This window comes from Agrobacterium pusense (assembly GCF_900102105.1).
GTDB lineage: Bacteria > Pseudomonadota > Alphaproteobacteria > Rhizobiales > Rhizobiaceae > Agrobacterium > Agrobacterium pusense.
In genome coordinates this window covers 164,937-221,845 of record NZ_FNBB01000001.1, presented here as the reverse complement: position 1 = coordinate 221,845, position 56,909 = coordinate 164,937, and the positions used below count along the sequence as shown (strand labels likewise).

The following is a 56,909-nucleotide window of genomic DNA, read 5'->3' as shown; positions in this document are numbered from 1 at the left end:
CGCATCCTTGATGGGCATGTGCAATGGATCGGCCGCAAGGCGATCCGCACCTCGTCCGGCTCGGTGCGCGACGCCTTCGCCATTGTCGGATAGGCCCTTGACCGTCCGCCTCCGGCCCCACCACCTTCTCTGCATGCTCACCTATGTGGGCAAGGGATATACATCCGGCTTCGTCGAAAATTACGACCGTGTCGCCGACCGCCTGAATGCCGGGGAAGAGGATATCGAGCTGGTGGATGGCCCCGACGACATCTGCGAGGGCCTGTTGTGTGAAAGCCATGCCCACTGTTTCAACGAAGGGGTTGTGAAGCGGGATGAGACGGCCCGCGTTTCGGTGTCAGTGCTTTTGGGCGAGACGCTGGCTGCCGGCCAGCGGTTGCAGGCGACACCGGACTTCCTTGCCAAGATGCGTCTGGCATTTGCAGCGGGAGATATCAGGCAGGCCTGTCGAGGCTGCCAGTGGAACAGGCTGTGCGACCGCATTGCCGCTTCAGGCTTTGCTGGCGTGAAAATCGGCGAACAGCCGGAGCCTCAAGCAGGCCTGCGGCCAAGGCCTACTCCGGCACACGCGTCTCGGTTCTCTCGGCAGCCTTAACCGTCGCCTTGATCTCCTTCGGATCGAGGCCCGACTTCTTGTCGTAACTTACCTTCACCGAATAATCGCCGGGATGAAGCGTTTCCTGATGCTGCGTGCCATAACGGCCGGAAATCTCCTTCTGCGTGCCCTGAAGGTCCCTGGTGGTTTCGACAATGTCGATCCGTTCCGCGCCGGGGGCGGTAATTGCGAGTACGCCCGCATCGAGATTGATGGTTATTTCCGTGCGTTTTCCGGCGGTCACGGTGAACGGCTGCTCCACTGTCACCTTGCCGAGGCGTGCGCGCATGACGAAATTACCGGCCGGCATTTCCATCATCTTGCCGGTGCCGTAAATGCCGTTGATGGCCTCCCGCGTGCCGTCAAGGGTTTCCTTGGCCGACATCGCTTCGAAGCGGATATCATCCGTTTCCACCGCCCTGCCGCCTTCCGCATACACGGCCTTGGCGATCACCACGCCGCTCGGAATGACAAGTTCGTGGCTGATCTTGTCGCCGGCCTTGATGGTGAGCTTCTCCTGCGCCCGCGCCGGGCCGACGCTGCCGGTGAGAAGCACTTCGCCCGCCGGCACGAAGACGGTATTCTGGCCATAGACGCTGTCTTTGAAATCATCCTTGGTGATTTCAGTTTTCGCCTGTGTCTCCACATCGCCGCCGGGGCTGCGTTTTGGCACGACAGTCAGTTCGGCCGCATCGAAATTTACCTTCGGCCTTGCAACGCTTCCGTCCTTCACCTCGAACGCTATTTCGCGGGTCACATTGCCCAGCGCCGCCACGCCCACATATCTGCCCGCTGGCAGCTTCGCCTCGAAGGTGGCGTCATAGGAACCGCCGGCATTCTCGTCGGTGCGCACGCCCGTGCGGTCGGCCTTGTAGAAATCCCAGCGCACCCTGTCACTGTTGCCGAGGGAGGGGCCGCCATCAAACAAAACCGCATCGGTGATGACGTTATATTGCGGGTTCGGTTGCTGGGCCTGCGAGGGCGTTGCCAACGCGACCGCGAAAAGTGCGGCCCAAACGACATTCATGGAAAAAGACGCCATTTTCATCACGGACCCCATTGCGGACTACCCCCTGCCATAATGGCTCTTCCTGCCGCGCGAATAAGCGGGCACAGGAGAACCCATTGTGCACAACGTTTTCGCCGGACTTCGGGTTCCCCGCCGGTCTCCGCAAATTGCGCCAGTGCGCCGCGAGAGCCATTTATTTCGCATTTTCCGTGACTTGTTCAGGCTTTGATAACCATCTTCGGTAACCATAAGCCTCAGTAGAGAGTAAGCGTATGGAGCGAGTACCAATGGCAGCAGTTTTTCCGCTGGCCGATTTTCGGCATGCCGGTTTTGATCGTGCAGGTGAGAGTGACGCCTGGAAAGACAGCATCATAAAGGGTGATTGCGTCGCTGCCTTGGATGCCCTCCCGAGCCAGTCGGTGGACGCGATTTTCGCCGATCCGCCGTATAACCTCCAGCTTGGCGGCACGCTGCACCGGCCCGATCAGTCGCTCGTTGATGCCGTCGACGACGAATGGGACCAGTTCGCCTCCTTCGAGGCCTATGATGCCTTCACCCGCGCCTGGCTGCTCGCCTGCCGCCGCGTGCTGAAGCCGAACGGCACCATCTGGGTCATCGGTTCCTATCACAATATCTTCCGCGTCGGCGCCACGCTCCAGAACCTCGATTTCTGGATCCTCAATGATATCGTCTGGCGCAAGACCAACCCCATGCCCAATTTCAAGGGCCGCCGGTTCCAGAACGCCCATGAAACCATGATCTGGGCGAGCCGCGATCCGAAGGCCAAGAACTACACCTTCAACTACGATGCGTTGAAGGCCTCCAATGACGACGTGCAGATGCGCTCCGACTGGCTGTTCCCTATCTGCAGCGGCCATGAGCGGCTGAAGGGTGAGGACGGCAAGAAGGTGCACCCCACCCAGAAGCCGGAAGCGCTGCTTGCCCGCATCATCATGGCTTCCACCAAACCGGGTGATGTCGTGCTCGACCCGTTCTTCGGCTCCGGCACCACGGGTGCGGTGGCAAAACGCCTCGGCCGCCACTTCGTCGGCATTGAGCGCGAGCAGGATTATATCGATGCCGCCGCCGCCCGCATCGCCGCCGTCGAACCGCTCGGCAAGGCGGAACTGACGGTCATGACCGGCAAGAAGGCCGAGCCGCGCGTCGCCTTCAACACCCTGCTGGAAAGCGGCCTCGTCCGTCCCGGCCAGGTGCTGACGGATGCAAAGCGCCGTTATAGCGCCATTATTCGTGCGGATGGTACGCTCGCATCCGCCGGAACCGCCGGCTCCATCCATCGCCTCGGCGCGAAGGTGCAGGGTCTCGACGCATGCAACGGATGGACGTTCTGGCACTTCGAAGACGGCGACGACCTGAAGCCGATCGATGATCTCCGAGCCATCATCCGCAGTGAACTGGCAAAGGCCGAATAGTCCAAGCCGAAAAGGCTTGAAGGCAACGATCCACCGCCCGCCCTTGTCCAGAATACGTCTCCGTCCGGTTTAGTACCTTCAGTCCCGGATGGAGAACGACCAGCGCCCGGCACATCGTGTCGGGCGTTGGTATTTTCGAATATAAAATTTTAGATAGACAAGTTTCGCGCAAGAGACGACAACTACTGTCCTAATCAAAGCAGTGGTTGTGAAAATCCGGTCTGGACAACTCACAAAAACATTGCGTCCAATGCCGCTTGCGGCAGGACTGGCGCAGGCCGGAGACCGCCATTTCCGCCTGCGCCAATTTCTTTTCCCGATCTTTTTGACAAACCTTGCCAAAATCTGCACTCTGTCCTCATAGGAGATGAAGATGGTGACCATGAATATTTCGCTGCCCGGCCAGATGAAGGAATGGGTCGAAGCGCAGTCTAAAACGGGCCGTTACTCCAATGCCAGCGACTATGTGCGAGATCTCATCCGAAAGGACCAGGAGCGGAGCGAAAAGATCGCTGCCATGCAGGGCCTAGTGGACGAAGGATTGCGGGCTCCCTCCGGTCATCGTTCTGAAGATGCCTTGTTTGCTGAGGCCGAAGCCCGCTCCATGAAACGTAAAATTGGCTGATCATGGGATTTCGCCTTTCTCTGCCTGCGGAAGAAGACGCCATCCGCATAGCGCAAGAAGGCATCGACCTATTTGGACCTCAGCAAGCGCGAAAGTACCATCGCGAACTTTTCGCAATATTCGACTTGATATCACGGAATCCGAGGATCGCACGCGAGCGTAACGAGTTGTCGCCGTCGGTGCGCATTCATCCGTTCAGAGCACATCTGGTGGTCTATCGCGTTGAGGCGGACGACGACGTCCTCATCGTCCGCGTCCGCCATGGGCACGAGGACTGGGGCAATGAGCCTTAATCCATGCCACGAGGTGACTTAAGGGCGGAACCTAAACCGCCACCCCAAATGCCTGCAGATCCTGCTTCAGCTTCTCCGCGCCGGTGAACTGCACCGCCTGCCAGCCGGCGGCCTTTGCGCCTTCGACATTGATCGCAGTATCATCGATGAACAGAGTTGCGGCGGGATTGAGCCCGAAATCGCGCGCATGAAGCTCATAAATCGCCACATCCGGTTTGATCAGCTTGATGTCACCGGAAACGGTGACGCCACGCGGCAGGGTGAGGAAGGGGAACATCTTTTGCGCCTCACGAAAAGTGTCGGAGGCGAAGTTGGTGAGCATCGTCACGTCGTGGCCGCTCTCGATAAGGCCTGTCATGATCGCGACGCTGTCGTCATAGGAATGCGAGACCATCTCGTGCCAGAACTTGCGGAAGGAGCGGATGTGCTCTTCCCGTTCCGGGAACTTCTCCACCAGCAAAGCTTCGGCATCCTCCCAGCGGCGGCCACGATCCTGCTCGAGGTTCCAGTCATGGGTGCAGACATTCTCGAAGAACCATTGGCGCTCATCGGCATCGGGAATGAGACGGCTATAGGGAATATGCGGATCGTAATGGATCAGCACCTTGCCGATGTCGAATACGATATGCTCAATCTTGGTCATCGAAATTTCCTGCTTTCATTGAATGCGGATGGAATAGCCTGCGCGATGACTTTTTTCATCACCGTTGGCAGCGCCTGCGCGTCAAGATTTGTAACCGGCTCCCACCATCCGTCATCCGGCCCGGTTTGGAGGTCGCCCGGAACCTGAGCGCGGTAGACGTTGAGCCTCAGCTCAAAATGGGTGAACACATGCACGATCACGCCCGTCGCCTGCCAGTCTGCGACAAAGGGCGCGTGACTTTGGTCCGTGCCGCCATCCAGGCGGGCGGTCCAAGCCGTTGTCGGCACCTCGGTCATTCCGCCGAGAAGGCCGCTTTCGACGCGCCGCCGCAGCAGGATTTCACCTTCTGCATTGACGGCCACAAAGGCAGCCCCGAGCCGCACCGGTTTTGCTTTCTTCGCGGCTTTCACCGGAAAACGCTCCGGCTCATCCTCCGCAAGCGCCAGACACACGCCATTGAACGGACAGAGCGCGCAGGCCGGCCGTTTCGGCGTGCAGATCGTTGCGCCAAGGTCCATCATCGCCTGGGCGAAATCCCCGGGCCTGTCGGCAGGGGTCAGCTCTGCTACCTTAGCTTTCATCGCCGGCTTGGAGCCGGGCAGTGGCGCATCGATGGCGAAGAGACGTGAAATGACCCGTTCGACATTGCCGTCCATGACAGCCGCCTGCCGGTCAAAAGCGATGGCAGCGACGGCAGCCGAGGTATAATCACCGATGCCGGGCAGTTGCTTCAAACCCTCTTCCGTGTCCGGAAAGACGCCGCCATGCTCATTCGCCACGGCTTCCGCGCATTTCTTGAGATTGCGGGCGCGGGCGTAATAACCAAGGCCTGCCCAGGCCGCCATGACGTCCTCGACCGGCGCCGCAGCGAGATCCGTGACGCTCGGCCACGCGGCGAGGAACTTCAGGAAATAAGGTTTTACGGCCTGCACCGTCGTCTGCTGCAGCATCACTTCGGAGAGCCAGACGTGATAGGGATCGGCGCGTTTTCCCTTCGCCGCCATGGCCGGGGAAGTGCGCCATGGCAATTCGCGATGGTGCCGGTCGTACCATGCGAGCAGCATCTGCGCATAAGACGACGAGGCGGTTTTTTGAAGCATGGTTTGCCGTTTCTGTTCGATTTGGCCTATAGTTGGGACATCCGTAGCGGGCGATCAAGAAAATGTGGATCGCCCTCTCCAAAATCGCGAGTGAAACATGCGTTATCCCCAGAGTGGTGCCGGCAAGAAGAAGGGCGTCGTGCAGATCGCCGAAGTCGCCAATGGCATCATGGACCCGGTCCTGTCGAAACGCGCCGGCATCAACACGGCGCTGCTCGGCTCCTGGGACGAGATCGCCGGGGACGATTTTGCCGATTGCACCCGCCCGGAAAAGATCACCTGGCCGCGCCGCGACGAAGGCCCGGACCGTGGCGGATATCAGCCCGGCGTGCTGACGATCGCCTGCGAAGGCGCGCGCGCGCTATTTCTCACCCACGCGCAGGGCGAACTCATTGCTCGCATCAACGGCTTTTTCGGCTTCCCGGCCGTGCGCCAGATCAGGATCGTACAGAAGCCCGTCTCGCAAACCATCACCCGCCGGCGCAAACCGCAGCCCCTGCGCGGCGATGCGGCAAAACGTCTCGATGACATGATGGACGGCATTGAAAGCGAGGCGCTGCGCAAGGCGGTGGAGAGGCTGGGCACGGCGGTGTTGCAGAAGAAGCCGGGGCGCAGGACGATTTGATGCAAGGTGCCGTCCTTGACTGGTCACAATTCTTTGACAAGAAGAGTTCAGAACCCCGCTTGTGATGAACAGGCCGTCGCTATATCGGAATCAACGGACAATAGAGTCTATTACCAACAGGTGCTTTCATGCATTTTCCCGAACTGACCATTTCCCGTCGCAGCCTTCTCGGCGGCGTTGCTCTTGCCGCCATTGCCACGGCCCTGCCGTTTGCCTTTACGCCCGGCGTCGCCGAGGCTCAGGAACTGCCTGAGTCCACCGGTGATGTGGATATGGCTGCGGTAATGAAGCCCGGCCCGCTGCCGGAAGCCGCGCTCGGCGATGCCAACGCACCCGTCAAGATCGTCGAATACATGTCGATGACCTGCCCGCACTGCGCCAACTTCCACAACAAGACCTTCGAAGAAATCAAGAAGAAGTATATCGATACCGGCAAGGTCTATTTCGTGCTCCGCGAATTCCCGTTCGATCCGCGCGCCGCTGCCGCCTTCATGCTGGCGCGCTGCGCACCGGAAGGTCAGTATTTCCCCTTCGTTTCCATGCTGTTCAAGCAGCAGCAGAGCTGGGCCGTTGCGCAGGATGCGCGCGCCGCCCTGCTGCAAATGTCGAAAATGGCCGGTTTCTCACAGGAGTCTTTCGAGGCCTGCTTGACGAACCAGAAACTTCTGGATGATGTGAACGCAACCATGCAACGCGGTGCGACGGAATTCGGCGTCAACTCCACTCCGACTTTCATCATCAACGGCAAGAAATACGCAGGAGACATGTCGGTTGAAACCATGTCGGCTGTCATCGACAAGCTGCTCTGATCACCGAAGCCTTCGGAAAACGGGCGGCGGATATTTCCGCACGCCCGTTTTTTATTGCCGTTTTTCTGTCCGGAGCGTGGCGGCATGAAGTTTAACAAGCTCCGCCTCGTCGGTTTCAAGTCCTTCGTCGAGCCCTCGGAATTCATCATCGAACCGGGCCTCACCGGCGTTGTCGGCCCCAATGGTTGTGGCAAGTCCAATCTTGTCGAAGCACTGCGCTGGGTGATGGGTGAGAACTCCTACAAGAACATGCGCGCCTCCGGCATGGATGACGTCATCTTCTCCGGTTCCGGTAACCGCCCGGCCAGAAACACCGCCGAAGTTGGCCTTTATCTCGACAATTCCGACCGCACCGCGCCTGCCGCCTTTAACGATGCCGATGAAATTCAGGTGACGCGCCGCATCGAGCGCGAAAACGGCTCCGTCTACCGCATCAACGGCAAAGAAGCGCGTGCCAAGGATGTGCAGCTTCTCTTCGCTGATGCCTCCACCGGCGCACGCTCGCCCTCCATGGTGGGGCAGGGGCGCATCGGCGAACTCATCAACGCCAAGCCGCAGGCCCGCCGCCAGCTGCTGGAAGAGGCGGCCGGCATTTCCGGCCTGCATTCGCGCCGCCATGAGGCCGAGCTTCGCCTGCGCGCCGCCGAGACCAATCTGGAGCGGCTCGAGGATGTGACCGCCCAGCTGGAGAGCCAGATCGAAAGCCTGAAACGCCAGGCGCGTCAAGCCAACCGTTTCAAGATGCTCTCCGCCGATATCCGCGCCCGCGAGGCGACGCTGTTGCACATTCGCTGGGTGGAAGCGAAGGAAGCCGAAGGCGAGGCGGAAAGCGCGCTCAATCAGGCAACGAACATCGTCGCCGAAAAGGCGCAGGCCCAGATGGAAGCGGCAAAGCAGCAGGGCATCGCCAGCCTGAAGCTGCCGGAGCTGCGCGAGGACGAGGCGAAAGTCGCCGCTGCCCTGCAACGCCTGCAAATCGCCCGCACCCAGCTGGACGACGAGGCCAACCGCCTGCTCCGCCGTCGTGACGAGCTGGCGCGCCGTCTGTCGCAGCTTGGCGAGGATATTATCCGCGAGGAGCGGCTGGTCTCCGACAATGCCCAGATACTCGCGCGGCTCGATGAGGAAGAAGCCGAGCTCCTCGAAATCCTGTCCGATTCCGGCCGCCATGCCGACGAAATGCGCGAAGCCTTCGAAGCTGCGTCCGTCAAGCTGGCGGAAAGCGAAGCCATCTTCACCGCCATCACCGCCGAGCGCGCGCAAGCCGCCGCCGCCCGGCAGCAATTGGAGCGGGCGATCCGCGATCTTTCCGACCGCAAGGTGAGGCTCGAACGGCAATCGCAGGAAGCAACGGCCGAGATCGAGGCCATCGACGAAAAACTCTCCGGTCTTCCGGACCCCGCGGAACGGCGCGAAGCGGTTGAGGCAGCCGAGATTGCCGTCGAAGATGCGCTGATCGTCGTGGAAGAGGCCGAGGCTGCCGTTGCCGAGGCGCGTTCCGCCGAAGCCATGGCGCGCGGGCCGCTGGAAACGGCGCGAAATCGCCTGAACGCGTTGGACACGGAAGCGCGTACCATCACCAAAATCCTCGCTTCAAGCGCCGCCGCGAATGGCAGCTTCACGCCGGTGGCGGAAGAAATGACGGTTGAGCGCGGTTATGAGGCGGCACTGGGCGCGGCGCTTGGCGACGATCTCGAAAGTCCGCTCGATGCCGCAGCACCTGCCTATTGGGCCGGTAATGGCGACGGTTCTGATGATCCTGCCTTACCGCAGGGCGCCAAACCGCTTCTGGATTATGTTCAGGCGCCGGATGCGCTTAGGCGTGCCCTCGCCCAGATCGGCGTCGTTGCAGACGTCACGGAGGCCCGGCGGCTGTTGCCGTCGCTGAAGGCCGGCCAGCGGCTGGTGACGCTCGAAGGCGCGCTGTTCCGCTGGGATGGCCATGTCGCCAGCGCTGATGCGCCGGGCGCTGCGGCACTTCGCCTGTCGCAGAAGAACCGCCTCGCCGAAATCGAAACCGAACTGGATGAAGCCCGCTCTATTCTGGAAGAGGCCGAAGACCAGCTTGCCGCGAAAACCGAGGAGATCAGAAGCAGCGAATTGCGGCTTTCGGACGTGCGAGACCGGAGCCGGCTTGCGACCCGTCATCTTGCCGAGGCACGCGAGGCGCTGACATCGGCCGAACGCGCCTCGGGCGATCTTTTGCGCCGCCGGGATATCGTCTCCGAAGCACTGAACCAGATCGGCGCGCAGATCGACGAGATCGCCGTTCAGGAAGAAAATGCCCGTATCGAGATGGAAGATGCGCCTGATCTTTCCGTGCTTGATCTGAAGCTGCGTGAAAGCCAGCTGGAAGTCGCGACCGATCGCGGCCTGTTGGCGGAAGCACGCGCCCGCCATGAAGGCGTGAGCCGCGAGGCGGAAAGCCGTCAGCGCAGAATTCAGGCAATCGGGCAGGAGCGTTCCACCTGGCAATCGCGGGCGGCAAGTGCCGCCGACCATATCGCCACGCTGCGCGAACGTGAGGAAGAGGCGCGCGAGGAAATCGCCGAGCTGGACATTGCGCCCGAGGAATTTGACGAAAAACGCCGCAACCTCCTCAACGAATTGCAGAAGACCGAAGACGCCCGCCGCGCGGCCGCCGACCGGCTGGCCGAGGCGGAAAACCTGCAACGCGCCGCCGACCGGCTGGCGGCAACGGCGCTTTCCGAACTCGCCGAAGCCCGCGAAAAGCGCGGCCGCGCCGAAGAGCGGCTGGTTTCCGCCCGCGAGAAACGGCAGGAGGCGGAACATCGCATCCGTGAGACGCTGAGTACCGAGCCGCATATGGCGTTTCGCCTGACCGGCCTTGGCCCGGACCAGCCAAAGCCCGATATCCGTGATGTCGAGCGCGATCTGGACCGGCTGAAGATCGAGCGCGAAAGGCTTGGCGCCGTCAATCTGCGCGCCGAGGAGGAGCAGGCCGAGCTTTCCGCCAAGCTTGAGGCGCTGATCAAGGAGCGGGACGATATCATCGACGCCGTGCGCAAGCTGCGTGCCGGTATCCAGAACCTCAACCGCGAGGGCCGCGAACGGCTGATTGCCGCATTCGATGTGGTCAATTCGCAGTTCCAGCGGCTGTTCACCCATCTCTTCGGCGGCGGCACGGCGGAATTGCAGCTGATCGAATCCGACGACCCGCTGGAAGCCGGTCTCGAAATCCTCGCCCGCCCGCCGGGCAAGAAGCCGCAGACCATGACATTGCTTTCCGGCGGCGAGCAGGCACTGACGGCCATGGCGCTGATATTCGCCGTCTTCCTCACCAATCCCGCGCCGATCTGCGTGCTGGACGAGGTGGACGCGCCGCTCGACGACCACAATGTCGAGCGCTACTGCAACCTTATGGATGAAATGGTGGCCTCCACCGAAACCCGCTTCGTCATCATCACTCACAATCCCATCACCATGGCGCGCATGAACCGCCTCTTTGGAGTCACCATGGCGGAGCAGGGCGTGTCGCAACTGGTGTCTGTTGATTTGCAGACCGCCGAACAGTTGCGCGAAGCCGTCTGAGGCGACATTTCCGGGATTCAATTTCTGGTTTTGCTCAATGTCAATTTATCTTGCCATATCACCCATTCGGGTGAGCGACATTGCGCGGCAGTTTGCTATGTCTTTCGCAAGAGCCAAAGGGTTCTCCTGAGACCCCACCATCCGGTTTCCTGTACCGGATGGAATGCCTTGCGAGGCCGCTGCCGTGGCCTCGCAAGGCTTTCTTTTCCGGGTTCATAGGGTTGCGCGGCGGTTTGCATTGGCAATTGTGTCAGGGGAGTAAGCCTCTTTCCGTCATACCGGCCTTGAGCCGGTATCCAGCCAGCCCAAGTCCTTGGGCTGAAAGGACTCTTCCCGTCGCGCGAGAGCCGCGTCGACTGGATTCCGGCTCAAGGCCGGAATGACGGAGAGAGGCGACGCAGCCAATCACTGTAAACACTGGCATGCTGCAACTGCCAATCGCGCAGTGTGCGAGTTTCTCGGCCCATGATGCATGGAGGCCACCATCACTCACCCCGGCACAAGCCGCAACCTTGTGCCCCAGGGGTCGATCGCTTCCACGACATTATTCTCCATCTCCACCAGCACATAACCCGCGGCCCGTAGCCGTGTTTTCTGCGCCTCGAGATCGGTGGGGTTGCGAACGGTGATTGAGAACCAGTCGAGGCCGGTTTCCATGGCGTTGCGTTCCTTTGCGCCACGGCTGTTCCAGGTATTCACCGCCAGATGGTGGTGATAGCCACCGGAAGAGAGAAAAGACGCGTCGGAACGCGCATCCTGTGTCGGTTTGAGCCCGACGGCCTCTTCGTAGAAGGCGCGGGCAGCGGCGATGTCGCCAACTCGCAGGTGGATGTGACCAATGCGCATTCCCGCGGGGGCGACGTCATAATCACTGTTTTTGGTATCGGTCAGCTTTACGAGATCATCGACATCCAGAGGCTCGGTGCCCATTTTAACCACGTTGCCGCTCCACACCCATGTGTCCGTGGGACGATCGCTGTAGACCTCGATGCCGTTACCTTCGGGATCGTTGAGATAGATCGCCTCGCTGACATTGTGATCGGCAAAACCCGTCAGAGGCACCTGCTTCAGCGCCGCATGCACCAGCCAGCGCGCCAGATCCTTGCGGGAGGGCATCAGATAGGCGACGTGGAACAGACCGGCAGAGGTGGGGCTCTCGAAATCCGCTGCCGGCTTGTGATCGAGATCGAGCAGCGGCACGGTCCCGACACCCAGCGTCACGCCCCTTGCCGTGCGTTCCACTTCGTTCATACCCAGCACCGAACGGTAATAATCGATCATCGGATCGAGTTCGCGCACGCGCAGCGCCGCCTTGCCGATATGCATCGGCGTCGTCAACGCAAAGGGCGGGGTGGGATCGACGGCGGCGGAAGCTCCGCCCTCGGCTCTAAGCGCACCGGCAAGGGCGGTGGCGGCGCAGGAAATTCCGGCAAATTTAAGCGTGTGGCGGCGGGTAAATTGCATGAATAATCTCTTTGTCGGCGATTTGAATGGCTTAGGTAACACTCCGTTTCAGCGCACTACACGAATGCGTCAATGCTGCTGTTATGTCCTGTTTAAGGCAATTCTGGCGCGCAATTCGCCGCAATTATGTTGCACTGCGATGTAAACTACGCGTTGCGGCGTTCCCAACGTGCCGCCAATGCTGTAGATGATAGAAAAATGACAACGCTTCTGGGTGGAGAGCGTGGAATGAAAAAATGGGTTTATACCTTCGGCAACGGTGCTGCCGAAGGCCGGGCAGGTGACGTTGCGATATTGGGCGGCAAGGGCGCAAACCTTGCCGAAATGGCAAGTCTCGGCCTTCCCGTTCCCCCAGGCCTCACCATCATTACCGACGCCTGCGCGCTTTATCACAAGAACGGCCGCGATCTCCCGGATGACCTGAAGCTTCAGGTCATGGCCGGCCTGCATGGTATGGAAATCGTGACCGGCAAGACCTTCGGCGGCAGCCAGTCGCCACTGCTCATCTCCGTTCGTTCCGGCGCGCGCGCCTCCATGCCCGGCATGATGGATACGGTGTTGAACCTTGGTCTCAACGACCGCACCGTCGAGGCATTGGGCCACGATGCGGGCGACGCGCGTTTTGCCTGGGACAGCTATCGCCGCTTCATCCAGATGTATGCTGATGTCGTCATGGGTCTCGACCATGAAATGTTCGAGGAAATCCTCGAAGATGAAAAAGGCCGGCTTGGCCATGAATACGATACGGACATGTCGGCGGTCGAATGGCAGCACGTCGTTTCGCTCTACAAGAAGCTGATCGAAGATGAGCTCGGCGAAGCCTTCCCGCAGGATTGTCACGTCCAGCTTTGGGGCGCAATTGGCGCCGTGTTCGCCAGCTGGACCAACCACCGTGCCGTGACCTATCGGCACCTGCACAATATTCCCGGCGACTGGGGCACGGCCGTTAACGTTCAGGCCATGGTCTTCGGCAATCTCGGCTCGTCCTCGGCAACCGGCGTCGCCTTTACCCGCAACCCCTCGACAGGCGAGGCGGAGCTTTACGGCGAATTCCTCGTCAATGCGCAAGGCGAAGACGTGGTGGCGGGCATCCGCACGCCGCAATCCATCACCGAGGCCGCACGCTTGGCCTCCGGCTCCGACAAGCCATCCATGGAAAAGCTGATGCCGGAAGCCTTTTCCGAATTCCTGGCGATCTGCAAGCGGCTGGAAACCCACTACCGCGACATGCAGGATCTTGAATTCACCATCGAGCGCGGCAAGCTCTGGATGCTGCAGACCCGCTCCGGCAAGCGCACCACCCGTGCCGCCATGAAGATTGCGGTCGATATGGTGGAGGAAGGGCTGATTTCGCAGGACGAAGCCGTCTGCCGCATCGAGCCGTCGTCGCTCGACCAGCTGCTGCATCCCACCATCGATCCCGGCACATCCCGTCCCATCATCGGCTCCGGCCTGCCCGCCTCTCCAGGGGCGGCAACGGGTGAGATCGTCTTTACCGCGGAAGAGGCGGTCGCCGCCGAAGCCGAGGGGCGTCGCGTCATTCTGGTACGCATCGAAACCAGCCCGGAAGATATTCACGGCATGCATGCCGCCGAAGGCATTCTGACGACGCGCGGCGGCATGACCAGCCACGCCGCCGTGGTGGCGCGCGGCATGGGCATTCCCTGTGTCACCGGCGCCGGCTCCATGCGGGTCGATATGCGCAACAGGGTGCTGATCGGCGTCGGCTGCATGCTGAAGCGGGGGGATGTCATCACCATCGATGGTTCCTCCGGCCGGGTGCTGAAAGGCGAGGTGCCGATGACGCAGCCGGAACTCTCGGGCGATTTCGGCAAGCTGATGGAATGGGCGGACAAGCTGCGCCGGATGACCGTGCGCACCAATGCGGACACGCCCGCCGACGCCCGCGCCGCGCGCGCTTTTGGCGCTGAGGGCATTGGCCTCTGCCGTACCGAACACATGTTCTTCGAGGGCGACCGCATCCATGTCATGCGCGAGATGATCCTGGCCGAAAGCGAAAAGGGCAGACGGGCGGCGCTCGATGAGCTTCTGCCGATGCAGCGCTCGGATTTCACCGAACTTTTCCAGATCATGCACGGCCTGCCGGTGACGATCCGCCTGCTCGACCCGCCACTGCACGAATTCCTGCCGAAGACGGATGGTGAAATCGTCGAGGTTGCCGCCGCCATGGGCATGCCGCAGACGGTGTTCCGCCAGCGGCTTGATGCGCTGCACGAATTCAACCCCATGCTCGGCCATCGTGGCTGCCGCCTCGCCATCTCCTACCCGGAAATCGCCGAAATGCAGGCCCGCGCCATTTTCGAAGCCGCCGTTACGGCGGCGCGCATTACCGGCGCGCCCGTCGTGCCTGAGATCATGGTGCCGCTGGTTGGCCTGCGTTCGGAACTGGATTACGTGACCGCGGTCATCGATGGCGTCGCCGAGGCGGTGGCGAAAGAAACCGGCATGGAGATCGAATATCTCACGGGAACCATGATCGAGCTGCCGCGTGCGGCCCTGCGCGCCCATGTCATTGCCGAAGCGGCCGAATTCTTCTCCTTCGGCACCAACGATTTGACGCAGACGACCTTCGGCATTTCCCGCGACGATGCGGCGCGTTTCATCAATACCTATCAGCGTAAGGGCATCATCGAACGCGACCCGTTCATTTCGCTCGATTTCGATGGCGTGGGTGAATTGATCCGCATCGCCGCCGAACGCGGCCGCCAGACGCGGCCAGAACTGAAGCTCGGTATCTGCGGCGAACATGGCGGAGACCCGGCCTCGATCCATTTCTGCGAAAATGCCGATCTTGATTACGTCTCGTGCTCGCCTTTTCGCGTGCCAATCGCCCGCCTAGCCGCCGCGCAGGCGACGCTTGCCGCGCGGGCGGAAGAAGGGCAGGTCGCAAGCAATGTCGCCTTTATCCCCGTCAGGGGTTCTGTTGGACGATGATGCGCCGCTCCACCACCACGGGACGGTAGAACATGTCGCGGTTCATCTGCGCCTGCCAGGCACGGTTGTCGGCGCGGCGGTCCATTTCCAGATCGAGAAGGCAACCGGCCATCGGGTCAGTGCCGGGGCGGAAACCGTAACCCCGGCATGTCGCCTCATCCCGAGCCCGGCGCTCTTCCGGTGTCAGCGTCTGGCATGCGGTGAGCGCCAGCATGGCGGCAAGCGCACCGAAGACGATGGAAAAGCGCATTTTGTTTCTCCCTGAAATGACAGCCGTACGGCACTTATTGCCGAGATTGATACGCCTGTTTTAGGACGGGGAAAAGCCGCGGCGGGGTGGAAAGTTGCATCAATAGGCCGCCGCAGGCACCTCCGCTGTGCTTAATATCTGGACAGGAAGGAGGGCGGGAAAAAGCCCTGCTGAATGAGCCAGTCACTCAACAGAAGCGTGAGGATGCCGGCGAGAAGAAGACCGCCCATGAATGCGATCAGGCCGAGGGTGGCGCGTGTCCAGCGGCGGGTCTGATAGAGATAAATGGCAAGGCCCACAGGCGCGAGCAGAATAGTCGCGAATTTTACGGCAGAGCTGCGTCGGGAACCCCGCTTTTCGGCATCCTCTATCTGCCACCACGCAAACAGGGTGATGATGCCGATCATCTGCACCAGATCGTTTGCGGTAAAGGAACTGGGCGGTCCGGCGGGCCAGATGGCCGCGTCGATAAGAAGCCCGACTGAAACAAAGACGAGCAGGCCGACATAGATCCAGTTACGTTTCACCATGCATACGTTCCGCTGAAGCTGCGCTTTGTCCGTGTCGTTATGGCTATCGATGAAGCCATCTCCGTCAACCCCTAACTTTAATGGGGCAAAGGAAGTGGCCAACGCAGGGCATCTCCTTTTTATCGGAAACGCCCCGCGATTATTGCTGTCAGGCCGTCGCCACTTCACGGTCATCGAGTGCGTCGATGTCCTTGGCGTTGTTATAAACGGCCTCGTTGAGAATGCCCTCGCGTTTGGCGACAATAGTCGGCACCAGCGCCTGTCCGGCGACGTTGACCGCGGTGCGGCCCATGTCCAGGATCGGGTCGATGGCGAGCAGCAGGCCCACACCTTCAAGCGGCAGTCCGAGCGTGGAGAGCGTCAGCGTGAGCATAACCACCGCGCCGGTCAGTCCGGCCGTTGCGGCGGAACCGAGCACCGAAACGAAGACGATCAGCACATATTCCTGAATGCCGAGCGGCACCTGGAAGAACTGCGCGATGAAGATCGCCGAGATTGCCGGATAGATCGCGGCGCAGCCGTCCATCTTGGTCGTGGCGCCGAGCGGCACGGAGAAGGCGGCATATTCGCGCGGCACGCCGAGGCTCTTTTCCGTCACGGTTTCGGTGACGGGCAGTGTGCCGATGGAGGAACGCGAGACAAAGGCGAGCTGGATGGCCGGCCATGCGCCCGCAAAGAAGCGCGAGGGCTTCAGGCCATGCGCGAGAAGCAGCGCCGGGTAAACCACGAAAAGCACCAGTGCGAGACCGATATAGACGGCCGCTGCATACCAGCCGAGCTGCGACAGCGTGGTCCAGCCATATTGGTCAACTGCGCGGCCAAGCAGGCCGATGGTGCCGATGGGGGTAAGGCGGATGACCCACCACAGGATTTTACGCACGATGGCGAGCAGCGACTGGTTGAAGGCGAGGAACGGCTCCGCCGCCTTGCCGGCTTTTAGCGCCGCGACACCGAAGGCAATCGACACCACCAGCAACTGCAGGACGTTGAAATTCAACGAGGTGCTGCCCGCGCCATTGCTGATTTTGGTAGATGCTTCAAGGCCGAAGACGTTGGCCGGGACGAGACCCTTGAGGAAGTCCAGCCAAGAACCGGTGGAGGACGGTGCTGCCGCTGCCGTATTGGCGATCGCCGTGTTGACGCCCGGCTGGATGACAAGACCGAGCACGATGCCGATGACGACCGCGATCAAAGCGGTGATGGCGAACCAGAGCAGCGTCTGCCAGACAAGCTTCGCCGCATTAGAGAGGTTCTTGAGATTGGCGATGGAGGCGACGATGGCGGTAAAGATCAGCGGCGGCACCAGTGCGCGCAGCAGCTGGACGAATATGCTGCCGATGGTCTGCAGCGTCACCGAAAGCCAGTTGGGGCTGCCGGCGGCGTCGGGGCCGATATTGCGGGCAACAAGGCCAAGCAGCAGGCCGATGACCATGGCTATCAGAACCTGAAAGCCAAAATTGCGATAAAAGGGTTTATGCCCCGAAGGGCGGGCAGAGGTCGTTGCCTGTGACATGACATGTCTCTTTATTGTGCAAGAAAGCGAGAATGTTGCATTTTTTACAAGCATTCTCGAGGGAGGTCGCCGAGAATACGCCGATTTCCTCAGCAATTAAGGGATGAACGTGCGTATTTGTTGCATTGTCGGGGAATTATTCCCTGGCGCTGCGGCAATGCGGAAAAATATTCCTGCTTCTTGTTGGGGTGGCCTCTCAGTCCGTCGCGCAGGGAAAGTCATGCTAATTGCGCCGACGTCATCCTCGGGCCTGTCCCGAGGTCTGCCGACATATTGATTTTTATTGGAGGTGGTTGGATCCTCGGCACAGGGCCGAGGATGACGTTGAACGGGTCTTCATGCTTAATCACCGACCTCAAGGAAACTGCGACCTGTCCGGAAATTTAACCCGGACAGAAGTGGATCATGTCCGGCATGATGGAAGAGAGGTCTTCGGGGGGCACGCTTTACCCGCAGATCGCCCCCTCCTTTGTTTTCCTCGCCGCAATTCCGGTCTATGACATCATATGCAGGTGATTCCCTGCCAGAACCCGGGTGCAACGCCTCTTAGCCAATGCGATCTAACGGATATCCGCTTCCATGACTGTGCGTTTCGTCCGGCCTTTTTCGGTTGCAGCCTATCTTTCCCGCTACCTGGGCCTGGCGGCGCTGGCGCTTTTTCTCATCGCCGCCGGCATCCACCGTTTCGGGCCGCTGACGACGCCTGATCTTGTCGGGCTGCTCCTCATTGCTGCAGGCATCGCTTTTCTTGCCGTGCTTCTGGCGCTGATCGGCCTTGAGCGGCTGTGGACCAGAGGCGCACGCGGCGGCCTTTCGGCGCTGGCGGCGCTGCTTTTCTCGGCCCTGCCGCTCGGCGTTGTTGGCTACGGCGCCTTTCTTTATTGGCAGCAGCCGAAGATTTACGACATCTCCACTGACCTGAGCGATGTGCCGGAGTGGCTGGCGACACCGGCCGCCAACCAGCAATGGCTGGTGCGGCCCGCGACCATTACCAAGGCTGATCGCGATGTGCAGATGGAGGCCTATGCCAGCCTTGCCGGGCGCCGTTATGAAGGCGCGATAGACCGCATCTACGCCGCCGCCAAAAAAATGGCCGCCTCCCAGAATATCCGCATTACCCATACGAAGGGTGTGATCGGGGCGGAGGATGCCCCTGCCGTCGGGGTGCCAGCACAGGACAGGCAGCAGCCCGCCGACGATGCGCCGGTGGAAGACCTGCCCTCCATCGTGCCCGTGCCCATGGCCCGCCCGACCGACGCGCCTTTGCCCACCTTCTTCAACGGCAGCGGCGTGGTGCTGATGCAGGGTGAAACCCGCACCCGCATCTGGGGCCTGCGCTTCGATATCCTCATTCGCCTGAAGGAAGAGGCGGAAACCACCATCGTCGATGTCCGCGTCGCCTCCCGCTACGGCCCGCACGATCTTGGCATGGGTGCGGCGATTGCCGAGGCCTATCTCGATGCTCTGGATGCGGAGATGCAGGGTCTGAACGATAATTGAGGCCGGAAGGCAAAGCAACACGTCGGCCGAATGGATCGCGACGTCGCCGCGCATTTCTTCTCCCTGCCGGGGAGAAGGTGGCCCGAAGGGTCGGATGAGGGGCAACGGCGGAGATTTTCGGAGAGCTTGCCCCTCATCCCGCTGCCGCGGACTTCTCCCGGCGGGGAGAAGAAACAGGTGGCACCCGCTCGCTCCCCACCGAAGGGGCGGCAATCACGAAAGCACCTTGAGAGCTGGCTAGTTAAAACCCCGTCACGCCGGGAAATATTCACCCGTGAGCGAAGGCGCGCCATCCGTCCGAACTTCGCCCTTCTCGATCAGATCCTCGATATGCGCCAGCACGGAAAGTGCCGCCGCCCCATGCAGGCGCTTGTCGGTGCTGGCATAGATCACCTTCACCATATCGGCGATCAGCCTGTCGCCGTCCCTGATCCGCTTCAACACCGCCTTTTCCCGCATGCGGCGGTGGGCGCGCAAGCCCCGCATGAAGGCTGCGGGATCGGTGACCGGGCCGCCATGGCCGGGCAGGAACAACCGGTCGTCGCGGGTGAGCAACCGCTCCAGTGAAGCCATGTAGTCGCTCATCGCCCCATCAGGCGGCGCGACGATAGTGGTAGCCCAGGCCATGACGTGATCGGCCGAAAAAACGATGCCGCTGCCCTCAAGCGCAAAGGCGGCGTGGTTGGCGGTGTGGCCCGGCGTATGCAGCGCCGTCAATGTCCAGCCGTCGCCGGAAAGGCTCTGCCCGTCGCCCAGCGCGATGTCGGGCGCGAAAGCCGTATCGGAACTTTCGGCAAAGGGATTGGTCTCGCCCACATGCAGTGGCCGGGCGGCGCGGTGCGGGCCTTCCGCCACCGTCAGCGCCCCGGTCGCCTGCGCCAGCCTGCGGGCAAGCGGCGAATGATCGCGATGGGTGTGGCTGACGAAGATGTGCGTGACTTCGCGCCCTTCGAGCGCGGCCATCAGCGCCCGAAAATGCGCCTCATCCTCCGGGCCGGGATCGATGACGGCGACGGAACGGTCACCGACGATATAGGAATTGGTGCCATGGAAGGTGAAGGCGGAAGGATTGTTGACGGTGATGCGCTGGATGAGCGGGGCGACGGGAACCGCCTCGCCATAGGCCGGCTGGAAATCGAGATCGAATGCCGGGTCCGCCATCGAGACCTCCTGAAAAAATGCCATGCATGCTTGCGCCGCGGCCTCATCCGCGTCACGGCCAAGCCCTAACATGCGAACTTCGACACGGCACCCAAAAAGCTTGAATTTTGTGAAAAAATTGGTCGCCGGGTCATTGCCGCGCCGGGCAGGCTTTGCTAATCAGGCGCGGTTCAGGCAGCGGCGTTTCGCTCTCGCTGCCCTGTTGGGGCGTCGCCAAGCGGTAAGGCACCGGTTTTTGGTACCGGCATTCCCAGGTTCGAATCCTGGCGCCCCAGCCAACTATCCCCAAGTCAAATCAGTGTTTGCAGATCCCGGCGACCGTCAATAACGGGAACTACTTCACGGAGCGTATTTTGTCGCCATCGGTATCCGGCACGGTTTCGTAGAGAATGATGTAGGGCGCTTCAACCAGCATGCGGGCGGATGGAAAAATTTTCGGGTGGCGCTCACCTTCAACAAAAAACGCCGCCCATCCAAAGACAGGCGGCGTACAGCCTCAAATCTCTCACCTAAACCTTAAAGCGCGATATCTGGCACCTTCTTCACCGGCGCACTCGCAGGGGCCGAGCCAGCTGCCTTCAGCGCCTCAAGATCGATCTGCGGCGGGGTCGGCAGCTGCAGGTGCTCGGCGGTGTAGGCCCATTCCTCACGTACCTTTTCCGGGTCGTCATTGAGCTTGGTGCCGTAGCTCGGCACGATCTGGCGCAGCTTCGTCTGCCATTCCGGCGTCGCCACCTTGTCCTTGAAGACTTTTTCCAGAACGCTGAGCATGATCGGCGCTGCGGTGGAAGCGCCCGGCGAAGCGCCGAGCAGGCCGGCGATGCTGCCGTCCTGTGCGGATACGACTTCGGTGCCGAGCCGCAGCACGCCGCCCTTTTCTTCGTCGCGCTTGATGATCTGCACGCGCTGGCCTGCCTGCCACAGGCGCCATTCCCCCTGCTTGGCATTCGGGAAATATTCCTTCAGCGCAGCAAAGCGGTCGTCATCCGACATCATCAGCTGGCCGGCGAGATATTCTACCAGCGGATATTCATCGATGCCGACGCGCACCATCGGCCAGGCATTGCTGGTTGTTACGGAGGAGACGAGATCGAAATAAGAGCCTTCCTTCAGGAACTTGGTGGAGAAGGTGGCGAAAGGTCCAAACAGGATGACGCGTTTGCCGCCCAGCACGCGGGTATCGAGGTGCGGCACCGACATGGGCGGCGAGCCCACCGAGGCCTTGCCATAGGCCTTGGCCAGATGCTGCATCGTCACATCGGGGTTCTCGTTGATGAGGAACGAGCCGCCGACAGGGAAACCGGCATAATCATCCGCTTCCGGAATGCCGGACATCTGCAGCAGATGCAGCGCGCCGCCGCCGGCGCCGATGAACACGAATTTCGCATCCACCACCTGTTCGGCATCGGTCTTGGTGTTGGTATAGGTCACGCGCCAGCTGCCGTCGGCATTGCGCTGGATGTCGGAAACCTCGCTATTGACCTGCAGGTCGAAATTCTGGTCGCTCTGCAGATGGGAGACGAACTGGCGGGTGATTTCGCCAAATTCCATGTCGGTGCCGAGCGGCGACCAGGTTGCGCCGATCTTCTGGGAAGGATCGCGGCCTTCCATCATCAGCGGCACCCACTTCTTGATCTGCTCGGGATCGGTGGAGAACTCCATGCCGGCGAAAAGCGGGCTCGCCTTCAGCGCCTGATAGCGCTTTTCCAGATAGGCGACGTTCTCGTCACCCCAGACGAAGCTCATATGCGGCGTGTGGTTGATGAAGGAGCGCGGGTTCTTCAGAACGCCGTTGCGCACCTGCCATGCCCAGAACTGCCGGGAAATCTGGAAGGATTCGTTGATGTTGATCGCCTGGCTGATCTTGATGTTGCCCTTGTCGTCTTCAGGCGTGTAGTTCAGCTCGGCAAGCGCGGAATGGCCGGTGCCGGCATTGTTCCAGCCGTTGGAGCTTTCAAGCGCCACGCCGTCCAGCCGCTCCAGCATCTGCATCGACCAGGTGGGCTCCAGCTCGCGCAGCCACACACCGAGCGTCGCGCTCATGATGCCACCACCGATGAGAAGCACGTCGACCTTCTTGGCGGTCGTATTGGCGAGAAGCGGGGAAGAGGGCAGCGCTGCTGCGGCAAGCCCGGCGAGAGCACCGCCCAGAACCTGTCGACGGTTCAGCGGAAATGCATGGGAGAGGGAAGTTTCCTCGGAGAGATCAGTGAGCTGGGATTTGTCTTGATCGATGGGAGTCACGGCCATACCTGATTCTTGTTTTGTGTTAAAAACATTCCTCCCGACCGCCCCGTTATAGCAAAGCGCAGAGCGGCACAACCCGGACTCATCCACCCCAGTTCAAGCGGTTTTGTGCGGGTTTTGCCGCGGCGGACGGCCGATCTCACGGTTATGCCGATTATCCTTTTGATGATTGTTAAGATAAGTTGAGGCTTTCAAACGGTTGAAAGCGTTCCCTGGCGGGATTTTGCCAAAAACGCAGCGCCAGCACCCTTTCCAGTGAGTTGCGATCCGCAAGGTGCCGCTTCAGGCACAATTTTTTCAGAATAATGACGGAAATCCCGAAAAAGTGAAAAGGCCCGCCGGTTCGGGCGGGCCTTCGTGCATTTTGGCTTGTGGCTGACGATCAGTTGGCGGCGAGGAATTCCGCGCAGTAGCTCGGACCGTTGACGCCCGGGCGATCGGAGATCGTGCGCACGGCGGTGATCTTGTAATCGCTGGAGACGACCAGCTGCACCGTGCAGGAAAGGGAGGCGGTGCGGGCGGGCGAAATCTGCCGGCCTTTTTTGCCATCCTTGCCTTCTTCGAACTTCGCCGGAATCGTCGCCTTCTTGTAGCCGCCGCGCCAGTTGTAGACGGTGGAGCTGCCGCTTTCGGTGTCGCTCAGCGGCGGGCCGAATTTGGCGAAGAAAATACCTGCGGACTGGCCGACCCAACGGGTCTCAACCGGGCTCTTCTGGGTGAAGGTAGGCGTGGAGCCATCGGTGGAAGTGGTGCAGGCCGAGAGCGCAATGGCAAACGCTGCAAGCGTTACGCTGCGAAATAGCATGGTGAAATGTCCTTTGTGCCGTGTCCGGCATCCCGCCGGTCATTCCGTTCCCCTAGCAGATTTGGCGGCGGCGGGCAGGGGAGCTGTGCGGCCCGATGAAAATTTCCTGCCACAATTGCTTTTTTGTAACGTTTTGAAGCCTTCCGCCCGGTGCCGCCGGTGCCTGCCGGTGCTGTTTCAGCAGGTGGGGAAAACTTGTCATAAAAAATGCAATAAGCCGCTTGTCGAATGCCGGAGGCTGGTCTATAGAAGCGCCGCTGGTCACGGAGTGTAGCGCAGTCTGGTAGCGCACCACGTTCGGGACGTGGGGGTCGGAGGTTCGAATCCTCTCACTCCGACCAGCTAGAAGCCCGATAAATCAGCGGCTTGCAAAAAATCCCGATACTTGCTGAAAACCTCCATATCAAATCGTCATACATCAACCGGACCGGTCGCATCAGAGCCGGTTTGAATGCATTCGTCGCCCATGCCTCGGAGCCCAGTTGGGTAGGTTGTCGCAACTTCCTGCGCTTCCACTTTTCCGTATGCGCGAATAAAAGAGGCCCGTCGCTCCGCCAAGCGCCAGGCCCCAATGTCGCGGCCTGTTTCAGGGGACGCGCGACACGGACCGTCTTAGAAGTGTCAATTCAGGTCCACAATCCAAGAAGTTACCCGTGACAGTCGCGAGCCCCGAGTTTCAGGGCCATCGCCGTGATCAACTTATCGCGATCAAAAAAGAGGCCCGCTGCATTTTCAAGCAACGAGCCTCTGTTCGGCCGCTTGGCGGAGCGACCGAGGGCAAATTCGCCTTTTGCCCATGAACGCCGAATGAACGAGCGCCCTTCTGCGCCGCCGAGAAACAACCCGTAAAAATCCGGAAAGCAGATGGATCGGAAAGCTTCCTCAGCCGTTATCCAAACATACAACAATGGAGGATAACATGCTGAAGGGTATTGCACTGTGGGCTATGGGCGTTCCGATCTTCGTGATCATTCTGCTTTATATGTTCGTGTTTTAAGTCGCATCTGACGACTGGACTCAAACAAAAAGGCGACCACACCGTGGTCGCCTTTTGTCGTTCATGCCGGCATTCTCAGTCGAGATCGCTGATGAGCCGTGAGGCTGTTGCCGCATCCGTGCGCCGGATGTCGATCTCGTCGCGGTGCTTGGCAAGAAGCTCGCTCGCCAGCAGCTTTTCCGCGAGATCGGCAGGCAGCGAGAGAATGACCCGGTCGCCTTTTTCTTCCGTCGCGCCCGTATTGCGCTTTCCTAAAATCATGCCGCCCGCCACCGTATTGTTGGTGTCGGGGTCGATCAGGATGAAGGAACCCGTCGAGCGGTTCTGCTCATAGGGATCGAAGATCGCCGTCTCATCGAAGGAAAGCCTGACCTTGCCGATGGCGTTCATCGGAAGCGACGTTTCATGCGCCTGCCATTCGCCTTCCTTGAGGTTCAGCTGGCTGACGGGCTGCACACTGACACGCTGTCGGCGGCTGCCGCTTTTCAGCCAGTAGCGCTTGCCGGCCTCGATGCCTCCGGGCTGCAAAGCCACGATCTGCGCGTCGAAGGCAAGGCCATTCTGAGGCTGCGCCTCGATGGAGACAATCATGTCGCCGCGCGAGACGTCCACCTGACGATCGAGCACCAGCGTGACGGCATCACCCGCCACGGCGGCATTGCGCACCAGGTCGAAAGTGACGATCTGCTTGACGTTGGCGACCATGCCGGAAGGCAGGATAACGACGCTGTCGCCCGGCTTCACCGAACCGCCGGCAACCGTGCCCTGATAACCGCGGAAGCTTTCGCCGGGACGCGAGACGCGTTGTACGGGAAAGCGGAAGCCGCCCGATTGCGCGGAGCGAACGGTCGCCAGTTCCAGCGTTTCCACCAGCGTCGGGCCTTCATACCAGGGCATGGAAGCCTTGCCTGACAGAACGACGTTTTCACCTTTCAGCGCCGACATCGGAATGGCGGTTATCTGCTTGATGCCGAGATCGGATGCGAAATCGCGGAACTCGTGGGCGATCAGTTCGAAACCGGCCTTGTCGTAATGCGTCAGGTCGATCTTGTTGACGGCCAGCACGAATTGCCGGATGCCCATCAGCGCCGCGATGGTGGCATGACGCCGCGTCTGTTCCAGAATGCCGGTACGGGCATCGACGAGCAGCACGGCGAGGTCGGCTGTGGAAGCGCCGGTCGCCATGTTGCGGGTATATTGCTCATGGCCGGGCGTGTCGGCCACGATGAAGGCGCGTCGGTCGGTGGCGAAGTAACGATAGGCGACATCGATGGTGATGCCCTGTTCGCGCTCTGCCTGCAGACCATCCAGCAGCAACGCGAAATCGGGCAGGCCGAGATCGTTCTGCTTGCCGCTGTCGCGGTGCAGTGTCGCGGCCTGGTCTTCCTTGACGGCCTTGGTGTCCCAGAGGAGACGGCCGATCAGGGTCGATTTGCCGTCATCCACGCTGCCGCAGGTGATGAGACGAAGCGGGCGGGTGTCGCGCGCTGCTTTCGAATGTTCGGCAAAGGGCAAAATGGTGGCCGTGGAAACGTTGGTGGTGGCAGAAGCGGTCATCAGAAATAGCCCTCGCGCTTCTTCTTCTCCATCGAGCCGGACTGGTCGCGGTCAATCGCGCGGCCCTGACGTTCGGAAACGGTGGCGATTTCGAGCTCGGCAATCACATCCTGAAGCGTCGCCGCCTCGGAACGGATCGCACCGGTGAGCGGGAAGCAGCCGAGCGTGCGGAAGCGGATCGAGCCACGCTTGATCTCTTCGCCGGGCAGAAGCTCCAGGCGCTCATCTTCAGCAAGGATCATCATGCCGTCGCGCTCGATATAGGGGCGCTCGGCGGCATAATAGAGCGGCACCAGAGGAATGTTTTCCGCCTCGATGTAACGCCAGATGTCCACTTCGGTCCAGTTGGAGAGCGGGAAGGCGCGCACGCTTTCGCCCTTGCGGACCATGCCGTTATAGATGTTCCACAGTTCCGGCCGCTGGTTGCGCGGGTCCCACTTATGGTCGGGCGTACGGAAAGAGTAGATGCGTTCCTTGGCGCGGCTCGCCTCTTCGTCGCGGCGCGCACCACCGAAGGCTGCGTCGAACTGGCCGGCATCCAGTGCCTGACGCAGGGCTTCCGTCTTCATGATGTCGGTGTAAAGCGCCGATCCGTGGGTGAAGGGCGTGATGTTTTCCGCTGCGCCGCGCGGATTGGTATGGGAGATCAGCTCCAGATCGTATTCCTTGACGATATTGTCGCGGAATTCGATCATTTCCTTGAACTTCCAGCCGGTATTGACGTGCAGCAGCGGGAAGGGAATGCGGCCGGGGAAGAAGGCCTTGCGCGCGAGATGCAGCAGCACGGACGAGTCCTTGCCGATGGAATAGAGCATCACGGGCTTGTCGAATTCGGCTGCGACTTCGCGAAAGATATGAATAGCTTCGTTTTCAAGCGCCTTCAGATGGGGATCGAGCGGCGGCTTGGATGCGACAGTATTCTTGCTGTCCGTCTCGTGGACTGCGTTGGACATTGTGAACTCCGGGAATGTACTGAATGATTATCGTTGCGGGATGGCGGAGGTAGCGGAGGTCTGCTCCGCACCGGCGACGTGAAGACCGCATTCGCGCTTCTCGTCGTTTTCCCACCACCATCGTCCGGCGCGCTCAGGCTCACCGGGCTTGATGGCGCGCGTACACGGCTCGCAGCCGATGGACGGGTAACCGCGCTGATGCAACGGATTGATGGGGATGTTCTCCTGGGCGACATGCGCCTTGATGAGGTCGATATCCCAGTCAGCCAAAGGGTTGATCTTGATGAGATTGCGATCCGCATCGAATTCGGCAAACGGCGTCGTGGCGCGATTGCCCGACTGGCCGCGACGGAGGCCGGTGATCCAGAAGGCGGCACCATCAAGCGCCTTGCCGAGCGGGATCAGCTTTCTGACATGACAGCAGGCATGACGCGCCTCAACGCTTTCGTAAAAGCCGTTGAGACCGTATTTTGCGGCGTAGGCGTCTATATCGTCCTGTTCGGGACGGAAACGACGGATTTCGACGCCGAAACGCTCCTCGGTTTCATCGATGAGATCGACGGTTTCCTTGAAAAGACGGCCAGTTTCCAGCGTGACAACGTCAATCGGCAGGCGATGGGTGCCGATGGCGGCGGTGATGACCTGATCCTCGATGCCGAGGCTGGTGGTGAAGACCGCGCGCCCGCCGAGGCCGGCGATAAATGAAAGCCGACCCGCCAGATCGAGCCCGGCAAGCGTGGCATCAAGGGAAGCGGCATCGGCAGAGGCATTTGCTGAATTGATGGTCATTGTCACGTCCGGGATTTCCATGGCCGATTATTGTTGAAATCGGCGCTTTGGACGAGAAATGACAGTCTTTGTGCGCTGCACTTCAGAGCAAAAATGCCTCTCGCGCGCGTGCTATGAGCAAAAGATGCCCGTTCACCTTGTTCGCAGCCTGGATTTGAATTGTGACAACTTCTGCGCTAAGCCGTGATTGCCGGGTATCCGGGCTTGTGATCTACTGGTTTCACGATGATTTCGCAGAAGGCAAAATATGCGCTGAGGGCGCTTCTCTCGCTGGCCAAGGCCGACGGTGGCTGTCCTGTGCAGATTTCCGACATTGCCCGCGAACAGGCCATTCCGAAAAAGTTTCTGGAGCAGATCCTTCTCGAAATGAAGAAGGAACGCCTTGTCGAAAGCCGGCGCGGCAAGCAGGGTGGTTATCTTCTGGCCCGTCCGGCGGATGATATTACTTTCGGCGAGGTGCTGCGGCTCATTGATGGCCCCCTTGCTCCTCTGCCTTGCCTCTCCCAGACCGCCTATCGCCGCTGCGAGGATTGCGACGGCGAGAAGCAGTGCGAGATCCGCCACGTCTTCGCCCGTGTGGCCGATGCGACGCGCAACATCCTGTTCAACACCACCGTTGCAGATGCGGTGGCCGGTGTCGAAGTGCCCGAGCTTTTGACGGCCTGACGAAAAATTCGTCTAAAACACCTCAATATTTTTCGCCATCGCGGCAAAAAACCGGCAAAAATGTGAAACGCCTTTGCATTCAGCAAAGTTTTACACGACGCTTGTTGCGCCTTTCGCTTATGCTGCGCTGTATTTGTTGCCCGGAGAAACGCTCAAGGGAAACACTTTTTCGATCGTATTCGGCCTCATTGACCAACTCTACTCAACCGGTAGAGTTAAGCCATCGCAATCAGGAGGGAATACCGATGTCCAAGCTTCTGTCCGGTTTGAGCGTTGTCGCGCTCAGCCTCTCACTGGCACTTGGCGCAGCTGGCTCGGCCGCGGCGCAGACCAAGCTGCTGAACGTGTCCTATGATCCGACCCGTGAACTCTACAAGGATTTCAACGAAGCCTTCGCCAAGAAATGGAAGGCCGACACCGGCGAGGACGTCACCATCCAGCAGTCGCATGGCGGCTCCGGCAAGCAGGCCCGTTCGGTCATCGACGGTCTGGAAGCCGACGTCGTGACGTTGGCGCTGCAGAGCGACATTGACGCCATCGTGCAGAATTCCGGCAAGATCAACAAGGACTGGCGCGGCCGCCTGCCGCATAATTCCTCCCCTTACACCTCCACCATCGTTTTCCTCGTTCGCAAGGGTAACCCGAAGGGCATCCATAACTGGGGCGATCTGGTGAAGGGCGACGTACAGATCGTGACGCCGAATCCGAAGACCTCGGGCGGTGCGCGCTGGAACTATCTCGCAGCCTGGGCTTGGGCAAACGAAGAGTTCAAGGGCGACAAGGACAAGATCAAGGCCTATGTCGGCGAGCTCTACAAGCGCGCGCCGGTCCTCGACACCGGCGCCCGTGGTTCCACGGTAACCTTCGCACAGCGCCAGATCGGCGACGTGCTGCTCGCCTGGGAAAACGAAGCCTATCTGGCCGGCCAGGAATTCGGCGCTGACGCTTTCGATATCGTCGTTCCGCCGATCTCGATCCTTGCCGAGCCGCCGGTCGCCGTGGTTGACGCCAATGTCGACGCCAAGGGCACCCGCAAGGCAGCCGAAGCCTATCTGCAATATCTCTATTCCGACGAGGGCCAGAATATTGCGGCCAAGCACTTCTATCGTCCGTCCAACCCGGCCGTTGTCTCCAAGGACCTGCTGAAGCAGCTGCCTGACATCAAGCTCGTCACCATTGACGACCCGATCTTCGGCGGTTGGGCAAAGGCGCAGCCGGAACATTTTGGTGACGGCGGCATCTTCGACCAGATTTACAAGCCCGCGAAGTAAGCGGATGATGGGGTGAAACGTACTCACCCCGTCCCACGGGACAAGACAAATCAGAACCTGATCGACCGGACGCCATGCCGGTCGATACTTTATAATAAGCGCCGGGGGAATACCGGCTCCCAGAGAGCACCTCCAGGACGGGCAGACCTCGGTTGACTGTCCCGGAAATGTTCAAAAACTAAGATTATCCGGAGCCTTGATGAGCAATAATATTTCCGGAAGCAGGTGGAAGTGGCGGCAGTCGAGCGTCATACCGGGCTTCGGCCTGACGTTTGGTTACACCGTCACCTATCTGTTTCTCATCATTCTTATTCCGCTTGGCGGCCTTATCTGGTCCACGGCGAAACTCGGTTTTGCAGATTTCATTGCGATTGCCACGGATAGCCGTACGCTGAATGCGTTGCGCGTCAGTTTTGGCACGGCGTTCCTCGCCGCATTGGTCAATGTGGTCTTCGGCGTCATCGTCGCCTGGGTCCTCACACGTTACCGCTTTCCCGGTCGCCGCTTCGTGGATGCCATCGTGGACCTTCCCTTTGCGCTTCCAACGGCGGTCGCGGGCATTGCGTTGACGGCGCTTTACGCCAATCGCGGCTGGGTCGGTTCGCTGTTTGAGCCCTATGGCATCAAGATTGCGTTCACGCCGACCGGTATCGTCATCGCGCTGATCTTCATCGGTCTGCCCTTCGTCGTCCGCACCGTGCAGCCGGTGATGGAGGAGATCGACCGGCAGGTGGAGGAGGTGGCGGCAACGCTCGGCGCGAACCGTTTCCAGACCATAACCCGCATTCTGTTACCGAGCCTCACACCCGCCATCCTAACGGGGTTTGCGCTGGCCTTCGCGCGTGGTGTCGGCGAATACGGTTCGGTCATCTTCATTGCCGGCAATATTCCCTACGTCTCGGAAATCGCGCCGCTCCTCATCGTCATCCGGCTGGAGGAGTTCAATTATGCGGCCGCCACCGGCATCGCCACCATCATGCTGATCATCTCCTTTGCCATGCTGTTCCTCATCAATCTCATTCAGGCCTGGAGCCGCAAGAGGTACGGTTATGTCTGAGACTGTTTCTCGCACCACGCCGCGTCCGTTCCGCGATCCCGCCAGCGAGAGCCTGCCAGCGCGGCTGGCACTGATCGCCATCGCCTTCGTCTTCCTCGCCGCATTTCTCGTCCTGCCCCTGGTTTCGGTCTTCTTCGAAGCATTCCGCAAGGGCACGGAAAGCTTCTGGGAGGCGATTTTCGAGCCGGATGCGCTTTCCGCCATTCGCCTGACGCTGCTCGTCGCCGCTATTTCGGTGCCGCTCAACCTCATTTTTGGAGTAGCGGCCGCCTGGGCCATCGCGAAATTCGAGTTCAAGGGCAAGGCATTCCTGATCACGCTGATCGACCTGCCATTCTCGATCTCTCCGGTCATATCAGGTCTGGTCTACGTCATCCTGTTTTCCTCGCACAGCGTGCTCGGCCCATGGCTGAAGAGTTACGGCATCGAGATCCTCTTTGCGGTGCCGGGCATCGTGCTCGCCACCATCTTCGTCACCTTTCCCTTCGTCGCGCGCGAGTTGATCCCGCTGATGCAGGATCAGGGCAATGGTGACGAGGAGGCGGCGATTTCGCTTGGAGCATCCGGCTGGCAGACCTTCTGGTACGTCACGCTGCCGAATATCAAATGGGGCCTGCTTTATGGCGTGCTGCTCTGCAACGCCCGCGCCATGGGCGAGTTCGGCGCTGTCTCGGTGGTGTCAGGCCATATTCGCGGCGAGACCAACACCATGCCGCTGCATGTCGAGATACTCTATAATGAGTACAATATCGGCGCATCCTTCGCCGTTGCGACGCTGCTTGCCGGTCTGGCTCTGGTGACCCTCGTTCTCAAAACCATTCTCGAAATACGCTTTGGCGCGGGCAACGCAGCCGGCAAGCATTGAAAGGCATCTTCATGGAAGTGAAAGTTTCCGGCATCACCAAGCAGTTTGATCGCTTTCCGGCGCTGAACGATGTGTCGCTCAACATTCGCTCGGGCGAGCTGATCGCGCTGCTTGGTCCTTCCGGTTCCGGCAAGACGACGCTGCTGCGTCTGATTGCCGGTCTCGAGCAGCCGACGACGGGCCAGATTTTCTTCGGCGACGAAGACGCCTCGCACCGCTCCGTGCAGGAGCGCAATGTCGGTTTCGTTTTCCAGCATTACGCGCTGTTTCGCCACATGACGGTGGCAGACAACATTGCTTTCGGCTTGAAGGTGCGACCCTCCGCCAAGCGTCCGCCAAAAGCGGAAATCCGCAAGCGCGTGTCCGAGCTTCTCGACATGGTGCACCTTTCCGGGCTTGAAAAACGCTACCCCTCGCAGCTCTCGGGTGGCCAGCGCCAGCGGGTGGCGCTCGCCCGCGCCGTCGCCATCGAACCGAAGGTGCTGCTTCTCGATGAACCCTTCGGTGCGCTGGATGCCAAGGTGCGCAAGGAGTTGCGCCGCTGGCTGCGCGAATTCCACGACCGCACCGGCCACACCACCGTCTTCGTCACCCACGATCAGGAAGAGGCGCTGGAACTGGCGGACCGCGTCGTCGTCATGAGTCAGGGCAAGATCGAGCAGGTCGGCACCGCCGATGACGTCTACGACACGCCGAACTCGCCCTTCGTCTTCTCCTTCATCGGCGAATCCTCCAGCCTGCCGGTCACCATCCGTGATGGCCATGTGCTGTTCCAGGGCGAAAGCATCGGCGTCAACGAAAGCGGCGCAGGCGAGGGCGAATTGTTCTTCCGGCCGGAAGACGTGGTGCTGACGGACGAAAATGACGCGCTTTACGGCAAGGTCACCACCTGTCGCCGCCTGGCCGGCACCCGCATCGCCGAAATCGACATCGCCAATAACGGCCATGAACCCTACCACCTCGAAATCGAAGTGCCGCTCAACGCCGCCGTGGCGGTGGGTGCCGAACTGCGGTTCCGCCCGACGCGGTGGAAGGTGTTCGGGAAGAAATAAGGAAGAGGTGACCGCCGTTTAGGGTCGATGGTTTGTCGCTTTCTAACGCGCGCCACGTTTACTCCGATTCCACGTTACACCACGGTTGAAATCATCGACGGTTCTGGGTGTCGTTACCCCCCTCTGTCCTGCCGGACATCTCCCCCTCAAGGGGGGAGATCGTTCCGTGGCGAGGTCTCGCGCATCTCGACGGTTGGAAATGAAGTGGCAAGAAAGCCTCCTGCCGATCTCCCCCCTTGAGGGGGAGATGTCCGGCAGGACAGAGGGGGGTAACGACACCCAGAACCGTCGATGGTTTCAACGGCGGTGAACTGCAATCTGATTAAGGAGATTTTCTCGTCGCGAGAGAACCGCACCTGCACTCGAAGCGCAGATTTCTCAATAGTCGAAGCAATAAGCAAAAACGGAAAAGGGCCGCCTGAGCGACCCTTCCATGAGTTTGGTCCTGTTTACAGACCCGGGACTGTTTCTCAACGTTCCGAAGGCAGAAGAGGTTTACAACGAGGGCTGCCCCGTCGAAAACACACCCTTTCCATTGCCTGCACCAGAGACCGAAATCTCACTAGACATTGGATCACCTCCTTCCGATACGTTGAACATAACTAGAAGGTAGTACGATTCGTGAGTAATGCAAGAGGGCTAACTGAGAACTTACTCTGCAGCACCTAGTCGACTCGCATCACGATCTTGCCGATATGGCTGCTGCTTTCCATCAGCCGGTGCGCTTCCGCAACCTCATCCAGTGTGAAGACGCGGTTGATGACCGGTGCGACCTGGCCGCTTTCGATCAGCGGCCAGACCTGATCCACGAGATCGTCACGGATGGCGCGTTTCTCGTCCGCCGTGCGCGGGCGCATGGTGGAGCCGGTGACGGTGAGGCGCTTGACCATGATCGGTGTGAGGTTGACCTTGTCGGCCACGGCGCCCCCCAGGAAGGCGATGATGGACAGGCAACCATCCTTGGCCAGCGCCGCAAGGTTCTTTTCGAAATAGGCAGCACCGATCATGTCGAGAACGACATCGACGCCCTTGCCGCCGGTTTCGGATTTCACGACTTCGGCGAAATCCTCGCCGCGGTAATTGATCGCCCGTTTGGCGCCGAGCTTCACACAGGCCTCGCATTTTTCCGCAGAGCCCGCCGTGGCATAAACTTCCGCGCCGAATGCTTTGGCAAGCTGGATCGCCGTCGTGCCGATGCCGCTGGTGCCGCCGTGGATGAGCACGGTTTCACCTTCGGTCAGGCCCGCCATCTGGAAGAGATTGGCCCAGACGGTGAAGAAGGTTTCCGGCAAGGCTGCGGCTTTGACGGCGTCGTAGCCTTTGGGGAAGGGCAGGGCCTGCCCAGCGGGAACGGCGCAATATTGCGCATAACCGCCGCCATTGGCGAGCGCGCAGACCCTGTCGCCAAGATTGAATTCATCGACGCCTTCGCCAAGCGCAACAACCTCGCCGGCGATCTCAAGGCCGAGGATCGGACTTGCATCCTTCGGTGGCGGATAGGTTCCCTGGCGCTGCGCGACATCCGGCCTGTTGACGCCTGCTGCCTCGACCTTCACCAGAACCTCGCCTTTCGCGGGCTTTGGCAAAGGCGCTTGCGAAAGACGCATCACTTCCGGACCGCCATGGGAGGGAAGGTCGATGAAACGCATTTTTTCGGGCAGGGTCTTGGGGTCGGGCATGGTCAGGGGCAACTCCTCACTATCGGCGTCGCCTGAAGATGTAGGTCAGATGCGCCGCTTAGGGAAGAAGGCCGTTTGTCACTGGTGTCAATTTGTCTCGCCGAAGACCCGGATGACGAGGCCGCTGTCATTTTCCTTCGCAGCCGCCTTAACGCCCGCGATCTCGCTGCCGATGCGCTCGGGATTGGCGATGATCAATCCTTTGGGCAAGCTCAGAACGCCAATGGAACAGCGCAGAAGCGCGAAGTCCCGCTCATTGCCGTGCCGGTCCTGGCCCTTCATGCAGCCCGCCTCGCGATCCTCGGCCGAATACAGTTCCGCGACATCGTCGTGGAAATCGCTGAGCAGCCGCTCGAGTATTTCCGTCAGGTCTTCCACCGCCCAGTCGCGCACGCCGATGAAGAAGTCATCACCGCCAATATGTCCGAGGAAGCAGTCGCCGGCAAAAAAGTAACGGCGCATCAGTGCTGAAAACAGGGTGATGGCGTGGTCGCCTGCGTTGAAGCCGTATTTGTCGTTGAAGGGTTTGAAGTTGTCGAAGTCGCAATAGCAGAAGAAGCGGGTCTCGTCGCCATCGCTGCAGCGGTCGGCGATGAAGCCGCCAATCGCGCGGTTGCCCGGCAGTGCCGTCAGCGGGTTCTGGTCCTGCGCCATCTTGAGCTGCTTTTCGTTGATGACCTTGATCAGCGAAGCGGCCGAAACGATACCGGCATAACGCATGTTTTCGGTGAGGATAATGCAGGCGCTGCCGCCCATGCTGGCAAACATGTTCATCAACTGGTCGGCATCGGCATCGAGACCGACGATCGGCGCGGCGTCGACGAAATGGGAGATGGTGCGCTCATAGATCTTGTTCTTGAGCAGGTCACGGCCAAAGGGTCGGTAGATATATTCCTTGAGATGATATTCGTTGATGACGCCGCGCGGTTCGCCGTTGGCATTGAGAACCGGAAAAAACGCCTGCTGCGGGTTTCTCCGGAAGAGCTCGAAGACGCTGTCGACGCTGTCATGTTCGAAGACGGTCGGAAGTCGTTCGATCTCACGGCGGATCAGGATCTCATCCAGAGTCTGGCTGTTGCGCCGCGCCACGCCGATGCGGTTGATGTGGGGAAAGCTCTCCGGCAACTCGCTGGTGAAGACCGTTGGCCTGGCGATCAGCCAGCCCTGCACCAGGTCGACGCCGAATTCGCGACACGTCAGGAACTCCGCTTCTGTTTCAATGCCCTCGGCAATGACCCGCACCCCCAGAACATGGGCAATATTGACGATGCTGCGGACAAGATGCTGCTTGCGCGGCAGATGATCGACGCCGGTGATGAAGTGACGGTCGATCTTCAGATAGTCCAGCGGAAAATCGCACAGAAGCTTCATCTCGCCGTGTCCCGCGCCAAAATCGTCGATTGCCAGCTTGAAGCCCTCTTTCCGCATGCGGGCAATCAGCGTCGTGAATTCGGGGACGCTTGTATTGTCGAAGCGTTCGGAAAGCTCGAAGCAGATGGAGGAGGGGGGAATACCCGCGCGCGCCAGGTGGCCCACAAGCTTGTCGAGAATGGCGTCGCCCTGCGCGATCAGCCTCACATCGAGGTTGAGAAACAGGGTGGCGGAGGAGAAGTCAGGCAGGGTGGAGAATTTCGCCAGCGCGCGGCTCGCCAGCATCTGCTCGAAAGCCTTGAGTTCGCCGCCCTGCGCCGCCTGGTCGAGAAGCGCCAGCGGATCGGAAAAACCGAGCCGGTCGTGGCCGCGCATCAGTGATTCATAACCGAAAATAGTGCCCGTCGTCGCCTCGACGATCGGCTGAAACGCGGTTTCCAGCACGAGCTTCGCCATGGGAAACATGTGCCCGGAGGCAAATCGCCTTACGGCATCGTTTTCCAGCGTAACGGCCTGCATTTCTGTTCTCCGCTATTACGGCTTTCCTTCCGTGGCTGAGGTAAGGAGAGCTTTTCTCTTTTGCGGCGAACAATCGCAGATTACAGGTCAACAAAAGCTTTCACGTCTGTGAAGCTTTGATGAACGTTTTGTTGCAACCCCCTTGATATATGGGGTAGTAGCCGGGCCTCACGCCCGGCGGACATGTCCTGAGTGCGCGGCATAGAGATCAGCCACGTTCACCCGCTCCCGGTCGGCTTCCACGGGTTCCCTGGACTTCGCGCCCATACCGTGTGCGCCAGACGCCGCCCATAATCGCAGCGCTTCCCTGACGACCTCGCTACCGGATGCATAAGCCCCGCAATTGACGGCTTCGCGCATTCTCGCTGCCTGTTCCGGGGAAATCGATACTGTCACCATTGGCATGATATCACTCCCTTCTTTAAACACTGCGAACGGTCATTCGATGCCCGGATGGGTATCGGCTGCCGTCGTGGTCTAGGGCGGGCGTTTTTATTGTCTTTCGTCTGGCGCCGCTTCCAGCGAAATTTGTATCAGCTGGGATATTAGCACGGAACGTGTTCCATTCCCAATTCGCAGTATATCACGGTTTAGTTTTTCCCCCGTGACCGCGCCGGGAGCATGAAGATGATCCTCACGCGCCGGCCATTGCCGAAACCAGGGTCCGTCCGATGAGAAAGAATTGATTTACAGCAAAATAGCGACACGGAATGGCGCATTTTTTATTGATTGATCAGTCAATCAAGAATATTTTGCCGCCCTCAAGGAGATCGTCATGCCCAAGGTCGGAATGGAACCTCTGCGCCGAAAAGCGCTCGTGGATGCGGCGCTGCGCACCATAGGCCACCATGGCTCGTTGAATGTGACAATGTCTGACATCGCCCGGGAAGCGGGGGTGTCGGCGGCGCTTGCGCATCATTATTTCGGCAGCAAGCAGCAGCTCCTGCTGGAGACCATCCGCAGCCTGCTGCGTGATCTCAGGCGTGATGCGGTGGCGGCGCTGACCCGTGCTTCCGGCCCGCGCGAAAGGCTGAGCGCCATCGTCCATGTCTCCTTCCAGAGCGACCAGTTCACGCCCGAAACGGTGGCGGCATGGCTTGCCTTTTACGTTGAGGCGCAGCGCTCGGAAGAAACCCGCCGGCTGCTGGTGATTTATTCCCGCCGCCTGCGCTCCAACCTCATGGCAAGCCTCAACCGGCTCTGCCCGCCCGATGATGCCGCACGCATTGCAGAAGGGGCCGCAGCCCTCATCGACGGGCTTTATATCAGGCACAGCCTGCGTTCCGCCCCGCTCGGCCTCGCCTCTGCACCGGCGCTGGTCGAGGATTATTTCGACATGCAGCTCAGATCCTTTCCCGATGGACAGCGCGCCAAGCCGTCCATCCGCACTCTCTAGGAGACTTCGACATGACCATCGCCACGCCGCTCAGGGCGCAGCCGAAAGCCTCGCATTTCATCGACGGCGATTATGTCGAGGACAATGCCGGCACGCCATTCGAGAGCATCTACCCCGCAACCGGCGAGATCATCGCCCGGCTTCACGCCGCAACGCCGGCGATTGTCGAGCGTGCCATCGCCTCGGCCAAGCGCGCCCAGAAGGAATGGGCGGCAATGAGCCCCATGGCGCGGGGACGCATCCTCAAGCGCGCCGCCGATATCATGCGCGAGCGCAACGAAGCGTTGTCGACGCTGGAGACCCTGGATACGGGCAAGCCCATTCAGGAAACCATCGTCGCAGACCCGACCTCGGGTGCGGATGCCTTCGAATTTTTCGGCGGTATCGCCCCTTCCGCATTGAATGGCGATTACATCCCGCTCGGCGGCGATTTCGCCTATACGAAACGTGTGCCGCTCGGCGTCTGCGTCGGTATCGGCGCGTGGAACTATCCGCAGCAGATCGCCTGCTGGAAGGCCGCGCCTGCGCTCGTCGCCGGCAATGCCATGGTCTTCAAGCCTTCGGAAAACACCCCGCTCGGCGCGCTGAAGATTGCTGAAATCCTTATCGAAGCGGGTCTGCCCAAAGGCTTGTTCAATGTCATTCAGGGGGATCGTGATACGGGGCCGCTGCTCGTTAATCACCCGGATGTGGCGAAGGTCTCGCTTACTGGCTCGGTGCCGACCGGCCGCAAGGTGGCCGCCGCTGCCGCCGGGCATCTGAAGCATGTCACGATGGAACTGGGCGGCAAGTCGCCGCTGATCGTCTTCGATGATGCCGATATCGAAAGCGCCGTCGGCGGTGCGATGCTCGGCAATTTCTACTCCTCCGGGCAGGTGTGCTCCAACGGAACGCGTGTCTTCGTGCAGAAAAAGGCGAAGGCCCGCTTCCTTGAAAACCTGAAAAGCCGCACGGAAGCGATGATCCTCGGCGATCCCCTCGATTACGCCACCCATCTCGGCCCGCTGGTCTCCAAGGCCCAGCAGGAGAAGGTTCTCGGTTATATCGAAAAGGGCAAGGCGGAAGGTGCGACGCTCATCACCGGCGGCGGCATCCCCAACAATGTCGCGGGTGAGGGCGCCTACGTTCAGCCCACCGTGTTCGCTGACGTGACCGACGACATGACGATCGCCCGCGAGGAAATCTTCGGGCCCGTCATGTGCGTGCTGGATTTCGAGGATGAAGACGAGGTTCTTGCCCGCGCCAACGCCACCGAATTCGGGCTGGCCGGCGGCGTCTTTACCGCCGATCTCGCCCGCGCCCACCGCGTGGTGGATCAGCTGGAGGCGGGCACGCTGTGGATCAATACGTACAATCTCTGCCCGGTGGAAATCCCCTTCGGTGGCTCCAAGCAATCCGGCTTCGGCCGCGAGAATTCGGCGTCGGCGCTGGAGCATTATAGTGAGTTGAAGACGGTTTATGTGAGCACGGGGAAGGTGGAAGCGCCTTATTGAGGTTCAGTGGGTGGGTTCACCCCCCTCTGTCCTGCCGGACATCTCCCCCTCAAGGGGGGGAGATCGACCTGAGGCGAGGTCTCGCCCATCTCAAAGTTTGCGAATGGAGCGGTGGTAGCGCCGCTTGCCGATCTCCCCCTTGAGGGGGAGATGCCCGGCAGGGCAGAGGGGGGTAACCCACCCCCTGACAGTCAATTGATCGGAACAACCGCTCATCGGAGAGAGCAACAATGCAAGCAGATTACGTCATCGTCGGCTCCGGCTCCGCAGGGTCCGCCATCGCCTACCGCCTGTCGGAAGATGGTCGCTATTCCGTCATCGTCATAGAGGCCGGCGGTTCCGATTTCGGCCCCTTCATCCAGATGCCGGCGGCTCTCGCCTGGCCGATGAGCATGAAGCGCTACAATTGGGGTTATCTCTCCGAACCCGAGCCCAATCTCAATAATCGCCGCATCACCGCCCCGCGTGGCAAGGTCATCGGCGGCTCCTCCTCCATTAACGGTCTCGTTTACGTGCGCGGCCATGCCGAGGATTTCAATCGCTGGGAAGAGCTCGGCGCGCAGGGCTGGGCCTATGCGGATGTGCTGCCTTATTTCAAGCGCATGGAACATAGCCATGGCGGCGAGGAAGGCTGGCGTGGCACGGATGGGCCGCTGCATGTGCAGCGCGGGCCGGTCAACAACCCTCTGTTCCACGCCTTCATTCAGGCCGGCGCCCAAGCGGGGTTTGAACTGACGGATGACTATAACGGCTCCAAACAGGAAGGTTTCGGCCTGATGGAGCAGACCATTCACAATGGCCGTCGCTGGTCCGCCGCCAATGCCTATCTCAAACCGGCGCTGAAGCGCGGCAATGTCACGCTGGTCAACGGTTTTGCCCGCAAGGTGGTCATCGAGAACGGCCGCGCCGTGGGAGTCGAGATCGAGCGCAGGGGTGTGGTGGAGACCATCAAGGCCGGTCGCGAGGTCATCGTTTCGGCCTCCTCCTTCAATTCGCCGAAGCTGCTGATGCTCTCGGGCATCGGCCCCGCCGCGCATCTGAAAGACATGGGCATTGAGGTGAAGGCGGATCGCCCCGGCGTCGGCGCCAATCTCCAGGACCATATGGAGTTTTATTTCCAGCAGGTCTCCACCAAGCCGGTCTCGCTTTATTCGTGGCTTCCGTGGTTCTGGCAGGGTGTGGCCGGTGCGCAATGGCTGCTGTCGAAAGGCGGCCTCGGTGCTTCCAACCAGTTCGAGGCGTGCGCCTTCCTGCGCTCCGCCCCCGGGCTCAAGCAACCTGACATCCAGTATCATTTCCTGCCCGTCGCCATCTCCTATGACGGCAAGGCGGCGGCGAAAAGCCATGGTTTCCAGGCGCATGTCGGCTACAACCTGTCGAAATCGCGCGGCAACGTCACCCTGCGCTCCGCGGATCCCTCAGATGAGCCGGTCATTCGTTTCAACTATATGAGCCACCCCGAGGATTGGGAGAAATTCCGCCACTGCGTGCGCCTCACGCGCGAAATTTTTGGCCAGAAAGCATTCGACGAATTCCGTGGCCCGGAAATCCAGCCCGGTGAAAATATCGAGACCGATGAGCAGATCGATGCCTTCCTGCGCGAGCATCTGGAAAGCGCTTACCACCCCTGCGGCACCTGCCGCATGGGCGACAGAAACGACCCGATGGCGGTTGTCGATCCCGAATGCCGCGTGATCGGTGTCGAGGGCCTGCGCGTAGCAGACAGCTCGATCTTCCCGCACGTGACCTATGGTAATCTCAACGGCCCCTCGATCATGACGGGCGAAAAGGCCGCGGACCACATTCTCGGCAAAACCCCACTGCCGCGCTCCAATCAGGAGCCGTGGGTAAACCCGCGCGCCGCCGTCAGCGACCGGTGAAGGTCAATAGTAATCGTCCTCGCGCTGGTGGCGGATCGCGAGGATGGAGACCGTTTCGGCATCTTCGATTTGAATGAGGGCGATGTAACCAGAGGACCCAAACGGAATGAGCAGTTCCCTTAAGAGCGCGTTCTCTCCCGGTGCTTTGCGTGTGGCGAAGGGAAACTCGCTCAGTCCATCGACGGTGGCAATAATCCGATCAATAGCTTTCTCCGCCGTCGAAAAATCCTTCTCCAGTAGAAAATTGTATAGTCTCGTTATATCCGCTCTGGCTGCAATTGTGTACCGGAGCTTGAATGTCATTTGTTACGCTCGACCTTTTTGGCCGCCAGCATAGCGCGTAGTTCCGCATGCACTTCCTCAGCTGAATAAAAGATTCCTGTGCGTCTGGATTCCTCAAGCGACGCCAGCCCCCGCGCAATGAACTCCGCCTGCGATTTGCGGATTTGCACCTGCCTACGGACCGAATCCTCGACAAATGACGATAGCGTCTCGCCGTCCTTCAGTACGCTTTCTGCCGCCTCGCGGAAATCCGCCGTTACACGCAGCGAAGGCAAAGTTGCGGTTTTCATCTTGTCTCTCCATGCGTTGCATTTGCAATGCGCAGCATCTGCCATCTGTCGCAACGAGTCAAATGCAAAACTTGCAATCGCCGGCTGGCAGGCCGATAAAAGGGCCTCCCGCCCGACAATGACTGAAATCACCGATCTGGATCGCCATGCCCGTCGATTACAAGAAGCTGAAAATGCTCCGCCGTTCCCGTGTTGTCTGGGGTTCATGGCGGATTTGGAAGCCAAGGGCGGTTTTCTGGATTGGCGCTATTGCAGTTGGCCTTATCAGCGTCGGTTTCGCTTGGGCAGCGGATCGCGCCCAGCACCTCTTCTTCGCGGCCACGTCCTCAGGCGAATGGGCGTTTCTGCTGCCGCTCATCATCACGCCGCTCGGCTTTACGCTCTGCGCCTGGCTCGCGATCACGGTTTTCCCCAATGCCGGCGGTAGCGGCATTCCGCAGGCCATCGCCGCCCGGCACCTGCGGGATGATGCGGATCGTTCGCGGCTTCTGTCGCTGAAGCTTGCTTTTGGCAAGGTGGTGCTCACCGTCGCCGGTCTGCTCTCCGGCGCGTCGATTGGCCGTGAGGGGCCGACGGTTCAGGTGGGGGCCTCGATCATGCTGCAGGCCGCTCGCTGGGGCGGCATGGCGCAGGCCAAGGGTCTCATCCTAGCCGGTTCGGCCGCGGGCATTGCGGCGGCCTTCAACACGCCGCTCGCAGGCATTGTCTTTGCCATCGAGGAGATGAGTAAGACTTATGAATCCCGCGCCAACGGCCTTGTGCTGACGGCCGTCATCCTGTCGGGCCTTGCATCGCTGGCTCTGGTCGGCAGCTATACCTATTTCGGCACCAGCTCGGTCATGGCGAAAACGACAATGGACTGGCTGCTCGTGCTTGTCTGCGGTGTCGGCGGTGGTGCATTTGGCGCTCTTTTCAGCGCTGGTGCGTTGCGCCTCTCTGCACGTATCCGCCGTTTCGCCCAGACCATGCCCCTGAAGCGAATGCTGGCGGTTGCCGCCGCCTGCGGCCTTGCTTCCGCCATCCTCGGCATCGCAACAAGCGGCGCGACCTTCGGAACCGGTTACGAGCAGGCCCGTGCGGCGATAGAGGGGCAAGCCGCACCGTCGTTCTTCTTCATCGAAAAACTGGCGGCGACTTTCCTTGCCATGATGTCGGGCATCCCCGGCGGCATTTTCGCGCCGTCGCTGTCGGTCGGTGCGGGTTTCGGCAGCACCATGGCGAGCTTGCTCGGCACCAGCATCGGCCTTGGCGCCATCGTCGGCATGGCGGGTTATTTTGCCGGCGTTGTGCAGGCGCCGATGACAGCCTTTGTCATCATCCTCGAAATGACCGGCAATCATGAAGGCGTCATGCCCATCATGGCCGCATCGATGCTGGGATATCTGACGTCTCGGCTCTTTTCTCGCGAACCGCTTTATCACGGCCTGTCACGGGTCTTCATCGCCCAGAGCATCCGCGCCAGACGCGCCGCTCAGGCCACTGAAACGTGATGGCTCAAGCCCTGATGCCCGCTACGCCGAAATAACCGAGCCCCGGTATCTTCACGCCCGGCCGGGCGAGATCGATGCCGGCCACGAGACCGAGGAAGTTGATCTCGAAGCCGCTGCGCGCACCCGCCGAAATGCCGAACAGGCCGCCGAGCGAAACGCTCGCATCCTTCCAGTCGTCGGCGACGTGGTAAAATGCACCGTCCGGCAGATAGTCGCGGCCGACCGCGTCCGGCGGCAACACGACGCCGAGTTCGGGCACGCTGCGCAGCACATGGGCGACGAAGGTGTTGGAGTTCGGCCCGGGATAGATGCGATAGCCGCCCGGCTTGCCATAGGGATAGTCGGCAATCGCCGCCTCGATCTTGGGGATCAGCTTTTCCGCCTCTGCGCCGTGAATGGCCACCACCTGGCGCGGCATGTTGGAATACCAATAGGCGTCCGCCGCATATCCATTATGGCGGATCGGCGTGCCCCAGCCCACCTTGTCATAACGGTCATAGCTCGTAGCGCCCGGCTTTTTCAGAACGACCCAGGCGTGGCTGGCAACCGAGCCCTTGAAGCCGCCGGTCATGGCGGAAAAGACGTAGACGGCGGCTTGCCCGTCGCTCGAAGCCGCCGGCAGCATGCCTGACGATGACCATCTGGCGGCATTCCAGCCGCGCGGATGGTCCTTCATGGCCCACAGCCCCGCAGATGTCAGTGCCGGCAGCAGGTAGATGATGGCAATCGCCAGCAGCAGACGTTTTGCAAATTTCACTGATGGCCCCGTGCATCGAAAAATCAATTGCGGTATCAACAACATAAAATCAGAATTTTTTGAGGCTGAGAGAATGAACAATTCCGTTACCGTCGAAGTCGTCAGGGGCAATCTCGTGGAAAGCCGCCACAGGGGCCTTGCGGTGGTGGTGGATGGCGATGGCGGCGTGCTGTTTTCCACGGGAGATCTGGAACGTGGCATCTTCCCGCGTTCGGCCTGCAAGGCCATGCAGGCCCTGCCGCTGGTGGAAAGCGGTGCCGCGGACGCCTATGGTTTCGGCAGCCGCGAGCTGGCGCTTGCCTGTTCTTCTCATTCCGGCGAGGACGCACATGTGGAACTTGCCGCTTCTATGCTCGCCAAGGCGGGCAGGGATGTGGATACGCTGGAATGCGGCGCGCACTGGTCCTCCGACCAGAAAACCATCATCCATCAGGCCCGCACGCTGGAAAAGCCGACGGCGCTTCACAATAATTGCTCCGGTAAACATTCAGGCTTCATCTGCGCCTGCTGTCATACCGGAACGGACCCCAAGGGCTATGTCGGTTATGACCACCCGCTGCAGCAGGAAATCCGCGCGACGATGGAGAGCCTGACGGGTGCTGCGCTGGGTCACGACAATTGCGGCGTGGACGGCTGCTCCATCCCGACCTATGCGGTGCCGCTCAAAGGGCTGGCACATGGTTTCGCAAAGATGGCGACGGGCAGGGGGCTGGAAGCCGGCCGGGCGAGCGCCTCGCGCCGGCTCATGGAGGCCTGCATGGCAGAACCCTTTTATGTGGCAGGCACCGGCCGCGCCTGCACGAAGCTGATGCAGATCGCGCCGGGCAAGATTTTCGCCAAGACCGGCGCGGAGGGCGTCTTCGTCGCGGCCCTGCCGGAAAAGGGCATCGCCATGGCGGTGAAATGCGAAGACGGCACGACGCGTGCGGCGGAAGCCATGGTTTCGGCATTGCTCGCCCGCTATTTCGATGAAGGCAGCGCCGAACAGCAGGCGCTGAGCGGCATGGCGAACCGGCAGATGCGGAACTGGAACGGCATCCATGTCGGCGATATCAGGGTCGTCGGTCTCTAAATAACCTTTGACGCGGCCGTTTGCCGGCACGATGATGACACGCCCCGCACGTGACGGCCAGCCCATGGCCCTCGCGGGGCGGTGTCCGCATGAGGAAGAAGCGGGCGCTTCATTGCTTTGGAGGTCGCATATCCATGTTCACATTGTTTTTCTCCCCCGGTTCCTGCTCCCGCGCCAGCCATATCGTGCTTGAGGAATCCGGCCTGCCTTACAAGGCCCACCGCGTCAATTTCGCGGAAGGCGAGCAACGCTCCGAGGCATTTTTAAAGATCAATCCCAAGGGCCGCGTGCCGGCGCTGGCGACGGAAAGCGGCGTGCTGACGGAGACGCCGGCCATCCTCGCCTTCATCGCCCAGATGGCGCCCGAGAAGAAACTCGCGCCGCTCGACGATCCCTTCGAATTCGCGTTGATGCAGTCCTTCAACGCCTTCATTTCTTCGACGGTGCATGTCGCCCATGCCCACGGCCGGCGCGGCAGTCGCTGGGCGAGCAAGGAGAGCTCGCTTGAGGATATGAAGGCCAAGGTGCCGCAGACCATGGGTGAATGCTTCGAACTGATCGAGCACGGCATGCTGCGTGGCCCATGGGTTCTCGGCACTGCCTATTCCGTGGCCGATCCCTATCTTTTCGTCATGTCCGGATGGCTGGAAAGCGACGGCGTGGATATTGCCCGTTTCCCCAAGGTGCACGACCACTTTCGCCGCATGAACGACCGGCCGGCGGTCCAGCGCGCGCTCGCGGGGGAGAGGGGCTGAAAGGCTCACTTCGTCATCCTCGGGCTTGTCCCGAGGATCTAATCACGTCTCGTAAATCCAGAGGTCGCAGATGCTCGGGACAAGCCCGAGCATGACGTTGAGTGTGGAGGCTGGTCTGCCAGCTATCGCAACTTGGCGTCTTGACTCAGGCCGCCTCTGCCGCGCGCGTATCCCACATGGTCTTGAACGCCGTGCGGGCCTGGCAACGATCCAGCCAGGCGTTCAGAGCCGGATGGGCGTCGAACAGCGGCTTGTGGCCCTGTGCGTAACGAACGATTTCCGCCGCGTTGAGATCGGCGACGGTAAAGCGGTCGCCCACCAGATAGTCATGACTGGACAGATGCTGCTCCAGCACCCGGAAGGGGCGCTTCAGCAGGCGGCTGGCAACATCGATCACTGCCCTGCCGGCATCGCTTTCCGACAGGCCTTCGGCGATGGCGGAGGAAATCTTCAGCGAATTGGTCTCGACTTCGGTCGCGGCAAAGAAGGACCATTGCAGCATCGCCGCATCTTCCTTCAGATCGATCGGCGCAAGCGGTCCGCCATATTTGCGGGCGAGGTAGAGATTGATGGCCATGGATTCGTAAAGCACCATGCCGTCATCCTCGATGCAGGGAATGGTGCCCATCGGGTTGACGGCCAGGAAGTCCGGAGACAGCGTGTTGAGCGGCGCATCCGCAGCCAGCGGATCGGCAAGACGGCGGGCCTGTATCACAGGCACATGCTTGAATGCTATGCCGAGTTCGCCCGCCAGCCATAATGTGCGTGTGGCGCGGGAACGGTAGACACCGTAAATCGTCAACATCGAAATTACCCCTTCAACCTGTCAGATGGCGGCAAGTTACGGTCTTGCCCTCTTAAAGTGAAGCTGTGGATCGCAGCGCCAACTATGATTTTTTCTGATCCGGCAGGAGGTCTGTATCGGGCGAGAGCCGGCATTCGAAACGGTCGATGAACCGTTCGAACAGGCGTGCGAATGTTTCCACATCCTCCGCGGGCCATCCATCCATCACGTCCTCGATGACACTCATCTTGGTCCGGCGCATCTCCTGCAAAAGACTGGTGCCGAGCGGGGTGATCTCTACGATGCTGCGGCGGCCGTCTTCCTGGGAAACGCCGCGTTTCAGCAGGCCGCGTCCCACCATATCCGCCACCACACGGCTGCCGCGTGAGGGATCGATGCGCATACCCTCGGCAATCGCGCCCACGGTCACATCGCCCTCCGCCCGGCGCAGAATGTCGAGCACGTCGATATGGGAAAGTTCGAGACCTGGAGCGAGCCTGGCAAGCGCCATGCGGCCGATGATGCGGCGGCCGATCATGATGCGCATGCGCGTCATCGTATTGCCGATCCGCTTGATGTCCTCGGGCAGATCCTCGTTCCAGTTTTCCTCAGTCGCCACGCTTCATCGTCCCTTTCGATGCTGTTTTCCGATCACGTTTAGCGGCAATAGCACAGATGTCAGAAACTTGCCATTGACATATATATGCTGATAGCACACAAATTGTCACAGTAAATCTGCCTGAAGCCAACGAGATTTTTCATGGATATGTCCACCGCCCCCGTGGCGCCGCTTGTGTCGGATCATCGCCGCAGGCTCATCGTCTTTCTGTTTCTGATGCTGGCCATGTTCATGGCGACCCTCGATAACCAGATCGTATCGACGGCACTGCCCACCATCGTCGGTGAATTCGGCGCGCTGGAGCGTTTCGGCTGGATCGGCTCTGCCTATCTGCTGGCGACCAGCGCAGTCATGCCCGTCTATGGCAAGCTCGGCGATCTGTTCGGCCGGAAATATGTGATGATCGCGGCGGTCGTCATCTTCACGCTTGGTTCGCTCGCCTGCGGGCTGGCATGGTCGATGGATAGTCTGATTGCTGCCCGCGTGTTGCAGGGCCTTGGCGGCGGCGGCATCATGGTATCGATCTTTTCCGTCAATGCGGATCTGTTCGAACCGCGTGAACGCGCCCGTTACCAGAGCTATTCCAGCCTCACCATCATGGCATCGGGCAGTGTCGGCCCGATCCTCGGCGGCACGATGAGTGATCTCTTTGGCTGGCGGTCGATTTTCCTGATCAATCTGCCGCTCGGCATCATCGTTATTGCCGGTCTGGCGCTGATGCTGCCTTACCGACGCCCGGCGCGCCAGCCGAAGATCGATTATCTCGGTGCGGTCCTCTTGGCGGCCACCATCGCCAGCGTGGTCTTCTGGGCGGACAGCAGCGAATTGTTCGGCTCGCTCATCGCAGCCCCCAGCCTCGGCATCATCGCCTTCGCCGTCATCGCCGCGTTCCTCTGGGTGCAGGTGGAGCGCCGCGCGCCGGAACCGGTGGTGCCGCTGCGTCTCTTCAAGGACAGCACCTTTCCGCTTTTGATGATCGTTTCGCTGACCAGCGGCGGCATCGGCATCGGCATGGTCAATTATTATGCCCTGTTCCTGCAGACGACCACCGGCCTTTCCCCCTCCCATGCCGGCCTGTTCTTCATTGCGGTCACTGGCGGCATCGTCATGGGTTCGCTTTCGGCCGGACGGCTGATTTCGATCACCGGCGTCTACAAGCCCTTCTCGGTTGCGGGCCTGACAATCAACGTCATCGCCATGCTGCTCTTCACGCAGATGCATGCGGGAACGCCGCTTTGGCTGATCGCGGTGCTGATGCTGGCGCAGGGTTTCGCAGTCGGCCTCGGCCAGCAGGCTCCGATCATCGGCGTGCAGAACTCGGCCCCCAAGGCTGACATCGGTGCGGCAAGCGGAGCGGTAACGCTGACCCGCATGGGTGGTGCTGCCATTGCCATCTCGGTCTATGGCGCCATCGTATCCACAAGCCTCAAGGGTGTGGCGGTGGATATTCCCGGCGTCGGCAAAATCGAGGAACTGACGCCAAAAATCCTCTCGGAACTGCCCGCAGCCTCCCAGGCCGCCGTCGCCTCGCTCTATTCGGATGCGTTTACGCCGCTGTTCTTCGCGGCCGCCGCAACCGCTGCCATCGGCCTTGCCGCGGCGCTGATGCTGAAACCGGTGCGGCTACCGGCGGCGGTTGAGGCGAAGCCCGCGGAAGTGGCGGGGGAGTAGGGGCGGCCGACAGTTGTCACCTTTGGTTCTCGCTGAAACCTCTCATCCGTCATACCGGCCTTGAGCCGGTATCCAGCCAGCCCAAGTCCTTGGGCTGAAATAACTCTTTCGCCGCGCGGACGCGCGGCTCCTGGATTCCGGCTCAAGGCCGGAATGACGGGATGTCTCCGCAAAACAAAAACGCCCCCATTGGAAATTTAACGCGCGTTCCGCGTTATGCTCGCAGCACTTTAGATTCGCGCGGGCGGCCCTATCTCAATGAACATGAAGCCGGAACAGCTCCTGAATTCCACGCCCAAGGGCCTTTATTGCCCGACGGGTGATTTTTATATCGATCCCGTGCGGCCCGTGGCGCGGGCGCTCATCACCCATGGTCATTCCGATCACGCCCGCGCTGGCCATGGCGCGGTGCTGGCCACGCGCCAGACGCTGGATATTATGCGCATCCGTTATGGCGAGGATTTCTGCGGCAGCGAGCAGGCGGTCGCATTCGGCGAGAGGGTGGAGGTAAACGGCGTCACCGTCGGTTTCCATCCGGCGGGCCATGTCCTGGGTTCGGCGCAGATTTCCGTGGAAATGAACGGTCTGCGCATCGTGGCGTCCGGCGATTACAAGCGCGGCATCGACCCCACCTGCGCCCCCTTCGAGGCGGTGCCCTGCGATGTCTTCATCACCGAAGCCACCTTCGGCCTGCCAGTATTTCACCATCCGCTGCCGCGTGTGGAAACGGCCAAGCTGCTCACCTCCATCAAACAGTTTCCCGAACGCACCCATCTCGTCGGGGCCTATTCTTTGGGCAAGGCGCAGCGAGTCATCCGGCTCCTGCGCGATAATGGTTATGCCGAGCCGATCTATATCCACGGCGCGCTGGCACGGCTGTGTGAATATTACGTGTCGCAGGGCATCGACCTCGGGGAGCTAAGGCCCGCGACGCTGGAAAAAAGTAATCCCGCTGCCTTCAAGGGCGCGATTGTCGTCGGACCGCCCTCGGCGTTTCAGGAGCGCTGGGCGCGCCGCTTCAACGAACCACTGATTGCCTTCGCGTCCGGCTGGATGATGGTGCGGCAGAGGGCAAAGCAGGGCGGTGTGGAATTGCCGCTGGTGATCTCGGACCATTGCGACTGGCCGGAACTGCTGGAGACGATCAAGGAAATTTCCCCGCAGGCCGTCTGGGTCACGCATGGCCGGGAGGAGGCGCTGGTGCGCTGGTGCGAATTGCAGGGCATCGCCGCCAAGCCACTGCATCTCGTTGGTTACGAGGACGAGGGGGATTGAGATGAAAGCCTTCGCCACCCTTCTTGACCGCCTGGTTCTCACTCCGTCGCGCAATGGCAAGCTGAAGCTGCTCACCGATTATTTCCGCGATACGCCCGATCCCGACCGGGGTTACGGTCTCGCAGCCATTGCCGGGACGCTGGACCTTAAAAGTGTCAAGCCGGCCCTGCTGCGCGAACTGGTCTTGGAGCGGATGGATGAGGTTCTGTTCCGCTATTCCTATGATTATGTGGGCGATCTCGCCGAAACCATTTCGCTGGTCTGGGGCAATATCGGCGGTGCTGACGATTCAGAGGCACAGGATCCGCGTCTTGGTGAAGTGGTGACACTGATGAATTCGCTTGGCCGTACCGAGGTGCGCGGTGCGGTGCGTGATCTCCTGGATCGGCTCGATACGCCCTCTCGTTTCGCTTTCCTCAAACTTGCCACCGGCAGCCTGCGCATCGGCGTTTCGGCCCGGCTGGCGCGTCAGGCGCTGGCGGATTTTGCGGGGAAAGACATCATCGAGATCGAAACCCTCTGGCACGGGCTGGCGCCGCCCTATACGCCGCTTTTCGCATGGCTCGAGGGTAAGGCGGACCGCCCGGTGCTGGCAACGCCCGCCATCTTCCATTCGGTGATGCTGGCGACGCCGGTGGCGGATGGCGACCTCGATGGGCTGGACCCCGCCGACTACGCCGCCGAATGGAAATGGGACGGTATTCGTGTGCAATTGTCCCGCGCCGGTGGGACACGGAAACTCTATTCCCGTTCAGGCGACGATATTTCAGGCGCCTTCCCTGACGTTCTTGACGCGATCGATTTCGAAGGTGTGATGGATGGTGAGCTGCTGATTGGCGGCACGGCACGGTCCAACAATCTCACCCGAACCTTTTCCGACCTGCAGCAGCGACTGAACCGCAAGACGGTGACGGCGAAGATGCTGGACGACTATCCCGCCTTTATCCGCGCCTATGACCTGCTGTTCGACGGCGAGAGCGATATCCGCGCGCAGACCTATCTGCAGCGTCGCGGCCGGCTGTCTGACATTATCGAACATGCACCGCATGATCGCTTCGACCTCTCGCCGCTGATCGGCTTTTCCAGTTGGCAGGAACTCGATACGCTACGCGCCGCACCGCCCGATCCGGTCATCGAGGGCGTCATGATCAAGCGCCGCGACAGCACCTATCAGGCCGGGCGCGCTAAAGGCCCCTGGTTCAAGTGGAAACGCGATCCTTACAATATCGACGCCGTCATGATGTATGCCCAGCGTGGCCACGGCAAAAGATCGAGCTATTACTCCGATTTCACCTTCGGTGTCTGGGCGGAGGGGGAGGACGGCGAACAGCTCGTGCCTGTCGGAAAGGCTTATTTCGGTTTCACCGATGCGGAACTGGAGGTGCTGGACAAGTTCGTGCGCGACAATACCGTCGAGCGTTTCGGCCCTGTGCGGGCGGTGCGCGCCACGCCGGATTTCGGTTTCGTGCTTGAAGTTGCCTTCGAAGGCATCAACCGCTCTACCCGCCACAAATCCGGCGTCGCCATGCGGTTCCCCCGCATTGCCCGGCTGCGCGCCGACAAGTTGCCGGCCGAAGCCGACAGGCTTTCAACACTGGTGGCGATGATCGACGGTGTGGAAGGCTAGGGTGGCATGATCGCCCGTTTATTTCCCTGGGCGTCACAGTCCGGGCGAGGCGACGTCCAGAAATTGCCATGATGGCTGCGAATACATTGTTGTCATTCGCGAATCCGTGATTGGACAGCCTCCCGCCGCAGTGCTGAACTGCTAATGCAACCATCCTCGTCAGGTGACCATATGGCAGACAAACGCTTTCTTTCCTCAGCCTTCGGACAGGAAGAGAGCGGCACGGTCTCGCCGGGCATGACGCGGCGCGGATTGCTCGCTGGCGCAATGGGGCTGTCAGCAGCGCTTATCCTGCCGCCCGCCGTGAGAGCGGGCATTGCGACACCTGAAGTCTTGCCGCTCGAACGGCAGGATTATGCGGAGGCTCGCCGACGTTTCCACACCCACCTGCTGCGCAAGATGGCGGCGCCGGAGAAGTCCTCGGCGCTTGGCACACCGCCCGGGGCGGAGCGTGTCACCTATCGTGGCGGGCCGGATGGCTCGATCGAACTTGTCGCCTGGCTCTCCCACTACCAGCCGTCAAAAACACTGAAACCGGCCGTCCTCTTCCTGCATGGCGGCAACGCCACCGGGGATGGCCATTGGGCGCTGATGAAGCCATATTGGGAAGCGGGCTTCGTTGTGCTGCTACCGTCCTTTCGTGGCGAAAACGGCCAGAACGGCAATTATTCAGGCTTCTACGACGAAACCTCGGATGCGCTGGCGGCGGCCACCTATCTTGAAAATCTTCCCGGCATTGACAGAGCTCGCTTCTTCATCGCCGGCCATTCCAACGGCGGCACGCTCACGCTTCTGGCAGCCATGAGCCGTAAATTCCGTGCTGCGGCCCCCATATCCGCTGGCGTCAATTCATGGCGCTATTTCAACCGCTATAGCGAGGAGATCTGTTTCGACGAAACCGACGAACGCGAATTCATCATGCGCTCCTCCGTCTGTTTCGGCCCCAGCCTCAAATGTCCGGCACTGCTGTTGCGCGGCACGGAGGAACGACCTTTCGACGCCGATCACCAGCTTTTTGTGGACCGCGCCCTGACCTCGGGTTTCAGGGTCGACAAAAAACTGCTGGCGGGAACTCATAATGGTGTCGTCCCCGGTGCAGTGGCGGAAAGCATCCGTTTTTTCAACGGCTTCGCGTAAACGCGATGTTGCACCGTCCGTAGGCGTGTGGTGTCCTACGTCTTGACGATGGACGTCTTGGCCTGCTCTGCCCACCATGCGCCGTCTTTTTTGTCGGCATATTGGGCGCGCTTGTTGGTGAATTGGCCCTGGGTGCAAATTTCCCGGTAGTTGCGGACCGGCAGCCCCAGTTCCTTGACGACGGCATGCACCACGGTTGGGCCCGTCATGTCATAGACGCTGACGAGCGTCCCTTCTTCGATATTACGGGCAATACGATCGGCTATCAGCCTGAGCGCCGGGTGGCCGGGTTTCGACGCCATGAAATAGTTGGTGATTTCGCCGTTCTTCATGGCAATGAAAACGGCTTCTTCATCCGTATCGATCACATCTTCGGGCCGGGCCGCAAAATTGGAATCAATATCCAGATAGATGCCGCCTTCCTGCAGAAGAACGAGAATGCGCCAGAAATCCGCTTTGGCGGCGCCCACCTGCAGTCGACGGAAGGCGTCCGCATAACGTCCGGGAAAATGGCGGTCGATATAGGCCTGACACGCCTCGTCATCATGGTAACGATATTCGAATTCTGGCGTCAGCCAGCGATTGAACAGGAAATTCGCATAGATCGGCGTCGTGACCCGATTGGTGTAATTCGTCTGCCAGATAATGCGAGGGATGGCTTTTTCCGTTTTTGGGCTGCGTCCGGCAGGCTGATGCTGCGGGAGCGTTTTTCTCCTGCCGGGCCGGATGAACAGATCGATGGAGAAAATAACCTTGACGATGTTCCCGCCGATCTTGATCGCGCGGTACGCTATGCGGTTATAGCCAGTCTTAGCCAAGTTCAGCGCTCCCTCGCGTGGAATCGGTTGTCACGCGCGTGGAAAACGGCGGTACGCGGTATTTATTGGACGCAATTAGTTTGTCAATACGCTGAAAATGAGACCGGCCGAGCCCGGATTAACGGGGCCCGGCCGGTTGGGGAGGGGCTGCGATCAGGCTTTGTTGCGGTTAAAATATCCAAGAAGCCGCATGGCATTGGCCGTCACCAGAACCGTGGCGCCCGTATCGGCAAAGACGGCGAGCCACAGGCCGGAAAGGCCGGTAACTGTTGTGACCAGGAACACCGCCTTCAGGCCAAGCGCAATCGTCACGTTCTGGCGGATATTGCTCATGGTGGCGCGCGAGAGGCCGATGAGGCGGGCGGCGTCGCCGACATTGTTGCGCATCAGCGCCGCATCCGCCGCTTCCATCGCCACGTCCGTGCCCGAGCCGATGGCGACGCCGACGCTGGCCGCCGCAAGGGCCGGCGCATCGTTGATGCCGTCACCCACCATGACAACGGTCTGCTTCTCGGCAAGCTTGCGGATTTCCTCGACCTTGTTCTGCGGCAGAAGTTCACCGCGCGCTTCAAGGCCAAGCTTGTTGCCGATGGCACGCGCGGTGCGGGCATTGTCACCCGACAGCATCAGCGAGGAAATGCCCATATCCTTCAGCGCCTTGACGCCTTCGGCCGCGTCCTTGCGCGGTTCGTCGCGCATGGCGAAGAGGCCGCTTGCTGCGCCGCCGGTCATCACGACAGCCACCGTCTTGCCTTCGCTTTCCAGTGCGGAAATACGGTCGGCAAGATCCTTCGAGAGCGTTCCGACCTCAGTCGCAAAGCGCGGTGCGCCGATGAACAGCTCCTTCCCACCGACATTGCCCTGCATGCCGCGACCGGAAATCGCCTTGATGTTGGAGCCGGGCAGGGGTTTCACGCCGGCCTTTTCGGCATGATTGACGATCGCGCGGGCGAGCGGATGGCTCGACTCGTTCTCGATGGTCGCGGCCTGCGCAATCAGCTCGGCCTCGTTGCCATCAACAGTGATCACATCCGTCACGACAGGCTCACCAAGCGTCAGCGTGCCGGTCTTGTCGAAGGCGACGGTTTCGGTGCGCGCCAGCATTTCGATGACCGCGCCGCCCTTCACCAGCATGCCGTGGCGTGCCGCAGCCGAAAGGCTGGAGGCGATGGCGGCGGGAACCGAGATGACCAGCGCGCAGGGGCAACCGATCAGGAGCAGCGCGAGACCACGGTAAATCCAGGTATCCCAGTCGCCGAGACCGGCGAGCGGCGGCACGATGATCGTCAGCACCGAGATCGCGACGATCAGCGGCATGTAATAACGCGAGAAGCTCTGGATGAAGCGCTCGGTCGGCGCGCGGGCATCCTGTGCTTCTTCGACCAGCGTAATGATGCGGGCGATGGTGTTGTCTTCCGGCGCACGGTCGACGCGGATGCGCAGCGAACCGTCATGGTTGATCGAGCCGGCAAAGACGCGGTCGCCCTTGTCCTTGGCGACGGGAATGCTTTCCCCGGTCATCGGCGATTCGTCGACGCTGGACTGGCCGTCGATGACAACACCATCGGCGGCGATACGGTCGCCGGGGCGCGCCACGACCACCTGGCCGATGCGCACCTGATCGGCGGAGACCTGCCGAAGCGCGCCGTTTTCCTCCACCATCGCCGTTTTCGGCAAGAGTGAACCGAGCGCCTTGATGCCGGAGCGGGCGCGGGCGGCGGCGAAGCCTTCCAGCAATTCGCCAACGGAGAACAGCAGCACGACGATAGCCGCCTCTTCCGCCTCGCCAATGATGATCGCGCCGATGGCGGCAATGGTCATCAGCATCTCGATGGTGAAGACAGCGCCGAAACGGGCAGCATTAAAGGCATTGCGTGCGATCGGGAAGAGCGTGACCAGCGTGGCGACGATGAAGGCGTAACTACCCCAGGCCGGGAAGGTCAGTTCCGCCGCATAGGCAATCGCGACCAGAATGGTGCCGGTGAAGGTGTTGCGCGCCTTGGCGGTGCGCCACCATGCACCTCTTTCGTCCGCGCCATGGGCGTGCCCTATCTCGGCGCTCTGGTTTGCGGCGGCAGGTGCGGCAGCGTGGGAATGGCCCGCATGGTCGTGTCCGTGATCGTGACCTGAATGATCATGGCCGGAGTGATCGTGGTCATGCCCGTTGCAGGAATGCTGCTCGTCTCCCGAATGGTCATGCGCTGCGTGGTCGTGGCCGGAATGATCATGATCGTGATGGCCACCGCATGTCGCGTGATCATGATCGTGTTCGTGCTTTTGATCCGGCGTTTTTTCGCGCGCGGCCTTCTCCTGCGGCAGCAGGGCCGGCTTGAAGCCGAGCTTGCGCAACGTATCCTCGATCTTTTCCACCGGGGTTTTGTTTTCGGCAAGCGAAAGGTTCAGCCGCTCGCGGGCCACCGACACCTTGACGTCAGCAACGCCGGGCAGGCGGGACAGTGCGGTTTCGATCTTGGCCGCGCAGCTGCCGCAATCCATGCCGCCGACCGAAAAGGTCAGCGCATTGTTGTTTTCAATAGCCGTTTGGGGCGTGTCATGATGGTGACCGCCGCAGGAGGAATGGTCGTGCTGATCGGCCTCCACCTTTGCTGCGGGCGCTTTTTCGCGCGGCAGCAGAGCGGGTTTGAAGCCGAGCTTGCGCAACGTATCCTCGATTTTTTCCACCGGGGTTTTGTTTTCGGCAAGCGAAAGGTTCAGCCGCTCGCGGGCCACTGACACCTTGACGTCGGCAACGCCGGGCAGGCGCGATAGCGCGGTTTCGATCTTGGCCGCGCAGCTGCCGCAATCCATGCCACCGACCGAAAAGGTCAGGGCCTCCGGCTCCCCGTTCAAACTGCCGCGTGTCGAAATATTCATGGTTTCGCTCCTGAATTCCACTCGACAGCCAATCTGGCACCTCTAGCAACTAGAGCTTCAAGAGAAAAAATGCAGTTCTTCGATTTTTTTTGAAAAACCGACGCCAGCTTCGCGCCAGCCGCGCGGTCCATCATGGCCTCAGATTGGATTCCATGAAGCGGTTCAGATGATAGCACTCCTTTTGAAAAACGGTCGCCGGGCGGCCTCTCTGGTCGGGCTTGCCCTGCTGCCCCTGATGAGCGGCTGCCTTTTCGTGACGGATACGACCCGGATGGACCCGGACGTCTTCGTCAGGGAAACGGCGCCGGTGTTCAATTTCAATTCCGTCAGCTCCAATCGCCAGCCGGAACTGCCGCCGCAGCCGGGCCAGCTTTCGACGCGCCCACCGGATCTGTTCCGAACCCGCTTCCATCAGGAATATGGCCCGCCGGTGCGCGGCCAGGGGCTGCAGGCCCCGCAGGTGCAGGGCTATAATGTGCCCCAGGGTCAGAGCCAAGGCCAGGCGGTGGCCTATGGTCTGCCGGTCTCCAATCCGCTGCACCGTGTCATGTATGGCCCGATCCGCGACGAGGACCGCTCGCTGCCGGCTATTCCCTATGGCCGCATCGATCCGCGTTATCTCCGGCAGGAAGTCAGCTACCAGACGGCGGAAGCGCCCGGCACCATCGTGGTCGATACGAAGCAGCATTTCCTTTATCTCGTGCAATCCGGCGGCAAGGCCATCCGCTATGGCGTCGGGCTGGGACGTGACGGTTACGCCTGGTCGGGCCGTGGCAAGATCCAGTGGAAGGCCAAGTGGCCGCG

49 protein-coding genes and 2 tRNA genes (2 of these 51 cut by a window edge) are annotated in these 56,909 nt (G+C 60.6%); 28 read left to right on the top strand and 23 right to left on the bottom strand.

The genetic code is table 11. The features are described from left to right. Together BLU28_RS01180 and BLU28_RS01175 are read left to right on the top strand one after the other, a co-directional pair. On the top strand, window positions 1-93 hold the end of the coding sequence (locus BLU28_RS01180; protein ID WP_006699981.1) for a GntR family transcriptional regulator. The gene continues 588 nt to the left of window position 1, outside the view; the window shows 93 of its 681 coding nt (coding positions 589-681); its start codon lies off the left edge, out of view; the stop codon is at window positions 91-93. Window positions 94-133: 40 nt separating this feature from the next. Further along, a complete protein-coding gene (locus BLU28_RS01175; RefSeq protein WP_035209498.1) occupies window positions 134-595 on the top strand; it encodes a DUF1284 domain-containing protein in 462 nt (153 codons plus the stop codon). On the opposite strand, the gene BLU28_RS01170 is transcribed toward BLU28_RS01175, so the two are convergent. Beyond that, complete coding sequence (locus tag BLU28_RS01170) at window positions 555-1,655, bottom strand: hypothetical protein (protein ID WP_035209433.1); 1,101 nt, start codon at window positions 1,653-1,655, stop codon at window positions 555-557. The genes BLU28_RS01175 and BLU28_RS01170 overlap by 41 nt on opposite strands. 236 nt (window positions 1,656-1,891) lie before the next feature. Between BLU28_RS01170 and BLU28_RS01160 the strand changes: the two genes are divergently transcribed. The 3 genes from BLU28_RS01160 (at window position 1,892) to BLU28_RS01150 (ending at window position 3,955) form a co-directional block, all read left to right on the top strand. After that, window positions 1,892-3,037, top strand: coding sequence for a site-specific DNA-methyltransferase (locus BLU28_RS01160; RefSeq protein WP_004440405.1), 1,146 nt, complete (start codon window positions 1,892-1,894; stop codon window positions 3,035-3,037). A gap of 373 nt (window positions 3,038-3,410) precedes the next feature. Further along, window positions 3,411-3,662 (top strand): type II toxin-antitoxin system ParD family antitoxin, encoded by a 252-nt coding sequence (locus BLU28_RS01155; protein ID WP_035209434.1) that lies wholly within the window; start codon window positions 3,411-3,413, stop codon window positions 3,660-3,662. A gap of 2 nt (window positions 3,663-3,664) precedes the next feature. Beyond that, window positions 3,665-3,955 (top strand): type II toxin-antitoxin system RelE/ParE family toxin, encoded by a 291-nt coding sequence (locus BLU28_RS01150; protein WP_175477655.1) that lies wholly within the window; start codon window positions 3,665-3,667, stop codon window positions 3,953-3,955. Between the two features lie 31 nt (window positions 3,956-3,986). Here BLU28_RS01150 and BLU28_RS01145 read toward each other — a convergent pair whose 3' ends face one another. Together BLU28_RS01145 and mutY are read right to left on the bottom strand one after the other, a co-directional pair. Next, window positions 3,987-4,598: an HAD family hydrolase gene (locus BLU28_RS01145; RefSeq protein WP_022555751.1), complete on the bottom strand. Its 612-nt coding sequence runs from the start codon at window positions 4,596-4,598 to the stop codon at window positions 3,987-3,989. Beyond that, window positions 4,595-5,698 carry an A/G-specific adenine glycosylase gene (mutY, locus tag BLU28_RS01140; protein ID WP_035209437.1) on the bottom strand — a complete coding sequence of 368 codons (1,104 nt, stop codon included), beginning with the start codon at window positions 5,696-5,698 and terminating at the stop codon, window positions 4,595-4,597. Before mutY ends, BLU28_RS01145 begins: the two co-directional genes overlap by 4 nt. Before the next feature lie 97 nt (window positions 5,699-5,795). Between mutY and BLU28_RS01135 the strand changes: the two genes are divergently transcribed. The 3 genes from BLU28_RS01135 to BLU28_RS01125 all read left to right on the top strand — a co-directional run bounded on the left by BLU28_RS01135 (window position 5,796) and on the right by BLU28_RS01125 (window position 10,684). Next, a complete protein-coding gene (locus tag BLU28_RS01135) occupies window positions 5,796-6,323 on the top strand; it encodes a DUF721 domain-containing protein (RefSeq protein WP_006699987.1) in 528 nt (175 codons plus the stop codon). 128 nt (window positions 6,324-6,451) lie between these two features. Beyond that, a complete protein-coding gene (locus BLU28_RS01130) occupies window positions 6,452-7,132 on the top strand; it encodes a DsbA family protein (protein WP_035209438.1) in 681 nt (226 codons plus the stop codon). 84 nt (window positions 7,133-7,216) lie between these two features. Next, a complete protein-coding gene (locus BLU28_RS01125; RefSeq protein WP_077986857.1) occupies window positions 7,217-10,684 on the top strand; it encodes a chromosome segregation SMC family protein in 3,468 nt (1,155 codons plus the stop codon). A 489-nt stretch (window positions 10,685-11,173) separates the two neighbouring features. Here BLU28_RS01125 and BLU28_RS01120 read toward each other — a convergent pair whose 3' ends face one another. Continuing rightward, the gene (locus BLU28_RS01120) at window positions 11,174-12,148 is read right to left on the bottom strand and encodes a VOC family protein (RefSeq protein WP_077986718.1); all 975 of its coding nucleotides are present in this window, start codon (window positions 12,146-12,148) and stop codon (window positions 11,174-11,176) included. A 228-nt stretch (window positions 12,149-12,376) separates the two neighbouring features. On the opposite strand from BLU28_RS01120, the gene ppdK reads away from it, so the two are divergent. Further along, window positions 12,377-15,103 carry a pyruvate, phosphate dikinase gene (gene ppdK, locus BLU28_RS01115; RefSeq protein WP_077986719.1) on the top strand — a complete coding sequence of 909 codons (2,727 nt, stop codon included), beginning with the start codon at window positions 12,377-12,379 and terminating at the stop codon, window positions 15,101-15,103. Here ppdK and BLU28_RS01110 read toward each other — a convergent pair. From BLU28_RS01110 to BLU28_RS01100, 3 genes are all read right to left on the bottom strand, one after another. Next, window positions 15,081-15,353, bottom strand: a complete 273-nt coding sequence (locus BLU28_RS01110; RefSeq protein ID WP_004440421.1) for a hypothetical protein — start codon at window positions 15,351-15,353, stop codon at window positions 15,081-15,083. The two genes, ppdK and BLU28_RS01110, sit on opposite strands and share 23 nt — an antisense overlap. Before the next feature lie 131 nt (window positions 15,354-15,484). Further along, a complete protein-coding gene (locus BLU28_RS01105) occupies window positions 15,485-15,883 on the bottom strand; it encodes a hypothetical protein (protein ID WP_035209442.1) in 399 nt (132 codons plus the stop codon). 148 nt (window positions 15,884-16,031) lie between these two features. Then, the gene (locus BLU28_RS01100) at window positions 16,032-17,396 is read right to left on the bottom strand and encodes a dicarboxylate/amino acid:cation symporter (RefSeq protein ID WP_077986720.1); all 1,365 of its coding nucleotides are present in this window, start codon (window positions 17,394-17,396) and stop codon (window positions 16,032-16,034) included. A 579-nt stretch (window positions 17,397-17,975) separates the two neighbouring features. On the opposite strand from BLU28_RS01100, the gene BLU28_RS01095 reads away from it, so the two are divergent. Then, window positions 17,976-18,896, top strand: coding sequence for a DUF1499 domain-containing protein (locus BLU28_RS01095; RefSeq protein WP_077986721.1), 921 nt, complete (start codon window positions 17,976-17,978; stop codon window positions 18,894-18,896). Between the two features lie 252 nt (window positions 18,897-19,148). Here BLU28_RS01095 and BLU28_RS01090 read toward each other — a convergent pair whose 3' ends face one another. Beyond that, window positions 19,149-20,057: an MBL fold metallo-hydrolase gene (locus BLU28_RS01090; protein WP_004440431.1), complete on the bottom strand. Its 909-nt coding sequence runs from the start codon at window positions 20,055-20,057 to the stop codon at window positions 19,149-19,151. A gap of 203 nt (window positions 20,058-20,260) precedes the next feature. Between BLU28_RS01090 and BLU28_RS01085 the strand changes: the two genes are divergently transcribed. After that, a tRNA-Gln gene (locus BLU28_RS01085) sits at window positions 20,261-20,335 on the top strand. 238 nt (window positions 20,336-20,573) lie between these two features. On the opposite strand, the gene mqo is transcribed toward BLU28_RS01085, so the two are convergent. Next, window positions 20,574-22,307 carry a malate dehydrogenase (quinone) gene (gene mqo, locus BLU28_RS01075; RefSeq protein ID WP_168247077.1) on the bottom strand — a complete coding sequence of 578 codons (1,734 nt, stop codon included), beginning with the start codon at window positions 22,305-22,307 and terminating at the stop codon, window positions 20,574-20,576. 379 nt (window positions 22,308-22,686) lie between these two features. After that, entirely contained in the window at window positions 22,687-23,109 is a 423-nt protein-coding gene (locus BLU28_RS01070; protein WP_077986722.1) for a hypothetical protein, read from the bottom strand. Between the two features lie 264 nt (window positions 23,110-23,373). Here BLU28_RS01070 and BLU28_RS01065 point away from each other — a divergent pair. Next, window positions 23,374-23,450, top strand: a tRNA-Pro gene (locus tag BLU28_RS01065). Window positions 23,451-24,181: 731 nt separating this feature from the next. Here BLU28_RS01065 and cysN read toward each other — a convergent pair. From cysN to BLU28_RS01050, 3 genes are read right to left on the bottom strand one after another with little or no spacing between them, the layout of a single operon-like run. Further along, a complete protein-coding gene (gene cysN / locus BLU28_RS01060; RefSeq protein ID WP_077986723.1) occupies window positions 24,182-25,663 on the bottom strand; it encodes a sulfate adenylyltransferase subunit CysN in 1,482 nt (493 codons plus the stop codon). After that, window positions 25,663-26,616, bottom strand: a complete 954-nt coding sequence (gene cysD, locus BLU28_RS01055; protein ID WP_004440441.1) for a sulfate adenylyltransferase subunit CysD — start codon at window positions 26,614-26,616, stop codon at window positions 25,663-25,665. The genes cysN and cysD overlap by 1 nt, the downstream gene beginning before the upstream one ends. Before the next feature lie 27 nt (window positions 26,617-26,643). Next, complete coding sequence (locus BLU28_RS01050; protein WP_168247078.1) at window positions 26,644-27,426, bottom strand: phosphoadenylyl-sulfate reductase; 783 nt, start codon at window positions 27,424-27,426, stop codon at window positions 26,644-26,646. A 204-nt stretch (window positions 27,427-27,630) separates the two neighbouring features. Here BLU28_RS01050 and BLU28_RS01045 point away from each other — a divergent pair, with 204 nt between their 5' ends. The 5 genes from BLU28_RS01045 (at window position 27,631) to BLU28_RS01025 (ending at window position 32,316) form a co-directional block, all read left to right on the top strand. Further along, the gene (locus BLU28_RS01045) at window positions 27,631-28,071 is read left to right on the top strand and encodes an RrF2 family transcriptional regulator (protein WP_004440445.1); all 441 of its coding nucleotides are present in this window, start codon (window positions 27,631-27,633) and stop codon (window positions 28,069-28,071) included. A gap of 245 nt (window positions 28,072-28,316) precedes the next feature. Beyond that, window positions 28,317-29,342, top strand: a complete 1,026-nt coding sequence (locus tag BLU28_RS01040) for a sulfate ABC transporter substrate-binding protein (protein WP_004440447.1) — start codon at window positions 28,317-28,319, stop codon at window positions 29,340-29,342. 199 nt (window positions 29,343-29,541) lie between these two features. Next, window positions 29,542-30,399: a sulfate ABC transporter permease subunit CysT gene (cysT, locus tag BLU28_RS01035; RefSeq protein ID WP_006700003.1), complete on the top strand. Its 858-nt coding sequence runs from the start codon at window positions 29,542-29,544 to the stop codon at window positions 30,397-30,399. Further along, window positions 30,392-31,264, top strand: coding sequence for a sulfate ABC transporter permease subunit CysW (cysW, locus tag BLU28_RS01030; protein ID WP_022555771.1), 873 nt, complete (start codon window positions 30,392-30,394; stop codon window positions 31,262-31,264). Before cysT ends, cysW begins: the two co-directional genes overlap by 8 nt. Window positions 31,265-31,275: 11 nt before the next feature. After that, window positions 31,276-32,316 (top strand): sulfate/molybdate ABC transporter ATP-binding protein, encoded by a 1,041-nt coding sequence (locus BLU28_RS01025; protein WP_077986859.1) that lies wholly within the window; start codon window positions 31,276-31,278, stop codon window positions 32,314-32,316. A gap of 665 nt (window positions 32,317-32,981) precedes the next feature. On the opposite strand, the gene BLU28_RS01010 is transcribed toward BLU28_RS01025, so the two are convergent. From BLU28_RS01010 to BLU28_RS01000, 3 genes are all read right to left on the bottom strand, one after another. Beyond that, a complete protein-coding gene (locus BLU28_RS01010; protein ID WP_168247079.1) occupies window positions 32,982-33,995 on the bottom strand; it encodes an NAD(P)H-quinone oxidoreductase in 1,014 nt (337 codons plus the stop codon). A gap of 87 nt (window positions 33,996-34,082) precedes the next feature. Continuing rightward, the gene (locus BLU28_RS01005) at window positions 34,083-35,885 is read right to left on the bottom strand and encodes a GGDEF domain-containing protein (RefSeq protein WP_004440459.1); all 1,803 of its coding nucleotides are present in this window, start codon (window positions 35,883-35,885) and stop codon (window positions 34,083-34,085) included. A 168-nt stretch (window positions 35,886-36,053) separates the two neighbouring features. Further along, window positions 36,054-36,290: a ribbon-helix-helix domain-containing protein gene (locus BLU28_RS01000; RefSeq protein ID WP_022555776.1), complete on the bottom strand. Its 237-nt coding sequence runs from the start codon at window positions 36,288-36,290 to the stop codon at window positions 36,054-36,056. Window positions 36,291-36,660: 370 nt separating this feature from the next. On the opposite strand from BLU28_RS01000, the gene betI reads away from it, so the two are divergent. From betI to betA, 3 genes are all read left to right on the top strand, one after another. Further along, the gene (gene betI, locus BLU28_RS00995) at window positions 36,661-37,281 is read left to right on the top strand and encodes a transcriptional regulator BetI (RefSeq protein WP_006700007.1); all 621 of its coding nucleotides are present in this window, start codon (window positions 36,661-36,663) and stop codon (window positions 37,279-37,281) included. 11 nt (window positions 37,282-37,292) lie between these two features. Continuing rightward, window positions 37,293-38,774 (top strand): betaine-aldehyde dehydrogenase, encoded by a 1,482-nt coding sequence (gene betB / locus BLU28_RS00990; protein WP_037091707.1) that lies wholly within the window; start codon window positions 37,293-37,295, stop codon window positions 38,772-38,774. Window positions 38,775-39,004: 230 nt separating this feature from the next. Beyond that, the gene (gene betA, locus BLU28_RS00985; RefSeq protein WP_077986725.1) at window positions 39,005-40,654 is read left to right on the top strand and encodes a choline dehydrogenase; all 1,650 of its coding nucleotides are present in this window, start codon (window positions 39,005-39,007) and stop codon (window positions 40,652-40,654) included. 3 nt (window positions 40,655-40,657) lie between these two features. Here betA and BLU28_RS00980 read toward each other — a convergent pair whose 3' ends face one another. Continuing rightward, a complete protein-coding gene (locus BLU28_RS00980) occupies window positions 40,658-40,957 on the bottom strand; it encodes a type II toxin-antitoxin system RelE/ParE family toxin (protein WP_006700010.1) in 300 nt (99 codons plus the stop codon). Continuing rightward, entirely contained in the window at window positions 40,954-41,226 is a 273-nt protein-coding gene (locus tag BLU28_RS00975; RefSeq protein ID WP_035209457.1) for a YlcI/YnfO family protein, read from the bottom strand. The genes BLU28_RS00980 and BLU28_RS00975 overlap by 4 nt, the downstream gene beginning before the upstream one ends. Before the next feature lie 146 nt (window positions 41,227-41,372). Here BLU28_RS00975 and BLU28_RS00970 point away from each other — a divergent pair, with 146 nt between their 5' ends. Continuing rightward, entirely contained in the window at window positions 41,373-42,716 is a 1,344-nt protein-coding gene (locus BLU28_RS00970) for a chloride channel protein (RefSeq protein ID WP_168247080.1), read from the top strand. Window positions 42,717-42,720: 4 nt separating this feature from the next. On the opposite strand, the gene BLU28_RS00965 is transcribed toward BLU28_RS00970, so the two are convergent. Continuing rightward, window positions 42,721-43,473: a DUF3750 domain-containing protein gene (locus tag BLU28_RS00965; RefSeq protein ID WP_168247081.1), complete on the bottom strand. Its 753-nt coding sequence runs from the start codon at window positions 43,471-43,473 to the stop codon at window positions 42,721-42,723. 73 nt (window positions 43,474-43,546) lie between these two features. Between BLU28_RS00965 and BLU28_RS00960 the strand changes: the two genes are divergently transcribed. Next, window positions 43,547-44,545, top strand: a complete 999-nt coding sequence (locus tag BLU28_RS00960; protein WP_077986727.1) for an asparaginase — start codon at window positions 43,547-43,549, stop codon at window positions 44,543-44,545. A gap of 134 nt (window positions 44,546-44,679) precedes the next feature. After that, window positions 44,680-45,300 carry a glutathione S-transferase family protein gene (locus BLU28_RS00955; RefSeq protein WP_072494130.1) on the top strand — a complete coding sequence of 207 codons (621 nt, stop codon included), beginning with the start codon at window positions 44,680-44,682 and terminating at the stop codon, window positions 45,298-45,300. Between the two features lie 145 nt (window positions 45,301-45,445). Here BLU28_RS00955 and BLU28_RS00950 read toward each other — a convergent pair whose 3' ends face one another. Further along, window positions 45,446-46,105, bottom strand: coding sequence for a glutathione S-transferase family protein (locus tag BLU28_RS00950; RefSeq protein WP_077986728.1), 660 nt, complete (start codon window positions 46,103-46,105; stop codon window positions 45,446-45,448). Between the two features lie 82 nt (window positions 46,106-46,187). Beyond that, window positions 46,188-46,703 (bottom strand): MarR family winged helix-turn-helix transcriptional regulator, encoded by a 516-nt coding sequence (locus tag BLU28_RS00945; protein ID WP_006700016.1) that lies wholly within the window; start codon window positions 46,701-46,703, stop codon window positions 46,188-46,190. 141 nt (window positions 46,704-46,844) lie between these two features. On the opposite strand from BLU28_RS00945, the gene BLU28_RS00940 reads away from it, so the two are divergent. The 4 genes from BLU28_RS00940 (at window position 46,845) to BLU28_RS00925 (ending at window position 52,413) form a co-directional block, all read left to right on the top strand. Next, window positions 46,845-48,374 (top strand): MDR family MFS transporter, encoded by a 1,530-nt coding sequence (locus BLU28_RS00940; protein ID WP_006700017.1) that lies wholly within the window; start codon window positions 46,845-46,847, stop codon window positions 48,372-48,374. Between the two features lie 264 nt (window positions 48,375-48,638). Beyond that, entirely contained in the window at window positions 48,639-49,649 is a 1,011-nt protein-coding gene (locus BLU28_RS00935; RefSeq protein WP_077986863.1) for a ligase-associated DNA damage response exonuclease, read from the top strand. 1 nt (window position 49,650) lies between these two features. Continuing rightward, complete coding sequence (locus tag BLU28_RS00930; RefSeq protein ID WP_077986729.1) at window positions 49,651-51,276, top strand: cisplatin damage response ATP-dependent DNA ligase; 1,626 nt, start codon at window positions 49,651-49,653, stop codon at window positions 51,274-51,276. A gap of 171 nt (window positions 51,277-51,447) precedes the next feature. Beyond that, complete coding sequence (locus BLU28_RS00925; RefSeq protein ID WP_077986730.1) at window positions 51,448-52,413, top strand: alpha/beta hydrolase family protein; 966 nt, start codon at window positions 51,448-51,450, stop codon at window positions 52,411-52,413. Between the two features lie 35 nt (window positions 52,414-52,448). Here the strand turns inward: BLU28_RS00925 and BLU28_RS00920 are convergent, their stop codons facing one another. Next, a complete protein-coding gene (locus tag BLU28_RS00920; protein WP_175477654.1) occupies window positions 52,449-53,231 on the bottom strand; it encodes a glycosyltransferase family 32 protein in 783 nt (260 codons plus the stop codon). 153 nt (window positions 53,232-53,384) lie between these two features. Further along, window positions 53,385-56,105, bottom strand: coding sequence for a heavy metal translocating P-type ATPase (locus BLU28_RS00915; protein WP_077986732.1), 2,721 nt, complete (start codon window positions 56,103-56,105; stop codon window positions 53,385-53,387). A gap of 166 nt (window positions 56,106-56,271) precedes the next feature. On the opposite strand from BLU28_RS00915, the gene BLU28_RS00910 reads away from it, so the two are divergent. Next, a protein-coding gene (locus BLU28_RS00910; RefSeq protein ID WP_035209470.1) for a L,D-transpeptidase crosses the window boundary here: on the top strand, window positions 56,272-56,909 show its 5' portion. Its footprint extends 277 nt past the window's final position; 638 of the gene's 915 nt are visible here — the first part of the coding sequence; the start codon lies at window positions 56,272-56,274; the stop codon falls past the right edge of the window.

What these genes read in the sequence shown, in the direction of transcription:
- BLU28_RS01130 (WP_035209438.1), top strand. Translation starts at nt 6,452, where the DNA reads ATGCATTTTCCCGAACTGACCATTTCCCGTCGCAGCCTTCTCGGCGGC.
- betB (WP_037091707.1), top strand. Translation starts at nt 37,293, where the DNA reads ATGACCATCGCCACGCCGCTCAGGGCGCAGCCGAAAGCCTCGCATTTC.
- mqo (WP_168247077.1), bottom strand. Translation starts at nt 22,307, where the DNA reads ATGGCCGTGACTCCCATCGATCAAGACAAATCCCAGCTCACTGATCTC.
- BLU28_RS00950 (WP_077986728.1), bottom strand. Translation starts at nt 46,105, where the DNA reads ATGTTGACGATTTACGGTGTCTACCGTTCCCGCGCCACACGCACATTA.
- BLU28_RS01105 (WP_035209442.1), bottom strand. Translation starts at nt 15,883, where the DNA reads ATGGTGAAACGTAACTGGATCTATGTCGGCCTGCTCGTCTTTGTTTCA.
- BLU28_RS00980 (WP_006700010.1), bottom strand. Translation starts at nt 40,957, where the DNA reads ATGACATTCAAGCTCCGGTACACAATTGCAGCCAGAGCGGATATAACG.
- betI (WP_006700007.1), top strand. Translation starts at nt 36,661, where the DNA reads ATGCCCAAGGTCGGAATGGAACCTCTGCGCCGAAAAGCGCTCGTGGAT.
- BLU28_RS01005 (WP_004440459.1), bottom strand. Translation starts at nt 35,885, where the DNA reads ATGCAGGCCGTTACGCTGGAAAACGATGCCGTAAGGCGATTTGCCTCC.
- BLU28_RS01145 (WP_022555751.1), bottom strand. Translation starts at nt 4,598, where the DNA reads ATGACCAAGATTGAGCATATCGTATTCGACATCGGCAAGGTGCTGATC.
- BLU28_RS01095 (WP_077986721.1), top strand. Translation starts at nt 17,976, where the DNA reads ATGACTGTGCGTTTCGTCCGGCCTTTTTCGGTTGCAGCCTATCTTTCC.
- BLU28_RS01160 (WP_004440405.1), top strand. Translation starts at nt 1,892, where the DNA reads ATGGCAGCAGTTTTTCCGCTGGCCGATTTTCGGCATGCCGGTTTTGAT.
- cysD (WP_004440441.1), bottom strand. Translation starts at nt 26,616, where the DNA reads ATGTCCAACGCAGTCCACGAGACGGACAGCAAGAATACTGTCGCATCC.
- BLU28_RS01135 (WP_006699987.1), top strand. Translation starts at nt 5,796, where the DNA reads ATGCGTTATCCCCAGAGTGGTGCCGGCAAGAAGAAGGGCGTCGTGCAG.
- cysW (WP_022555771.1), top strand. Translation starts at nt 30,392, where the DNA reads ATGTCTGAGACTGTTTCTCGCACCACGCCGCGTCCGTTCCGCGATCCC.
- BLU28_RS01125 (WP_077986857.1), top strand. Translation starts at nt 7,217, where the DNA reads ATGAAGTTTAACAAGCTCCGCCTCGTCGGTTTCAAGTCCTTCGTCGAG.
- BLU28_RS00940 (WP_006700017.1), top strand. Translation starts at nt 46,845, where the DNA reads ATGGATATGTCCACCGCCCCCGTGGCGCCGCTTGTGTCGGATCATCGC.
- BLU28_RS01010 (WP_168247079.1), bottom strand. Translation starts at nt 33,995, where the DNA reads ATGCCCGACCCCAAGACCCTGCCCGAAAAAATGCGTTTCATCGACCTT.
- BLU28_RS01050 (WP_168247078.1), bottom strand. Translation starts at nt 27,426, where the DNA reads ATGGAAATCCCGGACGTGACAATGACCATCAATTCAGCAAATGCCTCT.
- BLU28_RS00975 (WP_035209457.1), bottom strand. Translation starts at nt 41,226, where the DNA reads ATGAAAACCGCAACTTTGCCTTCGCTGCGTGTAACGGCGGATTTCCGC.
- BLU28_RS01100 (WP_077986720.1), bottom strand. Translation starts at nt 17,396, where the DNA reads ATGTCACAGGCAACGACCTCTGCCCGCCCTTCGGGGCATAAACCCTTT.
- BLU28_RS01170 (WP_035209433.1), bottom strand. Translation starts at nt 1,655, where the DNA reads ATGGGGTCCGTGATGAAAATGGCGTCTTTTTCCATGAATGTCGTTTGG.
- BLU28_RS00960 (WP_077986727.1), top strand. Translation starts at nt 43,547, where the DNA reads ATGAACAATTCCGTTACCGTCGAAGTCGTCAGGGGCAATCTCGTGGAA.
- ppdK (WP_077986719.1), top strand. Translation starts at nt 12,377, where the DNA reads ATGAAAAAATGGGTTTATACCTTCGGCAACGGTGCTGCCGAAGGCCGG.
- BLU28_RS00935 (WP_077986863.1), top strand. Translation starts at nt 48,639, where the DNA reads ATGAAGCCGGAACAGCTCCTGAATTCCACGCCCAAGGGCCTTTATTGC.
- BLU28_RS01110 (WP_004440421.1), bottom strand. Translation starts at nt 15,353, where the DNA reads ATGCGCTTTTCCATCGTCTTCGGTGCGCTTGCCGCCATGCTGGCGCTC.
- BLU28_RS01025 (WP_077986859.1), top strand. Translation starts at nt 31,276, where the DNA reads ATGGAAGTGAAAGTTTCCGGCATCACCAAGCAGTTTGATCGCTTTCCG.
- BLU28_RS01120 (WP_077986718.1), bottom strand. Translation starts at nt 12,148, where the DNA reads ATGCAATTTACCCGCCGCCACACGCTTAAATTTGCCGGAATTTCCTGC.
- BLU28_RS01045 (WP_004440445.1), top strand. Translation starts at nt 27,631, where the DNA reads ATGATTTCGCAGAAGGCAAAATATGCGCTGAGGGCGCTTCTCTCGCTG.
- BLU28_RS00970 (WP_168247080.1), top strand. Translation starts at nt 41,373, where the DNA reads ATGCCCGTCGATTACAAGAAGCTGAAAATGCTCCGCCGTTCCCGTGTT.
- BLU28_RS00915 (WP_077986732.1), bottom strand. Translation starts at nt 56,105, where the DNA reads ATGAATATTTCGACACGCGGCAGTTTGAACGGGGAGCCGGAGGCCCTG.
- BLU28_RS00930 (WP_077986729.1), top strand. Translation starts at nt 49,651, where the DNA reads ATGAAAGCCTTCGCCACCCTTCTTGACCGCCTGGTTCTCACTCCGTCG.
- BLU28_RS01040 (WP_004440447.1), top strand. Translation starts at nt 28,317, where the DNA reads ATGTCCAAGCTTCTGTCCGGTTTGAGCGTTGTCGCGCTCAGCCTCTCA.
- BLU28_RS01070 (WP_077986722.1), bottom strand. Translation starts at nt 23,109, where the DNA reads ATGCTATTTCGCAGCGTAACGCTTGCAGCGTTTGCCATTGCGCTCTCG.
- BLU28_RS01090 (WP_004440431.1), bottom strand. Translation starts at nt 20,057, where the DNA reads ATGGCGGACCCGGCATTCGATCTCGATTTCCAGCCGGCCTATGGCGAG.
- BLU28_RS00925 (WP_077986730.1), top strand. Translation starts at nt 51,448, where the DNA reads ATGGCAGACAAACGCTTTCTTTCCTCAGCCTTCGGACAGGAAGAGAGC.
- BLU28_RS01000 (WP_022555776.1), bottom strand. Translation starts at nt 36,290, where the DNA reads ATGCCAATGGTGACAGTATCGATTTCCCCGGAACAGGCAGCGAGAATG.
- cysT (WP_006700003.1), top strand. Translation starts at nt 29,542, where the DNA reads ATGAGCAATAATATTTCCGGAAGCAGGTGGAAGTGGCGGCAGTCGAGC.
- mutY (WP_035209437.1), bottom strand. Translation starts at nt 5,698, where the DNA reads ATGCTTCAAAAAACCGCCTCGTCGTCTTATGCGCAGATGCTGCTCGCA.
- betA (WP_077986725.1), top strand. Translation starts at nt 39,005, where the DNA reads ATGCAAGCAGATTACGTCATCGTCGGCTCCGGCTCCGCAGGGTCCGCC.
- BLU28_RS01150 (WP_175477655.1), top strand. Translation starts at nt 3,665, where the DNA reads ATGGGATTTCGCCTTTCTCTGCCTGCGGAAGAAGACGCCATCCGCATA.
- BLU28_RS00955 (WP_072494130.1), top strand. Translation starts at nt 44,680, where the DNA reads ATGTTCACATTGTTTTTCTCCCCCGGTTCCTGCTCCCGCGCCAGCCAT.
- BLU28_RS01155 (WP_035209434.1), top strand. Translation starts at nt 3,411, where the DNA reads ATGGTGACCATGAATATTTCGCTGCCCGGCCAGATGAAGGAATGGGTC.
- BLU28_RS01175 (WP_035209498.1), top strand. Translation starts at nt 134, where the DNA reads ATGCTCACCTATGTGGGCAAGGGATATACATCCGGCTTCGTCGAAAAT.
- cysN (WP_077986723.1), bottom strand. Translation starts at nt 25,663, where the DNA reads ATGACCGCTTCTGCCACCACCAACGTTTCCACGGCCACCATTTTGCCC.